Origin of the sequence: Streptomyces sp. NPDC002055, assembly GCF_040296705.1 — a bacterium.
GTDB lineage: Bacteria > Actinomycetota > Actinomycetes > Streptomycetales > Streptomycetaceae > Streptomyces.
In genome coordinates this window covers 1-56,189 of the sequence record NZ_JBEOXS010000007.1, presented here as the reverse complement: position 1 = coordinate 56,189, position 56,189 = coordinate 1, and the positions used below count along the sequence as shown (strand labels likewise).

The following is a 56,189-nucleotide window of genomic DNA, read 5'->3' as shown; positions in this document are numbered from 1 at the left end:
CCTGGGCGGGCCTGCGCGGGGCCGTGCCCATCGTGCTGGCGACGATCCCGATGGTCTACGAGGTGGGCGACAGCCGGCGGATCTTCAACATCGTCTTCATGCTGGTGATCGTCTACACCCTGGTGCAGGGGCCGACCCTGCCCTGGGTCGCCCAGTGGCTGCGGCTGCGGCTGAGCGCCGGGGAGCCGACGACGGACCTGGGCATCGAATCGGCGCCGCTGGAGAAGCTCCGCGGCCATCTGCTGTCGGTCACGGTCCCGCAGGAGTCGAAGATGCACGGCGTGGAGGTCGGCGAACTGCGCCTCCCGGCCGGGTCGGCGGTGACCCTGGTCGTGCGGGAGGAGAAGAGCTTCGTCCCGGCGCCGACCACGGTGCTGCGGCGCGGCGACGAGCTGCTGGTGGTGGCCACGGATCCGGTGCGGGACGCCACCGAGAACCGGCTCCGGGCCGTGGCCGAGGGCGGCAAGCTGGCGAGCTGGCTGCGCCCGGACGGGCCGCGCTGAGGGCGGCAAGCCGGCCGGCCCGTACTCCCGCTCCGGCACGGGGGAGGGCGTCGGCCGCTCCTTCACAGGCCAGTCGGCCGCTCCTTCACAGGCCAGCTGCCACAGGTGCCGCATGGATCACAGGAGGGGCCCCGGTCCGCCCTGTACAATCAAGGACGCACAAATGACGACCCACTCTGCCTGATGCAGAGCTGGCGCGACCGCATGGCGGCCGCGGTCCCTTCAGCCACCTCGGTGCGGACCCGGTATCTACCGCGGAACATGCGCGAGAGGACAGCTCTCGGCGCACCGTACTGAGAGATCGCCACTTCAGGGGCCGGTCTCGTCGGGCGTGCGCTACCAGGCAGCGGAAAGGCACGGCCGTGGCATCCGCGGTCACCACTTCCCGTCCCGGCTACCGGCAGCTGCTGCGCACCCCCGGTGCCTGGACGTTCCTGCTCCCGGGCTTCACCGCCCGCCAGCCCTTCGCGATGCTGACCATCAGCATCGTCCTGCTCGTCGAGCACACGACCGGCTCGTACGGCGTCGCGGGCGCCGTCGCGGCGGTCACCGGCGTCTCGATGGCCCTGTTCGCTCCGCAGGGCGGCAAGCTCGCGGACCGCTTCGGCCAGAGCCGGGTCCTGGTGCCCGGTGTGCTGGTGCACGTGGTGGCCGCCGGGCTGCTGACGGCGCTCGCGCTCGGCCAGGCGCCCCTCTGGACGCTGTTCGCCGCCGCGGTACCGACCGGCGCCTCCGTACCGCAGGTGGGCCCCATGGTCCGGGCGCGCTGGGCGGCGAAGCTCGACGGCCACCCGCTGATGTCCACCGCGGCCGCCTTCGAGTCGGTCACCGACGAGCTCACCTTCGTGATCGGCCCGGTCCTGGCGACCGCGCTGTGCGCCGGGGTGCATCCGGCGGCCGGCCTGGTCGCCGAGGCCGCCCTGACCCTGGCGGGCGGGCTGCTCTTCGCGGCCCAGCGCCGCACCGCACCCCCCGTGTCCCGGCCCGGGGCCGACGGCGAGCGGGCGCCGCGCACCTCGGCCCTGGCCGTGCCGGGCGTCCGCGTGCTGGCGGCGGCCTTCCTGGGCATCGGTTCGGTGTTCGGCGGCATGCAGGTGGCCCTGACCGCCTTCACCCAGGACATCGGGGAGCCGGGGCTGAACGGCCCGCTGTACGGCGTCTTCGCGGCCGGCAACATGCTCGCCGGTGCGGCCTGCGGGGCCATCGCCTGGCGGGCGTCCGCGCGGCGGCGCCTGCTGACGGCGTACGCGGCACTGGCCCCGGCCTGTTCGGTCCTGTGGACGGTGCACTCGCCGCTGCTGCTCGGCGCCCTCGGCCTGCTGGTGGGCCTCTGCATCGCTCCGGCGCTGATCACCGGATACACGCTGGTGGAGACGCTGGTTCCGGCGACCGCCCGCACCGAGGCGTTCACCTGGCTGACCGGGGCGGTCGCCCTGGGGCAGGCGGCGGCGGTGACCGCGGCCGGACAGCTGGCGGACCGGTTCGGCCCGAGTGCGGCGTTCACCGTCCCCCTGATCGGTACGTCTCTGGCGCTGCTGACCCTGGTGGCGCTGCGCGGACGGCTGGTGCCGAGCCGGGACGCGGCGGCGTCCGCGGGAGGCCGTGGCGTCGTCGCCGGCTCCGCGACCAAGAGCTGGGACTCCGGCGACCGGGACGGCGCGGAGGCGGACGCACGCGTGTGAGGGCGCGCGTTGTGAGAGCGCGCGTGTGAGGGCGGGCGTGGGAGAGCGCGCGTGGGTGGCCGGAGCACGGGTGCGAGAAGCCGGCGCACGCGTGCGGGGCCCGGCCACGCGTGCGGGGGACGCCGAAGCCCGCGTGCGGGAGGCCGACGCACGGGTGCGGGAAGCCGGCGCACGCGTGTGAATCGGGTGCCGCGGAGCGTGGGCTCGGTCACCGTGAGGCCGGTCGCAGTGGACTGATCCCGCGGAATGCTGCACTATTGACCGTCGTTAGCACTCATCGAGTGAGAGTGCCAGGAGGAGCAAGTGCCGACCTATCAGTACCAGTGCACCCAGTGCGGTGAAGGCCTCGAAGCGGTGCAGAAGTTCACCGACGAGGCGCTCACGGAGTGCCCGAACTGCGAAGGACGCCTGCGCAAGGTGTTCTCGGCGGTCGGCGTCGTCTTCAAGGGCTCCGGCTTCTACCGGACGGACAGCCGCGGCTCGTCGTCGAGCAGCACGACGAAGTCGTCGTCCGCCCCGGCCAAGAGCGACAGCTCGTCGTCGGACTCCTCGTCCTCGGCCGGCTCTTCCTCGACCTCCTCGTCCTCCTCCTCGTCGGCGAAGACGAGCAGCGGGACCGGTGGCGGCGCGAGCAGCTCCTCCGCCGCCTGACGGCACACCTCCGCGGCCCTGCCCGGCCCGACCCGGCGGCGCGGACGACAAACTCAGCGGACCCCGTGGCCTGATCCAGGCGACGGGGTCCGATGCATGCCCGTGACAACCGGCCGGGGCCCCATAGGGTGATCCCATGGTCGAGACAGTCAGCGCGCAAGCAGAGATAGGCGTCATCGGCGGATCGGGGTTCTACTCCTTCCTCGATGATGTGACCGAGATCACGGTGGACACTCCCTACGGGCCGCCGAGTGACTCGCTGTTCCTCGGCGAGGTCGCCGGACGCCGGGTGGCCTTCCTGCCGCGGCACGGCCGCAAGCACCACTTGCCGCCGCACCGCATCAACTACCGCGCCAACCTCTGGGCGCTGCGCTCGGTCGGCGTGCGCCAGGTGCTGGGGCCGTGCGCGGTGGGCGGCCTGCGGGCGGAGTACGGCCCGGGCACGCTGCTCGTCCCCGACCAGCTGGTGGACCGCACCAAGACCCGCACCCAGACCTTCTACGACGGTGAGCCGCTGCCGGCGACGGCCGGTTCCGCGCCCGCGGGGGTGGAGCCCCGGGCCGCGCAGGTGCCGAACGTGCTGCATCTCGGCTTCGCCGACCCCTACTGCCCCGTGGGCCGGAAGGCGGCCGTGGCCGCCGCCCGCGGACGGGACTGGGAGCCGGTGGACGGCGGAACGCTGGTCGTGATCGAGGGGCCGCGCTTCTCGACCCGGGCGGAGTCGCAGTGGCATGCGGCGCAGGGCTGGTCGGTGGTCGGGATGACCGGCCACCCGGAAGCGGTGCTCGCCCGCGAGCTGGGCCTCTGCTACACCTCGATGACGCTGGTCACCGACCTGGACGCGGGGGCGGAGACGGGCGAGGGCGTGTCCCACGAGGAAGTGTTCAAGGTCTTCGCCGCGAATGTCTCACGCCTGCGGACCGTGCTCTTCGACGCGGTGGGCGGGCTGCCGGGGAACGGCGACCGGGACTGCCTCTGCGCGCGGGCGCTGGACGGGCTGGACCCGGGGATCGAGCTGCCGTAGCGGGGCGGGCAGGGGTGGCCGGTTGCCCGGGCGGGTGAGGCGGCTGCCGACCGCAGGCCGGCGTCGAGGTGAACGTCGGCCCGGGCACCGGCCCGGGGGCACCGGCCCGGGGCGGCGTGGGGCGGCGTGGGGCCCTGGTTGTGGGAGGCAATGGCTCGGGGGCGTCGGCTGGGGCGTGCGGCTCTGCGGCTCCTGACCTCCTGGCTCCTGACCTCCTGGCTCCTGACCTTCTGGCTCTTGGCTCTCGGCTCTCGGCTCCTGAGGTCAGCGGCGACTTCTGCGGGTGATGTGAACCCCTGAGGGTGACCGCCTTGTCCACAATCGAGGGGTTGTCCACAGGCCTCAGCAGGATGGGGAACATCCGTGCATCGTGGGGGCATCCGAGCGAGAAGCTCCTCACGACAAGGCTGGTGATGGCCATGACGGTCACGTCCCCGACGGTCGATTCCCCGACGCCGCTTCCCCTTGCGGTACTGCTCCTGCCCGGCGCAGCACGGGCGCTCCCGGGTGGGTTACGGGGGCTGCCCCGCCGGTCCACCTCCTCCGGCGCATCGGGAGCGACTGTCGCTGCCACGCCCGGGGTGCGCGATTGGACAGCCCGCCGCTGCCCTGCCGTACATTGCGGAACCATCTGTTCCATTCATCGTGCACGCAGAGAGAGGCACCCCGGTGAGCGAGGAGAACAAGGGCATCCTGGACGGCTTCAAGCAGTTCTTGATGCGCGGGAACGTCGTCGACCTCGCGGTTGCGGTGGTCATCGGAGCGGCGTTCACCAACATCGTGAACACCGTGGTGAAGGGCATCATCAACCCCGTTGTGGGCGCCCTCGGGACCCAGAACCTCGACCATTACACGTTCTGCCTGGGCACCTGCACCAAGAACAAGGCGGGCGAGGTCACCGAGGGCATTTACATCCTCTGGGGCTCGGTGATCAGCGCCACCATCACGTTCCTGATCACCGCAGCGGTCGTCTACTTCCTCATGATCCTGCCGATGAACCGCTACAAGGCCCGGCAGGCCGCCAAGGCGCCCGTGGAAGCCACGCCGACCGAGGTGACGGAGATCGAGCTGCTCACCGAGATCCGGGACGCCCTGGTCGCCCGGCAGGGCGGCTCCGACTGGCAGGGCCCCGGCCCCTCCGGGCCCGGCACCGGCCGCGTTCCGACGCAGAAGTAGCGGCTGGGCCGCCTCAGAAGTGGTGCGGTGGCTTCTCGTCGAGGAACCGGGCCAGGTCGGAGGCGCTGTCGCCCTCGGCCGGACGCTCGCCCCAGCCACGGTCGGTGTCGTCCGCGGACGGCCGCCCGAAGGGGTCGTCGAAGTCCACCTTGGCGGCCCTCGGGTCACGGGAGGCCCCCTGCGCGGGGGCGGGTGCGGACGCTTCGGGCTCAGGGGCACTGCTCATGGCTCCCAGGGTACGGGGCCCGGGCCGGTGGTCGGCGCTGCGTGCCCCGTCCCCGCAGGCAGGGCACCGCGGTCGGCGCTCCCCCGCTCCTCCCGTTGCCGGCGGGCCCCGGCCTCCGGCCTGCGGCGCAAGTTGCCGGCCCCCGGCACCTGGTTCGGGCTCCTGCCTTCCGGGAGAGGGCCTGGCTCAGCGGTCCTCCGGATCGATCAGCCACAGCACCAGCACCACGACGAAGGACAGCACGAGAAAGCCGGCCAGCCACTGGGCAGTCCGGGTATCGCCCCTCATCCACTCATTCGCAGCGACGGTCAGGCCCCAGAGCTGCCCCATGACCACGGTCAGTGCCAGGGCGAGCCGTACGGACAGTTTCGAGGACCGCGCCGGCTCCTGCTCGCCGCCCGCACCCGGCCCCGGCCCGGTGTGCCTGACTCGCGGGTCCCCGTGGCCGCTGGCCGGACCGACCCAGGGGCCGGGCTCCCGAGGTGTCTCGGCGAGCAGAGGCCGGGGTGGCGAAGTCCCGCCGAGCGGCGAACCGGCAGGGCCCGGCGGGGCGGGGTCGCGCTCACTCATACCTGTTCGTTCCCCACGGGTGGCACGCCTGGGCAGCCGATCTCACGAGCAGTGTCGGGGTAGTCCCTGAGCAGTTGGCGGCACAGGCCCTCTTCGAGGCTCTCGCCGGAGCGGGCGGTGCCGATGGCCCAGACGCTGCCGTCGGCCCGTTCGACGAGAACCACCTTGGGCAGGCCACGCGGTGGCGGGCCGGCGGTGACCTCGCCGGTGCGGATGTCGAATACGCCCTGGTGACAGGGGCAGTGCAACTCGCCCTCGAAGCCCTGGTCCGCCCGCCACAACACGGCACAGGCCAGATGGGTGCACACCGCGGAGTAGCCGACCAGCGAACCGTCGGAGAGCCGCACCGCGATCGCCCGGTCGTCTTCTCCCGGATAGCGGAAGGCAACGGACTCGCCCGCACCGATCACGGTCGCGACCCGCTTGGCTGCGGGAGCTCCCTCGGAATCCCCCTGCCGGTGCAGCCCGCCGGCGGCGACGCCGAGGCCCCCGACAGCAAGGCCCCCGGACACGACGGCCACGATGCGCAGATAGTCCCGCCGCGTGGTGAGCGAGTTGGGGCCGGTCCTGCCGGAGGCCGCCGGCCGCAGGCCGGTCCCGGCCCCGGAACCATCAGTGGGGTCTGCGGCCGGGGCCGACGGATCGGTGACCGGCGCCCGAAGCGCGAGGGATGAGGGGTCGGTAGGGGCATCGGAAGCAGTGGCGGCCCCGGATGCGGGGAGGGCTCCGGATGGAGCGGGGGGCCCGGAGGAGGTGGTTCCAGAGGAGGTGGTTCCGGAGGCGGTTCCCGAGTGGGTGGCCCCTGAGGAGGTGGGAACGATCTGCTCGCCCTGTTCGGTCACCTGACGTCCGCTCCGTTCACTTCGACGATCGGCAGCCCTCCGGGCACCGGCCATCGGGCCTTGTCGGCGGGGACGACCATCGCGACCCCCGTCCGTACCTGCGTTTCGCCGAAGACGAAGGAGTCGGCGACCTCGACGCCGGGGCGTTCCGCCCGGAGTTCGTCGAGCGTGCCGTAGAAGAGCGCCCCCGTCGGGCAGACCGTGGCGCACATCGGGCCGAGTCCCTGGGAGGTGCGGTCGTAGCAGAGGTCGCACTTGCGCTGCAGCTTGGCCCGGAGGTCGATCTCGGGAACGCCGAAGGGGCAGGCACTGACACAGTCCGAACAACCGAAACAGCGCGACGCATCGGCCTGCTGCACCACGCCGTCGGGGGTGGTGAGGATCGCGTCGGCGGGGCAGACCGCGGCACAGGGCGCGACCGGGTCCTCGCAGTGCATGCACACCGTGGGAAGGGAGGCAACGCTATGGCCCTCGTCCGCAGGGTCGAGGTGGATGAGCGAGATGCCACGATGGGAGTCGCACTCGCGGCAGGCCGCGACACAGGCCTGGCAACCCGTGCAGCGCCCCGGATCGATGAAGATCGTTCTGCCCATCATCGGCTCTCACCTCGTCCCTGCTGTGTAGGGGGCAGGGGAGGCGACCTGCGGGTCGGTGTGCCGGCCCCACTCTCCTGCCGGTCCGCCCGTCTGCAGGTGGAATCGTCCGTCCGCGTGGTGGCTGCGTCCGTCCTCGAAGAGGCGGGGAGTTCCGGGGTGGCCGATGGCGGGGCAGGGCCAGGCGATGCCGCCGGTCTCCTCCAGCCGCTCGTAGCTGACACCGGAGCAGTCGACCGCGGTGCCCGCCGAGGCGGTTCGCCACTCCTGGAAGAGCTCCCGGGACCCCGCGAAGGCGAACCGGTTGCCGACACCGAGCCGCACCGCGAGCTGACACAGCACCCAGGTCTCGGTACGGACGTCGGGCGGCGGCTGCTGCGCCTTGTTGTGCTTGACCATCCGCCCCTCGGCATTGGTCATCACGGCGTCGTCCTCGGCCCAGGTCGTGACAGGCAGAACCACATGGGCGTCCACGGCCGGGCCGGAGAGGGAGGAGGAGCACTGGACGTGGAATTCCAGGCCGTCCGGGGTCACCGGCTCGTACGTGCTTCCGTTCCCGAGCCCGTGCTCGGACCCGGCATTCGCGTGCGCGGCGTCCGCGTGCCCGAGGTCCGCGTGCGCGGCGTCCGCGTGCTCGGCGAGCGTGTGGCCGGGGAGGGCGTGACCGGGGAGGGGGGCCGGCGGCATGTCACCGATGCCGAGCAGGCCGCGGATCGCCCCCTGCCTGATCTGCTCCGCCGTGCCCGTCGTGGGGGCGGGCCCCGGGAGGGAGGTCTCCTCGACGTCCCAGAGACGTGCAAGCTCCTGGCGGTGTGCGGGCTCGTCGAGGGACCGTCCCCCGGGCAGCATGTCCGCCCTCCACCCCGGCTCCCGGCCGCCTCGGAAGTGGCCGTAGGTCTGGGCATCGCGCAGGACATGGCTCTGGGCATGGCCCGATTCGAGGACGGGCTCGAGGACGGGTTCGAGGACGGGTTCGAGGACGGGTTCGAGGACGGGTTCGAGACCTGCTTCGAGGCCTGGTTCGGGGGAGACCGGTTCCGGGACCGGAACGGCTCCGGGGTCGGTCAGGGCGCCGTATCCCGCGCCGGGCCGTCCGATGTTGCCGGTCGCCAGGCAGAGGTTGATGACGGAGACACAGCTCTCGGTCTCGCTCCGGGTGCCGGATTCCGTGTCCCGCAAGGGCCAGGGCCAGGAGGTGGCGCCCGCGTACCAGGCCATCGCGCTGCGCGCCGTTCCGAAGAGCCGGGCGACCTGGACCACCTGGTCGGCGGGGACGCCACAGACCGTCGCCGCACGCTCGGGCGGATACGCGGCCGAGGCACGCTCCACCTCTGCCCAGCCGGTGGTGTGCTCCGCGAGGAAACCCTGGTCGGTCAGCCCCTCGGTCGTCAGGACGTGCAGGACGGACCTGCAGAAGACCGGGTCGGTGCCGGGGCGGAGTGCGACATGGATGTCGGCCGTGCGGGCGATGGCCGATGCCCGGGGGTCGATGACGATCAGGCGCGCCCCGCGGTCCCGCGCGCCCCAGAGGTGCCGGGTGAGGACGGGGAACCGCTCCCCCACGTCCGGGCCCGAGACGAGAAGGCAGTCGGAGAGGAGCATGTCGGAGAACGGACTGGCGCCCCGGTCGATACCGAAGGTTGCCCGATGGGCGTCGGAGGCGCCTGTTCCGTACGGACCGGCGTTGTCGTCCACGTGCCGCGTCCGCAGGGCGACCCGGGCGAACTTGCCGAGGAGATAGGTCTTCTCCGTGCCGAGTCCGGCGCCGCCGAGCAGTCCGAACGCGTCCCGCCCGTGGGCCTCCTGGATGCGCCGGATCTCCGCGGCGGTGACGTCCAACGCCTCCTCCCAGGAGACCGCCCGGAACGGCTCGTCGCGCGAGCGGCGGACCAGCGGAACGGTCAGCCGGTCGGCGTGGTCGACCTGCTGGTAGGCGGTGATGCCCCGGGGACAGAGCCGCATCCGGTTGATGTCGTGATCGCGCGGCTCGACGCCCGAGACCCTGCCGCGCCGGCCGACCCGCAGATACAGCCCGCACTGCATCCCGCAGCCCGAGCAGTGCGTGGGCACCAGGGTGTCGCCGTTCAGGACGGCGGGCGGTGTCATCGGAAGCCCTTCTTCACATCGGAGAGATAGGCGCTCCCGCGCAGTACCCGCTTGCAGCGCGGGCAGTATTCGGCCGTCTGGTCGAAACGGAGTCTCAGGTCACGCATCGTGCCGCGCAGGTTCGCGACCGCGGGGACCGGGGCCAGCGGGGCCGCACAGCGGCGGCAGAGCGCGGTGTCACCGCCCTGCCGGGCGGTGTCGGTGAACGCCTGGACTCCGGCGGTCGCCGGACGCTGCACCACATGGAAGAACTTCCCGAACGGAAGATGGATGAGAGCGAAGACCACCGAGGTCATGTGCAGAACGGCCAGGAACTCGTAGCCACCGCCGTGCAGAGCCAGCGCGGAGAAGGTCAGCAGGAGGCCGGTCACCGAGATCACGATCAGGGCGAGGAGCGGGACCAGGTCGTAGCCGAAGCGCTGGCCGGTCACCGGGGCCCGGTCCCTGATCCGGCGCCAGAGGAAGTACCCGGCGCCCGCGAGCACCAGGACGGCCGCCAGGTCCAGGACATGGAACAGCGCCCACCCCGCGGGGGAGGCCGAGTCGAAGCCGACCACGGTCCGCCCCCAGAGACGCAGCTCGTAGCCCGGTCCGGAGGAGTTGACCGCGGTGAAGCTGATCCAGCCCCAGGAAAGGGGGACGGCCACCAGGGCGGCCAGCACAGATCCCCAGAGCACGGCCTGATGGGCGGCCCAGCGGGCCCGGGAGCGCGGCCCGGAGAAGCTCCGCAGGCCCAGAGACGCGGTGGCCACCCGTGGCAGGGCGGCGGCGGATCCCCGCAGACCGGCACGCGAGAAGCAGGCCCGCACACCCTGCCGGAACAGCCGCCGGGCGGCGGGTGCCTGAGCCCACACCGTGTAGCGGTAGACGACCCCGAAGGCGAGGAACACCGTGGCCACGGCATACGGCAGCAGGGCCGCGTCGAAGCCCTCCAGGTATCGGCTGCCGACCACGATGAGCACGGTCAGCAGCAAGGAGACCAGCGTGGCCGTCGAGGTCGCCCGGAGACTGCCGGGGCGTGGCGGGACCTCCCATGGGGCGGAGCTCTCCCCTTGGACGGAGTTCTCCCGGGGTGTCTCCGAGGACGCGGCCACGCGGTCACCGTATCGAGATATGCGAGCTTCAGCCCGATTTGGGCGACGGGCGGGTGAGGCCGTGCGCCCGTCGGCCGGGCGGGTCGTTGTGCCGCGCCGGCGCTCCCCGCCGCCCCTTCCCCCTCGGGGCACTTCGCCGGTCGGGACATCAACGGTTGCCTTGCCGGGCCCGGCACACCGCTGCCTCCGCCCGGCGGGCGGCCGAATGGGCCGGCTCCGGCGCCATCGCGCGGCCGGGTCGGGTATCTGCTGTGCTGGAACCCGGCCGCGTTCCGGACGCGGGCCGCACGTCGGAGCCCGACGGTGCGCCGGCCGGGGCCAGGAGCCTCCGGGCCGGGTCTCCGTGGCGAGGAAACGCCGGTCACGGACCTCCGGGTGAGGCGTCACGGACCTCCGGTGAGGAGCCTCCGGAGCCAGGCCGCACGAGCGAAGGGCACGCGCACCGATGAGCGAGCAGAACCCCTCCGACGCGTCCGGTGACCCGTCCGGGGGCCCATCCGGTGAGCCGTCCGGCGACTCCACGCGTTCCGGCCCCGTCGGTGCGGGCCACGGCCACGCGGCCCCTCCCCTGGTCCGGATGGCCGCCCGCGACCGCAACGAGGAGCACCGGGCGGCCACTCCGTTGGAGCTCTTCTTCGACCTCTGCTTCGTCGTCGCGATCGCGCAGGCGGGTCTCGGTCTCGTCCACGCCCTGGCAGAAGGCCACCCCGGGCACGGCATCACGCTCTATCTGATGACGTTCTTCGCCATCTGGTGGGCCTGGATGAACTTCTCCTGGTTCGCCTCCGCGTACGACGTCGACGATGTGCCGTACCGGCTGGTGACCCTGATCCAGATCGTGGGGGTGCTGATCCTCGCCGCCTCGGTGCCGCGCGCGTTCGAGGACGACGACTTCGACGGCGCCTGGTTCGGCTATGTGGTGATGCGGATCGCCCTGGTGTCCCAGTGGCTGCGCGCCGCCTGGTCCACGGGCGGCGCGGAACGGGCGACGGCGCTGCGCTACGCGATCGGCGTGACGCTCTGCCAGGTCGGCTGGTCGGGACTGCTGTTTCTGCCGGACCACGCGAAGCCATGGCTGTTCCTCGCCATGGCCTGCGTCGAGCTGACCGTGCCCGCCTGGGCGGAACGCGCCTGGCAGACGACCTGGCACCCGCACCACATCGCCGAACGCTACGGGCTGTTCACCATCATCGTGCTCGGGGAGACCATCGCGGCCTCGACCACCGCGGTCCGGTCCGCGCTCGACGAGCACGAGAAGCTGATCGATCTGCTCCCCATCGCAGCCGGCGGGCTGCTGATCATCTTCTCCGCGTGGTGGATCTACTTCGTGGTTCCGGCCCATGAGCGGCTGACCTCGAATCGCGCCGCCTTCCTCTGGGGGTACGGCCACTATCTGGTCTTCGGCTCCGCGGCGGCCATCGGCGCCGGCATCGAGGTGGCGGTCGAGCAGACCATCGGCAAGGCACACATCTCCGTGACCGCGGCCTCCGCCGCCGTGACCGTCCCTGCGGCGGTCTACTTCGTCACCGTCTGGGTCCTCCACGCCCGGTTCGCCAAGCACGGCATCGGCCAAGCGGTGCTGCCGGCGACCGCGATCGCGGTGCTGGCCTGCACGTTCGCCGGACGTTCCGCCGTCCTGCTGGCGGGGCTGGCCTCCGCGATGTCCATCGCGGTCGGCCTCACCGTGAGCCACCGGCAGGCGCGGGCGGTGGCCCGGTGACCTCCCCGGGTCGAGGTCTGTGCCGGGCCGGCATCGGCCGGGGGCTGTTCACCGGGCCGGGGGCTGTTTGACCGGTCGGGACACTGCTGACGGACGCGCTGTGAGGGTCGGGGCACTGCTGACGGACGCGCTGTGGCGGCCGGGGCTGCTGGCGGTCGGGGCGCTGCTGGCGGTCCGAGGGGGCGAGGACGTCAGGCCGGAACCGCGACCTCCGGCGTCTCGGCGGCCGGAGCGGCGGCGCCGTGGCCCGCGGAACCGTCCGCGGTGCGGCGGGTGCTCTTGAGGAGGACGACCAGCGCCGCCGAGACCCCCGTACCGGCCACTACCGCCAGGACGTAGAGCAGCGGGCTCCCGATCAGCGGAACCACGAACGCACCGCCGTGCGGAGCACGCAGGGTGCAGCCGAACGCCATCGACAGCGCCCCGGTGACGGCACCGCCCGCCATCGCGGAGGGGATGACCCGCATCGGATCGGCCGCGGCGAACGGGATCGCGCCCTCGGTGATGAAGGAGGCGCCCAGCACCCAGGCGGCCTTGCCGTTCTCCCGTTCCGCCTTGGTGAACAGCGAGCCGCGCACGGTCGTCGCCACCGCCATGGCCAGCGGCGGAACCATCCCCGCGGCCATCACGGCGGCCATGACCTTGAGGCTGCCGTCGTTGGGATGGGTGAGCCCGCCGATCGCGAAGGCGTACGCGACCTTGTTGAGCGGGCCGCCCAGATCGAAGCACATCATCAGGCCGAGGACGGCGCCGAGCACGACGGCGTTGGCACCGGAGAGGCCGCTCAGCCAGTCGGTGAGCCCCTTCTGCAGGGCGGCGACCGGCTTGCCCACCACCAGGAACATCAGGAACCCGACCACCGCCGACGAGACGAGCGGCAGGACCACGACGGGCATGATGCCGCGCAGCGCTGCGGGGACATCGACGCGTTGGACCGCCATCACCACGGCTCCGGCGAGCAGTCCGGCGATCAGGCCACCGAGGAATCCGGCGTTGATGGTGAGGGCGACGGCGCCGCCGACGAAACCGGGCACGAGGCCGGGCCGGTCGGCCATCCCGTAGGCGATGTAGCCGGCGAGGACGGGGACGAGGAATTCGAAGGCCGTGCCACCGATCTGGAAGAGCAGCGCGGCCCAACTGGCCGCCTCGGTCCAGAGGAAGTGCTCGGCGACGGACGGCGCCTTGTCGACCTGGTAGCCCCCGATCGCGAACGCCAGGGCAATGAGGAGGCCTCCGGCGGCCACGAAGGGAACCATGTAGCTGACACCGGTCATCAGCCAGGTCCGCAGCCGGGTGGCGGCGCTTTCGCCCGTGGCTCCTCCGCCTGAGCCACCGGCCGCCCTGGCAGCCGCCGCCCCGGATCCGGCGCCGGCCTCACCGGCAGCGCCTCCACCTGCGGCGGCACCCTCTGCCGCATGAGCGCGCAGCGGCAGCGGGCGGCGTGGCCCGCCCGCGGTGCTACGGGCCGTGGCGTCGGCGGGCTCCGACGGGAACGCGCCGGTCCCGGACTCGGCGTGCTGGGCCTTCTGCCGGGCCTCGGCGAGCAGTTGCGCCGGTCGGTTGATTCCGGCCTTCACCCCGACATCGACGACGGGCTTCCCGGCGAAACGTTCCTTGGCCCGTACCGGAACGTCATGCGCGAAGATCACGGCGTCCGCCGCGGCGATGACGCCAGGGTCGAGCCGCTGGAACCCCGCCGATCCCTGTGTCTCGACGTCGATTTCGACTCCCTCGGCGCGAGCGGCCCGTTCCAGGGACTCGGCGGCCATGTAGGTGTGCGCGATTCCCGTGGGGCACGAGGTGACGGCCACGATCCGGAACGGAACGCTCTCGCCGCCCGCCGGTTCGGCGTCGGAGGCCGCGGCGGTCATCTGGGCCGCACCCGTCGAGGCGGTCGTCCCGGCCGCATCCGTCGAGGCGGTCGTCCCGGCCGCGCCCGTCGAGGCGGTCGTCCCGGCAGCACCCGTCGAGGCAGTCATCTCGGCCGTCTCGGCCGTCCCGGTCGTGCCGCCCGCCGTCCCACCGGACTCCGGAAGGCCGACCCCGCCGGCCCCGCCGACAGCGTCAGCAGCGTCGACCCCGCCGGCAGCGGCATCCGGGCCCGCCGCGTCGGCAACGGCCTCGGGGCCCGACTCCGTGTCCGCCGCGCCCTCGCCCCGGAGCAGCGCGGCCATCGACTCGGCACTCCGCCCGGAGCGCAGCGAGGTCGTGAACTCGCTCTCCATCAGCCGTCTGGCCAGGCTCGAAAGAATCGACAGATGGGCGTCGTCCGCCCCCGTCGGCGCGGCGATCAGGAAGATCAGGTCGGCCGGTCCGTCCGGTGCGCCGAAGTCGACACCGGGAGTGGCCCGTCCGAAGGCGAGCGTCGGCTCGGTGACATGGGCACTGCGGCAGTGCGGTATGCCGATGCCGCCCTCCAGACCGGTCGGCATCCGGGCCTCGCGGGCGGCCACATCGGCCAGGAACCCGTCGAGGTCCGTCACCCGGCCCAGGGCCGCCATCCGTTCGGCGAGAGCGCGCGTGGCCGCTTCCCTGGTGTCGGCGGACAGGTCGAGATCGACCAGATCCGCGGTGATCATCTCGCTCATCGCGGGCTCCTTCGCACGTGGACCGTCGCTACGGGCGGCTACGGGGTACGGGGGCCGTGGCCCCCGCTCTGGGCAACCGGCCACTCGGCCGGGGCGGACTGGCGGCCGACCACCGGCCCGCCCGCGGAGCCGTGCGCCGAACCGTTCGCCGCCCGGTCATGTCGCGGGCTCCTTCAACACGCGGTCCAGTGGCACGTCGGTGGTCACCGTGACCGCGGCCGGGTCGAGGTCGGCGGGTGCGGGCATGACGCTGCCGGGCAGCCGCACGGCCGCCGCGCCGTGGGCCACGGCCGCGGCGAGGGCGTCGGGGCCCGTGCCGCCCGCGGCCAGAAAGCCCGCCAGGGACGCGTCCCCCGCACCGACGTTGCTGCGTACGGCCGCCACGGCCGCGCTGCCGAAGTACGCGCCCGAGTCGTCGAGCAGCAGTTGTCCGTCCGCGCCGAGACTCGCCAGTACGGCGCGGGCGCCCATGTCCCGTACGTCCGACGCGGCCCGGAGCGCGTCACCGACCGTGGTGAGGGGACGGCCCGTGGCCTGGGCGAGTTCCTCGGCGTTCGGCTTGACCACGTCGGGGTGTTCGCGGAGTGCGGCGACCAGCGGGGGCCCGGAGGCGTCGAGGGCGATGCGCCCGCCCGCCCGGTGGGCGCGGGCGACCAGTTCCGCGTACCACGCGGGGGCCAGCCCGCGCGGCAGGCTGCCGCAGCAGGCGATCCAGTCGGCGCCGGCGGCGTGGGCGCGGACCGTGTCGATCAGCGATGCCGCCTCGGCCGGGGCGAGTTCGGGTCCGGCGGCGTTGATCTTCGTCAGGGTGCCGTCCGGCTCGGCGACGGAGATGTTGGAGCGGGTGTGGCCGGCCACCGGCACCGGGGCCACGGAGATGCCCTCCGTCTCCAGCAGCCCGGCGACCACGTCACCCGCGGGGCCGCCGAGCGGCAGGACGGCGAGCGTGCGGTGCCCGGCGGCGGCGACCGCACGCGAGACGTTGACGCCCTTGCCGCCGGGGTCCATCCGGTCACCGGTGGCGCGCAGCACCTCGCCCCGGTCGAGGCGGGGAACCTCGTACGTCCGGTCGAGGCTCGGGTTCGGTGTGACGGTGAGGATCATGCGAGGACCAGCTCCGTGCCGGCCCGTTCGACGGCGCGCGCGGCATCGGCCCCGAGCCCCGTGTCGGTGATGAGCAGGTCGACGTCCGACAGGTCACCGAAGCGGGCGAAGTGTTCCTGGCCCGACTTGGCGGAGTCCGCGAGCAGCACCACCCTCCGGGCGGCGGCGACGGCCGCGCGTTTGACGGCGGCCTCGGCCAGGTCGGGGGTGGTGAGACCGGACTCCGGGGAGAAGCCGTTGGTGGCGAGGAAGAGCACATCGGCGTGGAGCTCGCCGTAGGCCCGCAGCGCCCAGGCGTCGACCGCGGCCCGGGTCCGGTGCCGGACCCTGCCGCCCACCAGGTGGAGGGCGACGCCGGGATGGTCGGCGAGCCGGGCCGCGACGGGCAGCGCATGGGTGACGACGGTGAGCTCGGCCGCGAGCGGAAGCGCGGCGGCCAGCCGGGCCACCGTCGTGCCGGCGTCGAGGATGACGCTTCCGGACGTGGGCAGTTCCTCGATGGCGGCGCGCGCGATGCGGTCCTTCTCGTCGGCGGCGGTGCTCTCCCGCTCGGCGAGGTCGGGTTCGAAGTCGAGGCGGCCCGCCGGAATGGCGCCGCCGTGGACACGCCGGACCAGCCCCGCCCGGTCGAGTGCCTTCAGGTCGCGCCGGATGGTCTCGGCCGTGACCTGGAACTCCTCGGCGAGGGAGAGCACGTCCACCCGACCGCCCTCGCGGGCGAGGCGGAGGATCTCCTGCTGGCGCTCCGGTGCGTACATGTGGGTTTGCATCCGTTCCATGCCCGAACCTGTGATTCCCCGGGAGGCTACGGCGCGATTCCCGGGAAGTAAAGAGGTTCGGACATGGAACGGGCACAGCCGGACAACGGAGCAAGTACAGCCGGACAGGGCTGGACCCGCTGCGCGCCTCCTCGGCCGCCCGGCTCCCCGGGCGGCACCCGGTTCGGACCGGGACGGGCCCGAGCCGCTCGGTGATCAGCCGGTCAGAGCGGCTTCCCTGCCTGCCGCATCTCCCGCGTCGCCGTCCGCCACGTCCGCGGCATCTCCCGCGTCGCCGTCCGCCACGTCCGCGGCATCTCCCGCGTCGCCGTCCGCCACGTCCGGCACATCTCCCGCGTCGCCGTCCCGCACCTCCGCCGCATCTCCCGCGTCGCCGTCCCGCGTCGCCTCCGCGTCCTCCGCGCCGGCCGCCTCGCCCACCGTCCGCGCCTTCGCCGGCAGCGCGTAGACCAGGACGAAGACCAGGCCCAGGATTCCGGCGACCCAGCCCAGCGCGTGGGTGAAGGCGCCGGCGAAGGCCTGGCCCATGGCGTCCGGGGTCACAGGCCGGCCCCCGGCACCCGGCGCGAGGTCGTCGAGCTCTCCGAAGAACACGACGGAGACCAGCCCGAGCCCCAGCGCCACGCCGACCTGCTGGGTGGTGTTGATCAGCCCCGAGGCCGATCCGGAGTGCTCCCGCGGCACCTCGGAGAGCACGGCCTCGGTCAGCGGAGCCACGATCAGGCCCATCCCGATCCCCATCACGACCAGCGGAAAGGCCATCTGCCAGGAGGAGATGCCGGTTCCGAAGTGGTCGGCCTCCCAGATGTAGAGCAGCAGTCCGGCGATCATCGCCAGCGCGCCCGCCTGCAGCACCCGGCGGCCGAACCTCGGGACCAGCTTCTGCACGGAGACGCCCGCGGCGGCCGACACCGCGAGCGAGAACGGCACGCCGGTCAGCCCCGCCCGCAGCGCGCTCCAGCCCAGGCCGAGCTGCATGTACATCGTCCAGACCAGGAAGAAGATCCCGGTCACCACGCCGAAGGTGAGCGACACCCCGATGCCCGCGGCGAAGCTCTTCACCCGGAACAGGGAGAGCTCCACCAGGGGCGATCCGTCCCGGCGGGTCTTGGCCCGCTCATGCGCGACGAAGCCGAGGAAGACCACGACGCTGCCCGCCATGCACAGATGCCCCCACAGCGGCCAGCCGAGCTCGCGGCCCCGGGTGAGCGGGTACAGCAGCATCACCAGGCCGAGCGTGGCCAGGGCGACACCGACCAGGTCCAGCCGCAGGGCGTGCGGGGACCGGGACTCGGAGATGAAGCGGCGTCCGAGGAACAGCCCGGCGATGCCGACCGGCAGGTTGACCAGGAATATCGGCCGCCATTCCAGGCCGAAGAGGTTCCACTGGGTGAGCAGCGCGCCGATCAGCGGGCCCGACACCGCGGCGAGGCCGATCACCGCACCGAACATCCCGAAGACCTTGCCCCGTTCGTGCGCCGGGAAGGTGACATGGATGATGGCCAGCACCTGAGGCACCATCAAGGCCCCGCCGGCGCCCTGCAGCAGCCGGGCCGCCACCAGCATCTCCGGATCGGCGGCGATACCGCACAGCATCGACGCCAGCGTGAACCCGCCCATGCCGAGCAGGAAGATCCGCCGGCGGCCGTAGATGTCGCCGAGCCGGCCGCCGGTGATCAGCCCCGCCGCGAAGGCCAGGGCGTAGCCCGCGGTGATCCACTGGATGGCGGTGAACGAGGCGCCGATGTCGCGCCGCAGTTCGGGGATCGCGATGTTCACGATGGTGACGTCCACCAGGTCCATGAAGCTCGCGGTCATCACCACGGCGAGCGCGAGCCAGCGGCGGGGGTCGGGTGGTGCGGACGCCGGGTCCGTGACGGCGGCGGGGACGGGGGCGGTGGTCATGAGGCGCGGCCTTTCTGGCACTTCCGGTCGGGCACTTTCGGTCAGGCGGTGCCGGGGCGGCGGTTCCGGGGCGTTTCCCGGGCACTTCCTGGAGCGCACCGAACACTAGGGCGCCTCTAGGACAGGAGATGTCCCATACGGTCACGGGCAGGGCCGGAGGACCGGACAGGGCGAACCCCGGTGCCGGGGGGGGAGGGCACCGGGGTTCGGTTCAGGGGGCCGACGCGGCAGCTCGGGGGCTTGCGCGGCGGTTCAGGGGGCTTACGCGGCGGCGTCGAAGCCGGTGTCGCGCGCCATCTTCTTCAGCTCCAGCAGCGCGTGCTTCTCGATCTGGCGGATCCGCTCGCGCGTCAGGCCGTGCCGCTTGCCGACCTCCGTCAGGGTCCGCTCCCGGCCGTCCTCGATGCCGTACCGCATCTTGATGATCGACGCGGTGCGGTGGTCGAGCTTGCCGATCAGCTCGTCGAGGCCTTCGCGGCGGAGCATCACCAGCACGGACTGCTCGGGTGTGGCCGCCGACGTGTCCTCCAGCAGGTCGCCGAACTGGGTCTCGCCCTCGTCGTCCACCGACATGTTGAGGCTCACCGGGTCGCGCGCCCAGTCGAGGACGTCGCCCACGCGCTCGGGCGTGGAGCCCAACTCGGCGGCGATCTCGGCGTGCTCCGGCTCCCGGCCGTTCTCGCGGTTGAACTCGCGCTGCACACGCCGGATCCGGCCGAGCTCCTCGACCAGGTGCACGGGCAGCCGGATCGTCCGGGACTGGTCGGCGATGGAACGGGTGATGGCCTGCCGGATCCACCAGGTCGCGTACGTCGAGAACTTGAAGCCCTTGGTGTAGTCGAACTTCTCGACCGCGCGCACCAGGCCCGCGTTGCCCTCCTGGATCAGGTCCAGCAGCGGCAGCCCGCTGCGCGGGTAGCGGCGGGCCACGGCGACGACCAGCCGCAGATTGGAACGGATGAACACGTCCTTGGCGCGCTCGCCCTCGGCAGCCACGACCTCCAGCTCCTCGCGGCTCGCGCTCTCCCCGGAGCTCTTGCCCTCCCCGGAGCCCTCGCCCTCCCCGGAGCCGGAGCCCTCGCCCTCGGCGACGGGTGACGCCTCCACGCCGTCGAGGATCTGCCGGGCGTAGACACCCGCCTCGATGGTCTGGGAGAGCTCGACTTCCTTCGCGGCATCGAGCAGGGGTGTGCGCGCTATCTCGTCGAGGTACATGCCGACCAGGTCGCGGTCGGCGATCTCCCCGCCTGCAGCGCGAACACTGTTGGCCCGGTCGGTCTCGGTGGAGGCGGACTGACGACGGGCGACGGCACGGGTTGCCATGCGTGCTCCCTTGCGATGAGTCGGTCGCGGGTCAAGCGGACGTACACCTCGGATCGGGTGCCCGTTCCGATGGAAACAACGACTGGAATCCGGACAGAATTCCCAAGCCGTCCGACGATTTTTGTGATCATGCAGTACCCTGTCCGGCCACAGAGGGGGCACCATGCGGATCGAGCCAGCCGATGTGCAGGTCAGGCCGGGAACGGAAGGCGACCTCGCGGCCCTGACGGACATCTACAACCACTACGTCCGCGAGACGGTGATCACCTTCGACACCGAGCCCTTCACTGCCGGGCAACGTCGCCCGTGGCTGCTCCCCTACCCGAAAGACGGCCCACATCGCCTCCTGGTTGCGCAGGATCGCGGCGGGCGTGTGGCCGGCTACGCCACGAGCAGCCCGTTCCGGCCGAAACCGGCGTACGCGACCTCGGTCGAGGTCACCGCCCCGCGGCGCCGGGTGATCCCCCTCACCCCAGGCGCCCCACCCCTCTCACCGAACTCCGCGACAGGCCCCTTGTCGCCTCAAGGGACCCACCTTTTTGTTCAACTTTCAAGAACTGCCCTCGTACAGTGGTCCCATGACAAGCGGAACCGCGGACGAGCCCCGCTGGCTCACCGACGACGAACAGCGCACCTGGCAGGCCTATCTGCACGCGACCGCGCTCCTGGAGGATCACCTCGACCGCCAGTTGCAGCGCGACGCGGGCATGCCGCACGTCTATTACGGCCTGCTGGTGGCCCTGGCGCGCGCCCCGCGCCGCCGGATGCGGATGACGGAGCTGGCCCAGAACGCCAAGATCACCCGGTCCCGCCTCTCGCACGCCGTGGCGCGTCTGGAGAAGCAGGGCTGGGTGCGTCGCGAGGACTGCCCGTCCGACAAGCGCGGGCAGCTCGCCGTCCTCACCGAGGAGGGGTACGCGGTCCTGGAGAAGTCGGCCCCGGGCCATGTGGCCGCCGTCCGCGCCGCGATCTTCGACCGGCTCGACCCGCAGCAGGTGGAGCAACTGGGCGAGATCTGCCGGATCATGGCCGAGGGGCTCCAGCCGGAGCGGGGCGCGGACCTTCCCTGGCTGCGCTGAACCGGGGATGCGCTTGGGCCGGGGATGCCCTTGAGCCCACGGATCCGCTCGAGCCGGGGATCCGCTTGAGCCGGGGATCCGCTTGAGCCGGCACCGCCGCGTCCGCGAGGAACAGGCCGGACCGCACGCCCCGCCCGCCATCACGCCCGCCCGCCATCACCCACCACCGTCCCCGCACAGCCGCAGGGCCCCGCTCGGCACGAGCGGGGCCCCTGACCGGCCGGTATGCGCCGACCGGCCAGTACGCGAAGACCGGTCCGTGCGCGACGACCGTTCAGCGCGTCAGTGCGCGAGGACCGGCACCGTCACCTCGTCCTCCACCGGGTGCCCCTCGTCGCCCGAGCCCGCGACCTTCTGCCCGCCCTGGCCGCGGGTGGTGATGAAGGTGAAGGCGATGGCCGAGGACACCAGCAGGATGCCGACCGCCCACCAGATCGCGCTGGTGTAGCCGTGCACCATCGCCGCGAGCTTCAGGGCCTTCGGCGACGTCGCCCCGGCCGCGTGCGAGGTCGCGTAGGCCGTGGTGGCGCTCGCCGCGATGGTGTTCAGCAGCGCGGTTCCGATGGCGCCGCCGACCTGCTGCGAGGTGTTGACCATCGCGGAGGCCACCCCGGCGTCCCGCGGCTGCACCCCGTACGTGGCCAGGCTCATGGCCGGCATGAAAGCCGTGCCCATGCCGAGGCCGAGCAGCAGCTGCGCCGGCAGGATCAGCGTGGTGTAGTCGCTGCCGACCTCCAGCCGGGTCAGGAGCAGCATGCCGGTGGCGGCGACCAGGAAGCCCGGTGCCATCAGCAGCCGCGGCGGGACACGGTTCATCAGCCGGGCGCCGATCTGCGTCGAGCCGGTGATCATGCCCGCGATCATCGGGAGGAAGGCGAAGCCGGTCCGGACCGGCGAGTACCCCTTCACGATCTGCAGGTAGTAGGTGAGGAAGAGGAACAGGCCGAACATCGCGATCACGGCGAGCCCCAGCGAGGCGTAGACCCCGCCGCGGTTCCGCTCGGTAACCACGCGCAGCGGCAGCAGCGGCGCCTTGACCCGGGATTCGACCAGGGCGAACGCGGCCAGCAGCACCCCGGCGGCGACGAACAGGCCGAGGGTGGCCGAGGAGGTCCAGCCGTCGGACTCGGCGCGGGTGAAGCCGTACACCAGGGCGACCAGGCCGAGCGTGGAGAGCACCACGCCCGGGATGTCGAGGGTGGAGCGGTTCCGGCTGCCCTCGGGCTCCCGGATCACGAAGTACGCGCCGGCGGCGGCGATGACGGCGAACGGGATGTTCACGAAGAACGTCCAGCGCCAGTCCAGGTATTCGGTGAGGAAGCCGCCGAGGATCAGGCCGACGGCACCGCCGCCGCCCGCGATGGCGCCGTAGATGCCGAACGCCTTCGCCCGCTCCTTGGCGTCGGTGAACATCACCGCGAGCAGGGACAGCGCGGCCGGCGCGAGCAGCGCGCCGAACGCCCCCTGCAGCGCGCGGGAGCCGAGGAGCACCCCGGTGTTCACCGCGGCGCCGCCCAGGGCCGACGCGCCGGCGAAGCCGACCAGGCCGACGAGGAAGGCGCGCTTGCGGCCCCACAGGTCGGCGATCCGCCCACCGAAGAGCAGCAGCCCGCCGAAGGCCAGGGCGTACGCGGTGATGACCCACTGCCGGTTGCCGTCGGATATGCCGAGGTCGGCCTGGGCGGAGGGCAGCGCGATGTTCACGATGGTCGCGTCGAGGACCACCATCAGCTGGGCGAGGGCGATGAAGATCAGCGCTTTCCAGCGCCGTGGATCGAGTGCCGGAACGGAATCGGGCATGGCTGTGCCTACCTCAGGGTGCGGAGTGGGAGAAACGGGACGTTCAGAAGCGAGGACGGAGAACGGGAGAACAGGAAGACGGTGAACGGGAGGACGGAGAACGGAGGGACGGCGGAAGCGGGCGGGAAACGCGGGGTGCCTGTCGCGGGAAGGTCGGTGCGTGCAAGATCACGGTGCGTGCGGGACGCCGCCCGGTACCGGCCCAACAGGGCGGTACGGGCTCAGGGCTGCTGCCGGAGGTCCTCCAGCGTGGCCGCGGAGCCCGGGAGTTCGGAGCGGGCCGGGGTGTGCAGGCCGTCCAGGAACAGCTGCAGATGGCGGTGGATGAACTGGTCGAAGCCGCCGCAGGCGTTGCCGGGCAGCGGCCGGGTCAGCTGAGTGATCGCCACCATCAGGTCGCCGACGGCGATGTCCTCCCGCAGCCGGCCGTCGCGCCGCGCGCGGTCCATCAGCGCTTCGATGGCGTGATCGAGCCGGTCGCGGGCCGCCGCGTGCTCCGGATGGTCGCGGTCGATACCCTCGGCCAGCAGCGGGCAGAGCGCCCCGATCCGCTCGTCGGCCGCCGCGTGGACGAAGCGCCGCAGCGCCTCGAAGCTGTCGGTCTCCTCGGCGAGCGCGGCCTCGGCCTGGTCGGCGATCCGGGACATGACGTCCAGCGTGACGCGGTGGATCAGCTCGCCGCGGTCCGGGAAGTGACGGTAGAGCGTCGCGTTGCCGACGCCCGCGCGACGAGCGACCTCGTCCAGCGGGATGTCGGGGCCCTGCTCGACGAGCAGCTCCCGGGCAGCGGCGATGATCAGCTTCCGGTTGCGCAGCGCGTCGGCCCGCAGCCGGGGCTTGTGGTGCCGCTCGGTGGTGGGGCTGGTGGTGGTGACCAACTCCGGCACCCCTCTCCTGGTCGTGTCGGACCCGTCGCCGGTTCCTGCCCTGCTGGACGGTCCGGCCCCGCGGCGGGCGCGGGATGTGGGGAGCGAGTCCCCGTTTGATCCGGACACCGTCTTAACGGGGACTGAGTCCCCGGATATTTCAGGCCGCCGCCGTGACCTGCGTCACACCCCACCCCGGCCGGGCCGCGAACGCCGCGTGCCTCCGCGCTATAACGCTCCGGGGTGGAACGTCGCCCGGACGGCGCAGGGCTGCCGCCCGGACGGCCGCATCCGGCGCGCCACCGCCCGGTCCGCCGCAGCACGGTGGTCACAGAGCGCGGTCGGCCGTGGACGACTGCCCCCGACCGGAAGGCGGCAGCATGACGCCACACCGCCCCCGAATAGGCGAGGCCCTCGCGCACAGGGCCCGCCCCCGCAAGCCCCGCCGCTGCACCGCGCTCCTCGCCGTCGCCGCCCTCGGGCTCACCGCCCCCACCACCGCGACCGCCACCGTCACCCTCGGCACCTCGGGCCCCTCCCCGGCCACCCGGGCCGAACCGGACGCCCCCTGCGCGCCCGCCACCGTCCCCGGGGTGCAGATGTCGGAAGGCCTGCCGACCCCGCCGGGCCACAGCCCGAGCACCGGAGTCCTCCGGTCCCTGAACCTCATGATCGACTTCCCCGACGCGCACGGCGAGGGCAGCCCGCGGGCGCGGTTCGACGAGTTCTTCCCGGCGACCGCCGACTGGTACCGGACCAGCTCCTACGGGGCGCTGGAGTACCGGGCCGAGGCGCCGGTCATGGAGTGGCTGCGGATGCCCCGCTCGTTCGTCGAGTACGGGGTGGACCGCGGCGTCAGCTACGAGCCGGGCTACCGGCAGCTGGCGAAGGACATCGCGGAGGCCGCCGACGCCCGGGTCGACTTCGGCGCGTACGACGTGGTCAATGTGCTGGTGACGCCGAACGCCGGCCCGTCCGCGCTCGACACCGTGCTCTCCGTGACCTTCGCCGGCATACGCGACGCCCCGCAGGCGGACGGGGTGACGCTCGGCCACATGTCGTTCGTCTACAGCCGCCAGGACGACGGCTCGGCGACCGCGGGGCTGAACGCCTACCGGGTCCTGCCGCACGAGAACGCCCACGCCCTCGGACTGCCCGACCTCTACACCGCCCAGGGCGGCACCCGGGCCGGCCACTGGGACATCATGTCCGAGGACTGGGGGGCCAACAACGACTTCCTCGCCTGGCACAAACGCAAGCTCGGCTGGCTCGGCGGCAAGCAGGTGGTCTGCGCCGACGGGACCGGGAGCAGCGAACACACCATCAGCCCGCTCGCCCGCCCGGACGGCACCAAGCTGGTGTACGTGCCGGTCTCCGGACGGACGGGGTACGCGGTCGAGGTCCGCACCCAGGAGGGGAACGACGCCGCCGTCTGCAAACCGGGGGTCCTCGTCTACTGGATCGACACCGGGGTGAGCAGCGGCGAGGGGCCGGTCACCGTCAAGGACAGCAAGCCGCACAGCGACGGCTGCACGACCCGGCCCAACGTGAACGCGGAGCTGACCGACGCGCCGTTCGCCCCCGGGGAGCGGATGGCGGACAGCACCACCGGGATCACCGTGGAGGTCATCGGCTCCGACGCGTCCGGCAACCACCGGGTACGGATCACCCGGCCCTCGTGACTCCCCCGGCCCTTCCGACGCCTGCGGTTCTGACGCCTGCGGTTTTGACGCCTGCGGTCGGCCCTCCCGGCCCGGCGCCGGTACCGGCCATCGGGCGATGACGCGCCCCACGGACGCGACGCACAACCCCGCGCCCCCCACCGAGCAGCGCGCTGAGCGCTCGCACGGCGCCACGGCGCACACCCGCCCCCGCACATGCTTCCGCGTGCGGATCCGCTCCGGCCGCCCCGCCGTGGCGGGCGCATGGGCCGGGTCACCCGAGCCGGGTGACATCGCAGGAACTCCCTGCGGCCGTGGGTCCGGTCCCGGACTCACGGGCGGATCCGCACGCGGATCGTGGGCGGCAGTGGTACCGGCAGGCTGCCGGACGGGTACGGAAGCCCGCCCCATCGGAGCCCCGCCGAACAGGTGCGGACCACCCGCACCTCCCGGCGTCCACCGTCAGACGCCCAGCCGGCCACCGGTCAGCCGCGCCAGCGGGCGACGGCGGCGCGCGGCGCGCCGACGGAGCACCACCACGGTGGCACCGGCCACGGCGGCTCCGGCACCGGCGGCGACGGTCGCCACCTTCCGCGCCTTGATCACCATCCAGGCCGTGCCCGCCGCGGCAACGGCCTTCTTGGGGGCCTCCGCAGCCACAGTGCGACCGGTGGCAACCGCCTTGTCGGCAGCCACCTGCGCCTTCCCCGCGGCGGCCTGCGCGGCCCGCGTCGCGGTCGTCGCCGCGCTCCCCACGGTCGCCCCCGCCTCACCGGCCGTGTCCTTGGCCTTGTCGGCGGTGTCCTTGGCCTTGGCCTCGGCGGCCCTGGCGTTGGCAGTGGTACGACGGGCAGCGGTACGCACATTCTTTTTCTCAGTCATGACCTTCGCCTAACCGCTCGGCATCCCAGCAAACCCATCGCGATACCGACCGGCCCCCACGAAGAACACCAACCCCTGAGATCACGTCAGTTCTCGAACATCGCGCGAAAATACCGCCGCTGACGAACACAAGTGCCGTCGAGTACCCGCCCCAGCAGCCGACAAACCAATCATCCAGCAGGAATGACCAGCAAAAGCACGGGAATTCGAGTCACCGGAGGTTGATAGACATGGTTCCCCTTCTTCTCGTACTCCTGCTCGCCGCCCTGCTTTTCGGCGCCGGTTTCGCCCTCAAGGCCCTGTGGTGGATAGCGGCGATCGTCCTGGTCGTCTGGCTGCTGGGCTTCGTGGTCCGCCCCGCCGCCTCGGGCGGCCGCCGGGGCCGCTGGTACCGCTGGTAGACCCGGCCGGGACACGACGGCAGCACAACGATGATCAGCAGGACCTGGTCCGCTGAAGCGGACAGGACCCGATCACCCGCAGGAACAGAGAGGCATTCACCTGTGACCGAGAACATCTGGGCTTACACGCCGACGGCCGGTTACCTGACCGGCACCGACCTCGCGGGATACACGGTGGAGGCCACGGACGGCAGCGTAGGAAAGGTCGACAAGCACTTCGACGAGGCGGGCTCGGCCTTCGTCATCGTCGACACCGGAATCTGGATCTTCGGAAAGCACGTCCTGCTGCCTGCGGGCACCATCTCCAGCGTCGACCACGAACTGAGGACGCTCTTCGTCGCCCGCACGAAGGACGAGATCAAAAATGCCCCGGAGTTCGACAGGGACCAGCACTCCACCGACCCGGAATACCACCGCCAGGTGGGCGGCTACTACGGCGGCTTCCCCGCCTGACCAGCACCCACCGCGCGCCGGGCCGCCGGCCTCCCCCGAGGAGGACCCGGCGGCCCGGCGCCGCGTCGGCCCCTCCGGCCGTCCGCCCCCGACGATGCTCCGGTCCCCAGCCAGCCGGCCGACCCCACCCGCTACACTGAGGCACCGAAGATCCCCGCCTCCGTAGCTCAGGGGATAGAGCACCGCTCTCCTAAAGCGGGTGTCGCAGGTTCGAATCCTGCCGGGGGCACCAGCCAAGGCCCCGGATCGATCATGATCCAGGGGCCCTTGGCTGCACTAGTTGACGGCAGTCGCGTCTCAGGCGGTCGGCAGACGGCGCTTGAGTAGCCGGTCCATGTGGCTGATCGCTTCCCGCTGCGTGTCGTGGGCGACGTGGGTGTACACGTCCATCGTGATCATCTGGCTGTGCCCGAGGATCTCCATGATTGCCCTCGGGGCGACACCGACGGCAGCAGCAGTGCTGACTGGACAGGGCGGAGCTCAGGCAGGTGCCCTCAGGGCGGCAGTAGGTGGTGCTACTGCCGGAGCCACCCGGACGCGGGGCGGATACGGCCGGCGCGCCGACGGGTGGGGTGGTCGAGCGCTTCGCGAGCCGCTGCCGTCAATTCGCGGAGGCAGATCTCACTCTTCTCCAGCGCTTCGTCGAGGTGCTCCCGACAGCCCTCAGGCACTGAGTCGCCTAGTCTCTTGATTGCATCCAGGTGGACCGCGGTGGCGAGAATCCAGTCCTCGAATCGCTTCGCGATGTGGGCTGGGCCATGTAGTTCGACGGCGGTCACCAATCCCATCAGCTGGTTACATCGCTCCATGCCCGTTCCTGCTATCGCGGATGCTTGGGCATGGGTGGGGGATTCCAGTGCTTCGCGTGCGAGAGTGCTCAACTCCCCGGCCAGCGTGAGCCACTGGGCGAAGGCGTCTTGGCGGGATTGGCTGCGCCAGAGCATGTGCTCGGTGCGAGACTGCAGACGCGTTGCTAGATAGGTCAGTGCACCTACTGCTACCGCGGTTCCTCCCGTGACCGCCGAAGCGACGACCGCGGCGACACCCTCGTCCATCTGGCCTCCATATTCGCGAGCTCGGTCAGTACCTCAGGCACGGGTCATCCCGGTCTCAGGCTCCCCGGTCAACCACTGCCGCAGCATGGCTGCCTTCCCTTGCCGTCCCAGTAGAACGTACGCCTGCTCCCAAACCACGGGGTCCGCCAACGGCAGCCCTCTCCACGAGCCTGTGACCTGCGAAGGCAACGGCACGACTTGGTCCGCAGACCACAGTGCGAATCCCACCAGCAGGTCGATTGAGTGATCCCCACCGTCAATGACGAACCTCCGCCTCGTCGCATAAAGCGGATCGCCGCCGGTCCCATCCGAGAACCGGAACCCGCCCTCGGCAAGCGCGTCGCGCACCGCTTCGTCCGGGGAGTCAACGGTCAGATCCCAGTCGTGAGCAATCTCGGCGAGCCCGAGGGCAACGAGCAAACCAGACCCACCAAGCGCAGGCTCCATACCCTGCGCTCGTAAGCTCCAGACGACGCGCTTCACAAGGTCAATAGGTGGCGTTCGCATGGAGGCAGGCTAGCTAGAGCCGGATGTGTGACGGCAGCATTTGACGGCAACAGCGGGGCACACTGCCGAACCAGCACGAGCATTGGCGTATGGCATCACCTAGGACGCGCTCAATGAGGCACGTCCACGGACGTCGAGGCAGAACCCCTAAGCGGGTGTCAGGTTTGAATCCTGCCGGGGGCACAGAAGAAGGGGCCGGTCCAGGCGGGTTTCCTCCCGGGTCGGCCCTTGGTCGTTTCTGGGCTCTGCCCTACGCGTGCCACTACGTCCGCTACATCGACATGTCGACATGGAGTCGGCTGCCGTCAGCAGGCACCCCCACCATATTGGCGTCCAACGGGTGAATCAGGCCATTCGGTGCGTGGCGGTCGGCGTGCCAGCGGGAAGGCAATCTGCACACCGGACATGCGATGGGCAGGGAGCGTCCTGATGCCGAAGTTTCTGATCCACGCCACCTATACAGCCGACGGCACCAAGGGGCTGCTCAAGGAAGGCGCGAGTGGGCGGCGCGCTGCCGTCGAGCAGGTCGTCACGGCCCTCGGCGGGACGGTCGAGTCCGTGTACTTCACCTTCGGGGAGAACGACGTCGTACTCATCATCGACCTCCCCGACCCGGTCTCCATGGCCGCCATCAGCCTCACCGTCAAGGCCAGCGGGGCCCTGCACACCCGGGCCACTCCCCTCCTCACCGTCGAGGAGATCGACGAGGCCACCCGTCGGCAAGTCCCCTTCCGGGCTCCCAGCGCGTAGGGGACGAGCAGCACTACGTCATCGGTTATCGGTTCGGTGCGTACATGCCAGAGCGCATGTGCAATACCGGCCCGGGCTATCGTCCCGTCGCCAGTGCCGCAGTGACGGCGGCCTCGGCGTGGAGGCGAGTGGTGGCGAAGACGGGGACGGGGCTCTGCTCCGGGCCGATGAGGAGCTCGATTTCCGTGCAGCCGAGGATGATGCCCTCCGCACCGGAGGCCACCAGCCTGCCGATGACCTCGCCGTAGGCCGCGCGGGACTCCTCGCGGACGATGCCGAGGACCAGCTCCTCGTAGATCACCCGATGGACGACGGCCCGGTCGTCCGCGTCGGGGACCAGGACCTTCAAGTCGTGGCCGGCCAGTCGGTCACGGTAGAAGTCCTGCTCCATGGTGAACGCGGTGCCCAGCAGTCCCACTCGATGCAGGCCGGCGGCTTGCACCGCAGCCGCTGTCGCGTCGGCCAGATGCAGGAGCGGAATGTCCACCGCCGCGGACACCTGATCGGCGACCTTGTGCATGGTGTTGGTGCAGATCAGCAGCATGTCCGCCCCGGCGTTCCGGAGGGAGCGGGCGGCGTCGGCCAGCACCTCGCCCGCCTCGTCCCAGCGCCCGGCGACCTGCAGCCGCTCGATCTCGGCGAAGTCGACCGAGTACAGCACGCACTTGGCCGAGTGGAAGCCACCCAGCTGCTCCCTGACCTGCTCATTCAACAGCCGGTAGTACTCGGCCGTGGATTCCCAGCTCATGCCGCCGATCAACCCAATGGTCTTCATCTGTCCACTCTTGCATGCCTCTTGCTGCTGCTGTCGTGGATTTCTCTGGCGTACATGCATCGTCCGAGGGGATGGAGAAGGAGCCGTACCCCGCACCCGACTATGCATCCATGGGGGCGGCTTCGGCAGCACAACGTCGAGGCGAACGACACCTGCCGGACCCGCCTCGGGTCTGGGTGTTGCGGGCCGCCGGCATCAGGGGGGCGCCGCCGACGGCCCTGTCTCAGGTGCGGCGCCGCTGGTAGACGGGGCCGCCACTCGTGGCCGGGTCGAAGGGCCGGAGCCGGTAGATGCGCATGCACTCGGGGCAGGCGTAGAGGATCGCGCCGGGGCCGCTGCCGGTCTCGATCAGGGCAATCAGGGTGGGGCGGTCGGTGTAGTCCTGGTGCCAGTTGCACAGCCGGCGTGTCACGGGCGTTCCTCCCGGTGCTGGGTGAGCAGCCACTGGCAGTCCCGCGCCAGGGCCGTGACCTGGATGTGCGCGGAGAGGGGTCCCTCGCCCAGCCCCTCGGCGACCTGCCGCCGGATCCGGTCCAGGCCGGCCCGCCGCTGATACCAGGCGACACTGCCGCGCCAGAGACGATCCGTGGACGCCTCCACCCCGGGGAACAGCAGCGCGATGTGCCCGCGCAACAGCTCGTCGAGACGCACCAACTCGGCCATGTCGATGCGACCGGAGGCGGTGCGTAAGGACCGGACGATGGTGTCCTGGATGGTTGCTTCGTCGATGGGGCCGGGGCCCTGGTGAATGCTGCCCTCGCCGGTTCCCAACATGGTGTCCTCCCGCTCGATCCCTGCGTCGTCGCGCTGTACAAGGACGCTAGGGGCCGAGCGGTGACGGAAGTGCTACAGGCTGTAGTACCTCGCGGTCAGATGACGCCGAGCCGGACACCCAACTCGATACAAGGGCCTTTCCTCTGGGTTCGAATCATGGTCCCGACGGTCTCTCGCACACCGGCGTGCATCCGTGTTGCCTGTGGGGCCAGCCGCTCCGCTGTCAGGAACGCCTCCAGAGCGCGTTCGCGGTTGCCGTTGTAGAAGTGGGCACGGCCTACGTCGATGTGGTGATGGCTGCGGCGCTCCGGGCTGTAGTCGGCCGGCAGCTTCACGCGGGAGGCGCGGTCCACGGCCTCCCTGCCCCGCCCCAGCTCGACGGGCAGGCTGACTCCCCAGATGGCCACGTTCGTCGGGCCGAACTGCAGTTGCCAGTCGTTCCGGTCCTCGCCCAGTTCCTCGGCGACCCCTCGCGCCCGGGTCCAGTGCCCCTCCGCTGCCCGGCCGTCCCCCGCGCGGGCGTGGTTCAGCGAGGCCTTCAGTTCGAAGGCTCCCCTCAAGGACACCGCCTCGGGTCCTGGGTCCCGCACGGTCCCGAGCTGTGACAGCGCATGGTCGATGATGGCCCCGGCCTCGTCGTGCTCGCCGATACTCAGGAACTCTCCGGCGTCGTACCAGTGGGAGGCCAGCACCCTCAAGGGGTCGCCGGTCTCCCGGGCGGACCACACCACCCGTTCGGTCGCGAGTGTGGCGTCCGAGACGTGGCCCAGCTTGTACAGGTACTGCATCGCGCATTCGTACGCCGATGCCAGCAGGCCGTACACCGTGCGCCGGTCGTCGCCCTCGCGCACTTCTGCCGCCACCTGCAAATCACGCAGCAGTGCGGGGAGTTCGCCTCCGGAGCGGGCGAATGCCGCAGCGTGACGGTGACGGTTGGCTACGACTGTGCGTTTCCTCAGCTCAGCGAGGTCGACCTCGCTGACCTCGAGTTCAGTGGGCCGGGCCGGGCGACCGTGGCGCAGCAGGGCGCGGCGCACGGCTGCGACCGCGGCGACTGCGGCTTGCCCGTCCCGATCGGAACCCTGAGGGACGACCGGACCTCCGGTGATCTCCGTGGGATGGCAGTCGAGGGCCCGGCACATCGCGAGGACAACAGCGGGCCGGTCGAGGGCCCGGCGGCCCTGCTCGAAGGCGCGGACTGCGGCGAGGGAGTAGCCGGATTCGGTGGCGAGCCGCTGCTGCGTCCAACGGCGCCGCATCCGCAGCCGGGCCAGCCTCTGGCCGTTGCCGTCCCCGGCTCCCTGAGTGTCGCTGTAGTGGGGCATAGTGGCTCCATTCCTAGCGTCACGGGGGAATGTACCCCTGACTCGCAACTGGTCTACGGGGAACGGGCTTACGAGACGGTGACGATGCGGAGGGCGCAGCTCACGGCGCAAGCTTGTGCTACGGGGAACTGACTGCAGTCCACCGCTGCTCTCGGCTTGCACAAGGTCTCGCATGACCGGCACAGAGCCGTGCGTGCAGGAACGAGAGAGACGTTGGCCGCCTCGACTGCCGGAACCGAGCGCCGTACGCGCGCTGGGCGACACCGACAAGGATGGGAGCACCTCCATGAGTCCTCACGATGGACTGAGGTCCGGACAGTTCATCGGGGATGACGGCGGCGTCCACAGCATGGTGGCTTCGTCGGTCATCGCCGCCGTGCCCGAGGCCAGGGCGGCGGCGGAGCGGTACGGACGAGAGCTGAGCTTCGACTTCCTCGATGACAAGGCCGTCCATGGGTTGCTGTTCCACCGCTGGGAGGACAACCGGCGGGCCCGCGCGATGGGATGCCTTGGCGCCATTCCGCTGTCGGTGTTCTTGCTCGGCGCCTGGCCGTTCTGGGACCTGGTGGCCTCGCAGAAGGCCCGTTCCTTTCAGATCGCCTTCATCTGCGGCGATACGGGCTTGGTGGTCGGGCTGATTCTGGGGCTGTATCTATGGCGGCGCCCCAGTCTGCGGAATCCTTCCCTGCGTAACGTACGGATCCGGGCTCGCCGATACCGCGAGATCGTCGGCATCGCCCGTCGGCGGGGCGCGGACATACCTGCAATGTATCCCTATTACGGGATGTACGCCTCGTCTCGGAAGTTCTTTCCCGACGCCCCGGAACTGCCGTTCCCCGAAAGCGACTTCCCAAGGTGAGTACCAGGCCGGGCACCAGTGACCGTGGGGCCGCCTAGCCGGACAGCGCAAGGTGCACCGTTCATCAGCGAGGGGGCCCGCTGACGGAGGGCACTGCGTCCGCCGTATCCGTCGAGCCGGCCTCCTATTCCCAGTGCAGCGTCCCTGCCACGGTGTCGAAGAGTTCGACCATTTTCGGTGCCACGGACTCCATGGGGGTGGAGAAGGTGAGCGTCAGCCATTTCCGGCTCGCCGGCACCGGGACGTTGTAGGTCACGGTCGTCGTGGCGAGGGTGTTCCCCATCTGCCGTTCAGGATCAGCAGCTTCCGTGCGTTGCTCACGAGCGGCGTCGCCTGCGGCCTCCAGCCGGGTCACTTCCGCCCTTCGGCCTATCTCTCCGAACCGGCGCACGAGGTCGTGCGCGGTACGGCATCCGGGCCAGCCCTCCGGCAGCAGGCTGACCAGCAGCGAGGAGGCCAGCGGCAGTCCGCGGACCGTCAGCAGGGAAATGTACAGCTCGACACCGCCTGCTCGATACGCCGCCTTCGCCTGCTTCTGGAGGTCCCGCATCAAGCGTTCCTTGAGCACCGGCGCATGGTCGACACCGGTGAACTGCCGGTCGGCCAGGGCGATGATGCCCCGGTCCCGCTCCTTGGGATCCAGAGGGAGTTGGAACCACCCAGCGGGAACGAAGATCGTGTAGTCACTCGGCGGCGTGGTCCACTCCGTCTTCAATGCCATGTCAGGGCTTTTCCGGCTCGGTACCGGTGCCGTCATCCGCTCCCGGCGGGACGGGCACCAGGTGCATGGTGGGCATCAGCTCGTCGACGAGAGCGGTCAGCTCGTCGGAGCGGTGCATGGCCAACCAGTCGACATCGATGACAATGACCTCATCCTGACCCGTCGGCCAGACCGCGTAGCGCACTGTCTCGGAGAGCCGACGGCCGAAACCGAAGCGACGCTTCTCCTCAAGGACTGCCTGCACGCGCACCGCATGTCCAACAGGCAACTGGAGTTCGGTCACCTCCGGCGTGCTCTTCGGCTTCGCGTTTCCCCAGTCCAGCAGTTGCGAACGCCACTCGTCGGGCGACGGCCGCTGCACACCGTCCTCCCCGTAGCAGTTGCCCACCATCTCAGCGAGGAATTCACCGCCCACGCTGTAGACGGCACAGGCCATGGAGGGGTCCTCCTTGTTGAGGCTCATGGCCAGATCCGCGAGTTCCTGATGCAGGTGAGATTTCCCCACCAGCAACTCCAATGGATTGAAATGATCCACAAGGTCAGCGGCGATCCGTTCCGCTTCTTCCCTGGTTCCCTCGTGCAGGGTCAGCCCCAGCCAGTTCCCATCAAAGTCGAAGTCCACAACATATTCACCCTTGGGATCGGACATCCGACCGGCCACCGCTTCCACTGGTCTCCACTCTCGCTTCTCAATGGACCTCATCGATAAACAACCCGCCCGCCGTGATACCTGACCCCACCGCAGTCATCCCCGCAGCTCTGCGCGTCAATTTGTTCACGGCGTCGTACTCCCCGAGAGACCTGCCCAGATGCTTCACTTCCTTGAGGTCCGAGGCAACCGAGGCGTCGGCGAGCGAGACGGACTTGAACATGCCCTTGATTCCACTCCCGCCCCCACGGTTCTTCAACTCACGCCATGCCTGGCCGTATCCGCCCTTGAAGCCGTCCTTCCAAGTGGAGCCTTTGAAGGGGTCGGTGATGGGCTCTCGCAGAGACTTGCTGATATCCCCCTTCTCAAAGCGATTGGACCGTGTGAGCTGCCGGTTGAAAGCCTTGCGATTTCGCTTCCACTGGCGTGGAGTGGACCGGCCATTCTTGACCAGACGCATCCTGCGGAGAGTGGAGGAGACATACCTTCCGGCCACCTTGGAGAACGCCTTACCGGCCCCCATCGCCAGCAGGCCGACGGCCGACCAGGCCAGTTCCGTCCACGATTCGTCACCCATGCCGACCTGGATCGCCGTGCAGGCGATGTTCACCAGCGTGGCGATCATCGAGATCGCCCCCAGCAGCCCCGCCAAGCCCTGACCGATGACGGGGATCCAACCGACTGCGAGGGCAGCGATTCCGGCCCACTTGGAGATGGCCTCGGTCCAGTCCGCCAATCCGTCGACGAAGGCTGCGAAGTCATCCCAGAAGCCGTCTTTCAGGGAGTCGTCCGAGATAGCGTCGTCAATGGCGTCGCGGGCCTTCTTCGCGGCGGCGTCGCGGATCTCCTTCGCCTTGCGGAGCTTCTCCTCGGCCGCCTCCAGGGACTTTCCGGCGCTCTTCTCCCGTTCCTCCAGGGCGGACTTCCGGTCCTTGTCGTCCTTCCCGGAGAGCCCGTCCAGCCCCTTGGTCGCGGACTTCTTGTCCGCTTCGGCGTCCTGGGCGTCACGGCGGGCGATCTCGGCGATCCGCTGTGCCCGCCGGAGTTCGGTGACGTACGCCCCGGCAGGTGCGGTCGCGTTCGCTTCGTAGTCGTTGCCGTGATCCACGATGCGGTCGCCGATGGCGTCAGCCGCCGTCTCGTACCGCTTGTGTGCGTCTTCGAGCCTGCCCCGGCACTTCTTGGCCTTCTCGCGGAACTCCTTGCCCGCGTCGCTGTCCCAGGAATCCACTTCGGCCGCCGCCTTGAGGTGACGGACCTGCCGTTCCAGCTCGTCGGCCGTCCTGCGTAATGTGCGCCCGAGCTCCTCCAGCCGGTCCGGGTCACCGGGGATCGGGTCGGTGTCCGCCAGGGGCTGCCAGTCACGCGGTCGCGCCGAGCCCATCAGGACTTCTTCTGCTTGTCCGAGTCGCGGAGGGCTTTGGCCAACGCGCTGTCCACGCCGTCATAGGCCTTGGCAGCACCCTTGGCGATGTCGGCTAAGCCCTTGATCTCCTCAGCGAGCTCTTCGCGATGGTGTTCCCAGTTCCCCACGAAGTCACCGAACTGCCAGGCGAGATCGTGCTCGCCGAAGTCGTCCTCGTACTGCCCCTTCAGCTTGGACAGGCCGTCGAACGCACTCTTGATTCTGCCGAGCCCCACACCCATCTCGCGGATCACGTTCAGATCGTCGATCCTCGTGTTCTCGCCCACTGTCCGGTTTCCCCCTACGCGTCGTGAGTGCCTCGGCGTGACTCCCCTCGGACACACTCCCGCCGACCCCGTCGCACACTGCGTTGCGCTGCGAGGCCCCTGCGCCCGCTCGCGAAATCCGCCGCTCGGCTGACAATGTCGTTCCACAGCGTACAGATCATGACCCAACTGCCTATGGAATAAGGCGAGTTGCGCATATGCCCCGCGCTCACCGGAGGGCTCGCCGCAGCCCTTCGGCAGGCGTGCCGACTGCCGGGTGCGGCCCTCGCGCGGCCCGGGCGAGTCGCCGCTCACCACCTCGCGTGCATCTGCCGGAAGTCCTCCAGCTCCCCCCGCGTCGGCGGGTTCGCGCCCGGGCGGGTGCAGGTGAGGGCGGCCGTGGTGGCGGCCAGGTCCAGGAGGGCCGCCAGCTCGTCCGGGCCCAGGGTGCGCAGGGAGGCCGGCGCGTCGTCGCTCGTCCCGCCCAGGAGCTCCGCCCCGTCGAGCCAGTGCAGCATGCCGGCTGTGAAGGCGTCCCCCGCCCCCACGGTGTCCGCGACCGTGATCGACGGGGCCGGGCGGCGGACCGTGTGGGTCGCCGTGACGGCCAGGCTGCCCGCGCCGCCCAGGGTGACCACGACCAGCGCCGGGCCGGTGCGCTGCCAGCGGCGGGCGACGGCGGTGACGTCCTGTTCCGGGTACAGCCAGGCCACGTCCTCCTCGCTGACCTTCACGATGTCGGCGAGCGCCACCTGGCGTTCGATGCGCGCGCGGGCCGTGTCGCGGGCGGGCAGCAGTGCCGGGCGGACGTTGGGGTCGAGGCTGATGGTGATGCCGCGGGCCTCGGCGCGGGTGCGGGTGAGGAGTTCCTCGATCGCCTCGGCCCCGGGGTCGAGGGCCGTGGCGAGCGAACCGGTATGCAGACAGCGGGTGCCGGTGGGGAGGTCCGGCGGGGCGGGGAGATCCCAGGTGACGCGGAAGTCGTAGCGCGCCGCGCCCTGTGCGTCGAGGAAGGCGGTGGCCGTGCTGGTGGCGGTGGCCGGCCCCGGCGCGACCGTCACCGGGACCGCGGAGGCCGCCAGGTGGTCGCGGAGCAGCCGGCCGTTCGCGTCCTCGCCCAGCTGGGTGATCAGGGTGACGGGCGCGCCGAGGCGGGCGAGGCCGACGGCGACGTTGGCCGGGGAGCCTCCGGGGTGGTCCACGGCGGATCCCCGGGCCCCGGCGACGGGGCGGTCCACGGCGGCCGCCCGCGCCCCGGCGGCGAGGTCGTCGACAGCGGTCGGACCGCCCTCGGCCACCGGGTCACCGGCTGCGGACCGGCCACCGGCCGCGCCACCGGCCCCGCCCCCGGCCGCGACCGCCGAAGAGAGCGGCTCCGGCAGCGGGGCGGCGGCGTACACCCGGTCGACGAGGCTCTCGCCGATGACAGTGATCATCTGGTCTCCGTGGCTGGGGAGGGAGTGGGCGGCTACGAGTGGCGCCCTATGACTGTTGTGTGCCTGAGCAGTGGCCGGGCGCCGAGCCCCATGGCCGGTGGAGCACGGTCCCCGGACGGCCGGTGCGGCGCCCCCGGCAGGGAAGCACTCCGGCCACCCCATCGCACCCTGGCGGATGCCCCCGTCCCTGGGAACCCCGCCACCCCGACGAGCACATCCGACGAGCACATCCGACGAGCACGTCCGACGAGCACCCCGACCAGCCTCCCGGCCCCGGGCACCGTCGGGGAGACGGACGGAGCCCGGCCCAGGGGCGCCCGGGCGGAGGGACGGCCCGCACGGAGCGGAGGGGACTGCCTGCACACAACGGCACCGTTGCCACGGAACGATAGGTCCACCCAAAACTTCTCGCAAGATGTGTTAACAGTGGCGAGGTTTTCTGCTAACAATGTGGCCCGTCAGAGTTCGCCCCGCCGACTCCCCCGGGACGCACCCCATGCTCTCTCCCCCTCCCTCCCCTCCATCCCGCCCTCCCGTGGCGTCGCCCAGCCGCCGCGCCCTGCTCCGCGGCGGCGCCGCTGCCGGGGCGGCCGGGCTGCTGTCCGCCTGCGGCGGCCGGCGGGACGCGGTCGTCCACGCCGACGCCGGATCCTGGCGGCGGTACGCCGGCACCACCCTGAACTTCGTCTCCGAGAACACCGCCCCCACCGCGGCGATCGTGGCCGGGCTGCGGCCGTTCACCGAGCTCACCGGGATCCGCGTCAACATCGTCACGCTGGAGCTGTCCGCGCTCGCCCAGAAGGTCGCGCTGGACTTCGCCTCCGGCAACGGCGAGTACGACGTGGTGTACGCGGACCCGTACCTGGTGCTGGCCCCGTACGCGCCCGCCTTCGCCGACCTGCGGGAGTTCCAGGACGATCCGGCGCTCCCGCGGCTCACCGGGGGCTTCGAGGACTTCGTCCCCAGCCATCTGGAGGCCGCCGGGCGCTTCGAGGACCCCGGGAAGGTGCTCGCGCTGCCGTACGACTGCCCGACGATGGTCTGGCAGTACCGGGCCGACCTGTTCGCCGAGCACCGCCACCGGATGGCGGACGACCTCGGGTTCGACCCCATGCCGTCGGACGACACGACGTGGGAGCAGTACTACGCGATCGCCGAGTGGTTCAACGACCGCACCGACGACGTGCGGTACGGCACCGGGCACCAGGCCAAGCAGCACGACGCCCTGATGTGCGACTTCTCCAACCTCCTCTGGTCCTGGGGCGGTGACTACTTCGACGACGGGGAGCGGGTGGGCCGGCTCGGCACCACCGACCCCGGGCCCTGCCGGCTGCGGTCGGACGCGGCCGTCGCCGGCGCCGAGTTCTACGAGCGGCTGCTGCGGATCGCCGACCCCGCGTCCCGCACCTGGGACTGGGACGGCGTCGGGGCCGGATTCCGGGCGGGCCGCTTCGCGATGTGCCCCAACTGGCACGAGTACGCGGCCGCCAACGAGGCCGCCATGCCCGGCAAGGTCGGCTACGCGCGACTGCCGAAGGGACCGGCCCGCTCCGCCGGGATGTACGGCGGCACCGGGATCGCGGTCTCGAACATCGTCCCGGCGGAACGGCGCCGGGCGGCCTGGCTGTTCCTCGCCTGGGCCACGGCGCCCCGCACCCAGCGGGCGGGCCTGGCCAGCGCGGCCGGCGGCGGCACACCGACCCGTACCTCGGTCTACGGCCACCCGCGGGTCGCCGCCGCCGAGCACCGGCCCTCCGCGATGCCCAACATGCTCTCCTCCCGGGCGGTGCGCACCACCTGGCGGCCGGAGAACATCGGGCTGCGCCCCAAGATCCCCATGTGGGGCGAGTGCGACACCGCCCTCTACACCGAGGTCTCCCGGATGCTCGCCGGTGACGCCTCACCGGCCGCGGCGATGCGGTCGGCCGCCGACCGGATCGACCGGATCGTCTCCCGAGGGTGGGTGGGCTGACATGGGTCTCTCCCTGAACTCCCCCGCCCGCACCGGCGGAACCCGTCCGACCGGAAGCCGCCCCACCGGAGCCCGTCCCGCCGGTACACGTCGCCTGCCGCTCCCCGGCTTCGCCGGACGGATGATGGCACCCGGACTGCTGGTGCTCGCCGCCGTATCGATCCTGCCGTTCGTGGCCGTGGTGGCGATGAGCTTCTCCCGGGTGCACATCCTCGGCGGGCTGCGGCTGGAGGGGGTCGGCGCGGCCAACTGGGCGCGGCTGTTCACCGATCCGGACACCGCCTGGGCGTGGGGCCGCGCCATCGCGTACTTCACGCTCACCGTGGGCGGCGAGATGGTGCTCGGCACCGCGCTCGCCATCTGCCTCTGGCGGCTGCGACGCGGCCGGAACGCGCTGCTGGGCCTGCTGCTGCTCCCGATGTTCGTGGCTCCGGTCATCGTCGGACTGCTCGGCCGATTCCTGACCGACTCCACGTTCGGGCTGGCCACCTGGCTGCTGCGGCTCGTCGGCCACCAGGGCGATGTGATGGCCGGCCGGGGCACCGCGTTCGCCGCCGTGACCCTGCTGGACATCTGGGAGTGGACCCCGCTGGTGGCGATGATCGCCCTGGCCGGGCTCACCTCGGTGCCCGCCGCGGTGCTGGAGGCGGCGGCGCTCGACGGCGCGGGCCTGCTGCGCACGCTGCGCCACATCGTGCTGCCCGCCATCGCCCCGGTCCTGCTGGTCGCGCTGCTCATCCGGTCCATGGACGCGCTGCGCTACTTCGACATCATCTGGAACACCACCGGCGGCGGGCCCGCCGACGCCACCCGGACCGCGTCCGTGCAGCTCTACCAGACCGCGTTCCGCTTCTTCGACTTCGGCTACGCGGCCGTGGCGGGCCTGCTGATGCTGGCCGTGACCACCGTGGCCGCCCGCTGGTTCGTCCGTCTCCTCGACCGGAAGGGGCCGGCATGACCGCCTCCGCCGCGGGACCGCTGGAGCGCGGCACCCGCACCTCGCGCACCACCGTCCGGATCGTCGTCGCCGTCGCCCTGGTGTGGACGCTGGTCCCGCTGGGCTGGATGTTCCTGTCCTCGGTCAAGCCGACGGCCGCCGTCACCTCCGCCACCCCGGACGTGTGGTTCGCCCCGACCCTGGACAACTACCGGCAGCTGTTCACCGGCGCCAACAACCTCTGGCCGTACCTGAACAACAGCCTGGTCGCGGCCGGTACGTCCGCACTGCTGGCCACCGCCCTCGGGGCGCTCGGCGGCTACGGGCTGTCCCGCACCCGGATGCGCGGCAAGCACCATCTGTCGTTCTGGATCATCTCGACCCGGATGGCGCCGGCCGCGGTCGTGGTGCTGCCGCTCTTCCTGATCTTCCGGTACGCCGGGCTGATCGACACCCTGCCCGGCCTGGTGCTGGCGTATCTGAGCTTCGATCTGCCCTTCGCCATCTGGCTGTTGCACGCGTTCTTCGCCCAGGTCCCGCCCGCGCTGGAGGAGTCCGCGCAGGTCGCGGGCTGTACCCCGTGGCAGGCGTTCCGGCATGTGATCCTGCCGCTGACCCGGCCCGGGCTGGTCACCACGTTCGTGCTGTGCCTGGTCTTCTCCTGGAACGACTACGCCTTCGCGCTGGTGCTCAGCGGACCGCACACCCAGACGCTGCCCCTCGCCGCCGGACAGCTGGTCACCCAGACCGGCATCGACTGGGGGCAGCTGACCGCCATCGGAACCGTCGTGGTGGTCCCGATGATGCTCGTCGGCCTCGCCGTACGCCGGTGGCTCGTCACCGGCCTGACCATGGGAGCTGTGACCGGAGAATGAGCACCGAACCGAGGAACGCCCTGCCCCCGGACCTCCCCGACGGCATGCGCGCCGCGGTCCTCCGGTCGCCGCGCGAGCTGGTGGTGGAGGAGCGCCCGGTGCCGCACCCGGGGCCCGGCCAGGTCCTGGTGCGGGTGGAGGCGGTCGGCATCTGCGGCTCCGACGTGCACTACTACGAGCAGGGCCGGATCGGGGACTTCGTGGTCCGCGCCCCGCTGGTGCTGGGCCACGAACCGAGCGGGACGGTGGTCGCCCTCGGCCCGGGCGCCACCCGCCACCGGCCCGGACAGCTGGTGTCGATCGAGCCCGGCGTGCCGTGCGGGGGCTGCCGGCAGTGCCGGCACGGCCGCTACAACCTCTGCCCTGAGGTGTCCTTCTACGCGACGCCGCCGGTCGACGGGGCGCTGTGCGAGTACGTCGCCGTCGACGAGGACTTCGCCCACCCCGTCCCGGCCGGGCTCGGCGCCGACGCGGCCGCGCTGCTGGAGCCGCTGTCCGTCGGGGTGTGGGCCTGCCGCAAGGGCCGGGTCACCGCCGGATCGCGGGTGCTGGTCACCGGTGCCGGGCCGATCGGACTGGTGGCGGCCCAGACGGCGCGCGCCTTCGGCGCCACCGAGGTGGTGGTCACCGACATCGCACCGCACCGGCTGGACCTGGCCCGGGAGTTGGGGGCCACCGGCACCGTGGACGTCCGGGGGACCCGGCTCGCCGACACCGGCTTCGAGCCGGACGTGCTGCTGGAGTGCTCCGGGGTGCCCGCCGTCGCCGACGAGGGCATCCGCACCGTCGGCCGGGCCGGGCGGGCGGTGCTGGTCGGCATGGGCGGTGACGCGATCCCGCTGCCGCTGGCGCATGTGCAAAACTTCGAGATCGAGGTCACGGGCACCTTCCGGTACGCCAACACCTGGCCGACGGCGATCGCGCTGGCCGCCTCCGGCGAGGTGCGGCTCGACCGGCTGGCGACCCACCGGTACGGCCTGGAGGAAGCCGAGCGGGCGCTCACCGCCGGTGTCCGCGACCGCACCGCGATCAAGGCCCTGGTGTGTCCGCAGCGCAGCTGACGGCCGGGGATCACGAGGAAGGGAGGGGCCCGTTGCCTGCCAAGGCACGGCTGTCGCAGGCCGCCGTCGAAGAGCGGCGGCAGGCCGTCCTGCGCCGTGTCGTCGACGAGGGCGAGGCCCGCATCGACGATCTCGCCGCCCGCTTCGACGTCAGCCTGATGACGATGCACCGCGACCTCGACGACCTCGCCGGACGGGATCTGCTGCGCAAGGAGCGCGGCCGGGCCGTCGCGTTCCCCGCGCTCACCATGGAGACCGCCACCCGGTTCCGCGAGGGCGCGGGTCTGGCCGCCAAGAACGCGCTGTGCGCCGCCGCGGCCGGCCGCATCGCGCCGGGCAGCACGGTGCTGATGGACGACTCCACCACGCTCTATCCGCTGGCCGACACCCTGGCCCGGCTCGACCGGCTCACGGTGATCACCAACTCGGTCGGTGTGGCCCAGCGGGTGGGGTCCGCGCCCGGCGTCGACGTCACCCTGCTCGGCGGCCGCTACAACGGCGAGTTCAACTCCTGCACCGGGCCGGACGTCACCCGCGCCCTCTCCCGCATCCGCGCCGACGTGGCCCTGATGTCGGCCACGGCTGTGCTGGAGGGCCGGCTCTTCCATCCGCTGCGGGAGTACGTCGAGGTCAAGGAGGCGATGCTGGCCTCCGCGGACGGGGCGCTGCTCCTCGTCGACCACTCGAAGTTCGGCAAGACGGCGACCCACGAGTACGGCACGGCCGCCGCGTACCGGGCGGTCATCACCGACACCGGCACGCCGGACCAGGAGGTCGCGGCGCTCCGGGAGTTCGGCGTCCCGGTGGAGACCGTGGAGCCGACGGACGCGGGCTGACCCCGGCCCGGTAACGGCGCGGCGTCACAGGCGGACCGTACGGCGCACGGACCGCCGGGCGCCTTCCGCTCCACCAGGAACGGAAAGAAGGGGCCCGGCCCGCAGGGACTGACGCTGTTGGCCAACAGCGTCCGCAGGGACTCGTCCGGCCCGCACCCGTGTGCCCACGAGAAGCGGGCAGGTCAGGGCGTCCCCGGGACGATGCCGGTGCTGATGGCCCCCGGGTCCCAGTGCGTGTTCCCGGGGACGTGGCAGTGGCCGAAGTGCCCGCCCTGCCCCTGCCAGACGGCGCGCGGGCGGGGCATCGGGGAGGTCTCGGTGGGCACCGGCTCACCGGCGGGCCAGTTGTCGGGGATGCCGTGCGCCCGCATCGCGGCGAGCAGCTTCCGGAAGTTCGGCTTCGAGGCCGGGTCGAAGTTGTCGGTGAAGGGCTCCGCGGCGTGGCCGAGCACCTCGACCTGGACGCACACCAGCCCTTCGCGGTTGGTGCGGCGCGTGCCGTCGTTCCGCAGCGCCCGCGCGCTCAGGCTCATCGGGCCGAACTGGCCGATCTTGTCCGTCACCGGGTCGTAGATGACCTGCGGCTCGGAGGCCACGCTGATCAGGAAGTTGGCCATCGAGGTGAAGAAGTTGGCCCCGGCCGGCGACTCGGTGGTGTGCCAGACCGCGCGGGGCGGGTTCTCCGGGTGGTCCATGGCGCCGCCGATGGCCTGGCCGCCGAACCGGACCGCGCCCTCCACGTAGTCGGGCCCGGTGGCCGCGCGGGGCGCCGGGTACGCGCCCTCTTCCGCATCCGTGCGCTCCCGGTGGGTCGTCCGCTCGGCTCCGGCCTGCCGCCCCGCCCCGGCTCCCCCGGAGGCGGCGGGCGGATCGACCGGGACGTACCAGTCGAGGTTGCCGTCGTCGCGCAGCACGAACATCACGCCGGGCTGCTCGGGGTGGTCCCGGACGTGCCGCGGGGCGCCGGCGAGCTCGGCGTGGGCACGGACCGCGTCGACGTGGTCCCCGTCGACGGTGCCGCAGTAGGTGACGGTCCGGTCCGCGTGGACGACGGCCGCGTGGAACGTGGTCATGGACGGGTCCCATCGGTGCAGGATCAACCGGAGGCGAGAAGCGGGGGTCCTTGTAGTCGTCACCGCCGGTGCGCGGCGGCAACCCGGAGCGGACCCGACACCGCCCGTTCGGGCGAGCGGCCCGGCGGCGCGCGAGGGCCCGCACGGGGGCCCGACCGGCGGCCACAGGGCGCATATCACAGTGCACGATGCGCACGATTGTCCGACCGTGCCCCTACTCTGGATACATGTCCGACTCACCGAGCCCTGGTTCCGTGCTGCCTTCTGCCGCCGAGGCGAACGCCGCGATCCGCGCGTTCCTCGCTCAGCGCTCGGGCCGTCCGCTGTGGCCCGAGGAGCGCGAGCGGTACGAGCGGCTGCGCGCCGAGTGGAACGCCGCGGTGCGGCGCGAGATCGAGCGGGCCGCCTGACGGCCGCCCGCCGGGCCCCGGGCGCCGCTCCGGGGCCTGCCACCGGGCCCGCGGCCTGCGCCGTACCGGGCGCTGCCCCCGCCGTACCGGTCCTCCGGGCCCGTTGTCCACAGGGCGCCGGACCGCCCTCGCCACCCTCCTAGACTGAACCGATGACCAGCCCCGAGCACCGTCCCGAGATGAGCGACGCGACCCAGGTACTGCAGCGCGTCTTCGGCTACGACTCGTTCCGGGGAGGGCAGCAGGAGATCATCGAGCATGTCGCCGCCGGCGGCGACGCCCTCGTGCTCATGCCGACCGGCGGCGGCAAGTCGCTCTGCTACCAGATCCCCGCCCTCGTCCGGGACGGCGTGGGCGTGGTGATCTCCCCGCTGATCGCGCTCATGCAGGACCAGGTCGACGCGCTGCGGGCGCTCGGCGTGCGGGCGGGGTTCCTCAACTCCACGCAGGACCTGGAGGAACGGCGGCTGGTCGAGGCCGAGTTCCTCGCCGGCGAGCTGGACCTGCTCTATCTCGCGCCGGAGCGGCTGCGGGTGGAGTCCACCCTGCGGCTGCTCGAGCGCGGCCGGATCTCGCTGTTCGCGATCGACGAGGCGCACTGCGTGGCGCAGTGGGGGCACGACTTCCGGCCCGACTACCTGGCCCTGTCCGCGCTGCACGAGCGCTGGCCCACGGTGCCCCGGATCGCGCTGACGGCGACCGCCACCGAGGCCACCCACGCGGAGATCACCTCCCGGCTCGGCCTCCAGGACGCCCGGCACTTCGTGGCGAGCTTCGACCGGCCCAACATCCAGTACCGCATCGTGCCCAAGGACGAGCCGAAGCGGCAGCTGCTGGCCCTGCTGCGCACCGAGCACCCGGGCGACGCCGGCATCGTCTACTGCCTGTCCCGGTCCTCCGTGGAGAAGACCGCCGAGTTCCTGGTGAAGAACGGCATCGAGGCCCTGCCGTACCACGCCGGGCTGGACGCGCGGACCCGCGCCGAGAACCAGGCGCGCTTCCTCCGCGAGGACGGCGTGGTCGTGGTCGCGACCATCGCGTTCGGCATGGGCATCGACAAGCCGGACGTGCGGTTCGTCGCCCACCTCGACCTGCCCAAGTCCGTCGAGGGCTACTACCAGGAGACGGGCCGGGCCGGGCGGGACGGCCTGCCGTCGACGGCCTGGCTGGCGTACGGCCTGCAGGACGTGGTGCAGCAGCGGAGGATGATCGACACCTCCGAGGGCGACGCGGCCCACCGCCGCCGGCTCGCGGACCACCTGGACGCCATGCTGGCGCTCTGCGAGACCGTCGAGTGCCGCCGGATCCGGCTGCTCGACTACTTCGGCGAGAAGAGCGAGGCCTGCGGCAACTGCGACACCTGTCTGACCCCGCCGACGACCTGGGACGGCACGGTCCCGGCGCAGAAGCTGCTGTCCACGGTGGTCCGGCTGGACCGCGAGCGGCGGGGCCAGAAGTTCGGCTCGGGCCAGATCATCGACATCCTGCTGGGCAAGAAGACCGCCAAGGTCATCCAGCACGACCACGACTCGCTGAAGACCTTCGGCATCGGCGCCGACCTCGGCACCGCGGAATGGCGCGCGGTGGTGCGCCAGTTGCTGGCCCAGGGGCTGCTCACGGTGGAGGGCGAGTACAACACCCTGGTGCTCACCGAGGCCAGCGCCGAGGTGCTGGGCGGCCGGCGGGAGGTGCCGATGCGGCGCGACCCGGAACGGGCCCCGCGGGCGGCCAGGTCCGGCACGTCCTCCTCCCGGCGGGCCGCGCCGGTCGATCTGCCCGAGGAGGCCGTGCCGGTCTTCGAGCTGCTGCGCGCCTGGCGGGCGGCGACCGCGAAGGAGCAGGGCGTCCCGGCGTATGTGATCTTCCACGACGCCACGCTGCGCGAGATCGCGACCGCGCTGCCCACGACGCTCGCGGAGCTCGGGGGGATCAGCGGCGTCGGCGACAACAAGCTGGCCAAGTACGGGCAGTCGGTCCTCGACACCCTGGCCGGCGACGGGGGCGAGGCCCCGGTGGGCTCCGGACCGGCCCCGGACACCCTGCCCGGGGCACCGGACGGCGCACCGGCCGGGGAGGAGTGAGCCCCGGCACCGGGCGCCCCTGACTACTCCCGGCAGGTGACCTTCATCTGGGCGGCCGCGTGGTGGGCGTAGGTGCTGCCGTAGTCGTTCCAGTCCTGGCCGCGGTCGACCAGTTCGACGCCCAGCCGGCCGTCCTTCACCTCGTAGGTGCCGGCGTCGACGTGGTGTCCGCGGTTGAGGGTCTGGTCGATCAGGAAGCTGTCGTACGCGGAGTCCGCTTCGTTGGCGTCGGCGAGCACGTTGTACAGCGTGGGGTCGCCCGCCACATCGCGGCCGTCGGCACTGGTGGGGATGTACACCTCGATCGCGCAGGCGTCGGAGTCCTCGCCCACCGTCCACCACCACAGGGCCCGGTTGCCGCTGTCCTCGGTCGAACTGCCCGACATGGGAACCGCGGAGAACGAGCCGTCGCACGCACCGCCCTCGTAGCCACCCGAGCTGACGGTGTACCAGCCCTCGATGCCGTCGACGTGCCGGCCGTACTCGGCGTAGCCGCCGCCCTCGGGCGCGGTGCAGCCGTGGCCGGCCCAGGCGGAGTAGGTGACCGGGTCCTTCTCCCCCGGCTCCCCCGGTGACTCCTGGCCGGCGTCCGTCGCCGAGGGGCCGGACTCCTCCGCGGCCGGCGGCTCCTCGTCCCCCGGTTCGTCCCCCGACTCACCCGGCGACTCGTCCGAGGGGCCGGAGGACGGCAGGATCAGCGTCGGCTTCGGCGGTTCGCGCAGCTCCGGATCGGCGGCCGAGACGGTGCGCGGTTCGGCGGGACCGGCGACGAGCGTCGAGGACACCACCAGCGCGGTCAGCCCGACGACCCCGGCGAACGTGAGCACGGCCCCCGCGCCGAGGCCCGCCCGGCGCCCCGCTGACAGCGTTGTCCACCGCCCGCGGAGTGTCTCGCGGACGATCCAGGGGTCCGGATTCCGCCGCCCGCCCGCCACATGGCGCCGCGGCCGCACATAGCGGCACGCACAGGGCTTTCCCGACAACGTGTCCTCATGTCCGCCGCATTGCTCACACGCCATCGTTCAGGTCCCCGGGATGTTACTGGTCAGTTAATGCGGACCCACTATGCATGAGGCATGTGCCCAGAGATAGGGGTGCGGCGCATCGGATTCCGATCGTCCGGTCAGCCCCCTTCCATCACGGTCCTCAGGCCTTTGTCCAGGTCTTCGGCCAGCTTCTCCTCGTCCCCGCCGTTGTCCAGCCGGCCGTGCACGAGGGTCTGCACCAGCTCGGTGAAGGCCGCGTAGTACGGGGTCACCGGCCGCGGCCGGGCCCGGCCGAGCGCGTTGCGCAACGCCTCGGTCCAGGGCGGGAGTTCCCGGCTCCCGGCCTCCTCGCCGCCGGCCTCCGGGGCCGCGCTCGCCTGCTCCCCGTCGGCGCCGCCGGTCCGGTCGCCACCGCTCCCGGCGCCCCCGTCCGCACCGGAGGCCGTCCCCTCCTCACCGGACGTGACCTCCTCCCCGGAAGCCGCCTCCTCACCGGACGTCGCCTCGCCGCCGCTCGCCCCGCCGCCCCCGGACAGCGAACAGCGCGGACCGGCCGCCTCGTAGGTCGCCTTCAGCACCGGAGCGAAACCGGCCTCCAACAGGCAGCGCTGCTGCGCCGGCCGCACCAGGAAGTCCAGCAGCCGCCGGGCGTCCTCCGGGTGGGCGCTGTCCCGGGTGACGGCGAGGTTCTGGCCGCCGAGCACCGACGCCCCGTTGGCTTCCCGGCCCGGCAGCGGTACGACACCGAACTTGCCCGCGACCTTCGACCCCTTCGCCGCCAGCACGTTGTACACGTACGGCCAGTTCCGCATGAAGGGGACCTTCTCGTCGCGGAACATCTCCAGGCTGTCGCGCTCGTCGGCGGTGCCGGCCTCCGGCGGCATCAGGCCGTGGAACCGCCGGAAGAGATCGGTCAGCCCCGCCTGGGTGTCCAGGCTGGCCGCCACCACCTCGCCCTTCTTGTCGACGAGTTCGCCACCGGTGGACCAGACGGCCTCCTGGGCGTTCACGGTCAGGCCCTCGTAGGAGTCGAGCTGGGTGGCGTAGCCGTACGGAAAGGTCTGCCTCACCTGCCGGTGGTCCTTGGCGTTGCGCGCGGCGGTGTCCAGTTCCCTCCACGTGGTGGGCGGCCGCCAGGCCGCGTCCTTCCAGATGTCCTTGCGGTAATAGAGCAGCGCGGCATCGGTGTTGAACGGCACCGCCCAGATCCGCTTCCGGAAGCGGACGGTGTCCGCCACCCGGCCCCACATGCCGTGCAGCGGGTCGCCGTCGAGCGGGCGGATCAGGCCGCCCGCGGCGAACTCGGCGGTCCACGGCACATCCAGGTTGACCACGTCGTAGTCGGCGCCGCCGGACTGCAGGGCGGCCACCAGCTGGCTGCGGGCGTCGTCCGCGGCGGCCGGCAGCCGGACGATCTCCACCCGGACATCCGGCTGGGACCGGTCCCAGGCCTCGATCAGCCGCTGCCGCACCGGGCCCTGCGAGACGTCGGAGGCGGTCGCCACCCGCAGCACCCGCTCCTCCCCCGGCGACGGCTTCGGGTCCGGTGCCGCACGGTCCCCGCCGTCGCATCCGGCGCACAGCGTCAGCAGCACCGCCCCCGCCAGCGCCAGCGCGGCATCACGGCTACGGCTACGGCTACGGCCCATCGTCGCTGGCCCCTCCCTGCACCTGGTTGGCCACCTGCTCGGCCAGGGCCTCGGCGGCCTTCTCCGGCCGGCCCGCGTAACAGCCCGCCGAGGCCGGGTTCTCGAACCGGCGGATCCCGGCGGTGCAGCCGTCCAGCCGGACCGACAGCACCAGCACGCCCGTGCTGCCGTCGCGCCCCTGCTCCCGGCCCAGGGCCTGGGCCGCCGCCCCGCCGCTGTCGCCCAGCGGCCGGTCGTCCCCGTCGGTGATGAGCACGATCAGCGGCCGCCGGTCCCCGCGGGTGTCGCGCAGCGCCCGCTCCAGCACCTCGTGGACCGCCGCCCCCTTGGTGACCAGCCGCTTCCTCGGCGACGAGGCCAGCCAGGCCAGGGCCTCGGCCCGGGAGTCCCCCTGGGTGCCGCGCGGGACCTCGGTACGGGCCCGGTCCGGATGCCGCGCCGACTCCGGATAGGTCCGGATCCCGTAGCTGTCCCTCGGGCCCAGGCGTTGCAGGGAGCTGCGCAGCGCGGCGTCGGCCATCGCCAGCTTGTCGCCCTCGGCCATCGACCACGAGACGTCGACGAGGAAGAGGACCTGGCCCGGTTCGCGGGTCTGGGTGTACTCCTCGACGACGGTGTCCGCGGTGCCCCCGTCAGCGGTGCCGGTCACCACCGGCACATCGGCCAGCACCCCGCTGATCTCCGGGTCCTGCCAGGCGTCGCCGCGCGGCGGGGCGGGGCGGCCGTCGGCCCGGGTGCCGCGGACCAGTCCGCGCAGGAACCGGCCGCTGCCCGTGCCCGTGAGCCAGGTGCGGAAGTTCCGGACGGCCGCCGTGCGCCGCGCCGCGTCCCGGGCGCCCTTCCAGCGGACCTCGGCCACCGGCAGGTCGAGGGCGGGCACCCCCGCCGGGTAATAGGCGACCAGCCGGGACTGCTCGTCGGCGGGCCGGCTGTTGTCGCACGCCGAACCCGGGCGGCTGCCGAGGTTGAAGTCGGCGACCGCCTTCTCCGAGACCAGGGCGGCGGCCTTGCCCAGCCGGGGTTCGCCGGGCTTTGGATCGTCGAGGTCGCACAGCAGGCTGTCGGCGTCCGACGCTGGGGCCGTCCGCTGCCGCAGCCGCCGCTCCACGCCCTCGGCATCGCGGTCCGCGCCGCCCGTGAGCCGCCCGTCGCGCGCCTCGTACAGGCCGACGGTGTGCTGGAGCCCGGTGCCGGAGGTGTCCGGGTCGGGGCGGAGCAGCGGCATACCGGGCGCGACCTCCGCCATGGCGTCCAGCAGGTCGTCCCAGCTGCTGCCGGTCCGGTGCACTCCCGCTTCCGTCAGCTTCTTCTCCAGCGCCGCCGGTACCGCGAGGACCAGCGGGGAGTACCCGGCCGGGCCCAGCGGCACCACTTGCGCCGGGCCGTGGTTCCGGGCGATCTGCCCCTGGATGCGGCCGAGTTCGGTGCTCGATCCGGAGACGACGAGGTCCGGCTGCGGGCCGACGTCCTGCAGCGGGTCGGCGCACAGGGCGGCCTCCTCGGCCTGCCCCTCCTCGTCCTGCTCTGCCCCGTCCTGGCCGGCGATCTGCGGTGCCGGGGAGGCGGAGGGGCAGGGTCCGCCGGAGGCGGCGGGGGCCGGCGCCCCGGTGTCCGCGTCCCCGCGCCGCCCGGCCCAGACGCCGGTCGCGCCGAAGGCGCCGACGGTCTCGCCCGTCCCGGCCTCGTAGACGGTGATGTTCGTCCGGCGGCAGTCGCCCCGGGCGCCGTCGTCCGGGCCGAGCGGCACCCGGTTGGCAGGGCTGCGCAGATAGGCGGCGACGGCGTGCCCCACCGCGGCGCGGGTCTCCGGACCGGCCATCAGCCGCAGTTCCAGGGGCGGCAGGCAGCCCGTGGCGCCGTGCCCCGGCCCCGGCCAGGCCAGGTACACCCCCGTCCCGACGGTCAGCAGCAGGGCCAGCGAGCCGGCGACCGCGGCCCGCCGCCTCTCCCCCAGCCACCGGAGCAGCCGCGGCCGGCCGGGCTCGTCCCCGCCGCCGGGCTCCGTGGGCGGACGGGGAGGCCACGGCGGTGGCGCGGGCGGCTGCGGGGACGGCCCGTCGGACGGCGCCGGGTGCGGCACGAAGCGGGAGATGACGATGTCGGGGCCGACGCCGCTGCTGCCGCCCTTCGGGCCCCAGCCGTCGCCGAAGTTCACCGGCCAGTCCTTGGTCGCCCGGTACAGCCGGTCGTACAGCCCCTGCATCGTCAGCGCGCGGCTGTCCCGCCCGGTCTCCTCCATCGCCCGGATGACGGCGTCGGTGAAGCGGCTGCGCGGCGCGCCGTCCCCCGCGTCCACGCCCTCCGACGGCTGGGTCCTGGTGGGCAGCGAGGAGGCCAGGGTGTAGTGCCCGCTCTGCCCGACCGCCCGGCCGTCGATGGCCACCCCGGAGTTGCAGCAGTCGAGGAGGAAGACCGCGTGCCGGAAGTGCATCCGGTTCAGCGTCTTCAGCACGTGCGACCAGGCCACCGCGGTGCCCACCAGGTTGACGTCGAGGTCGGCGTCCGGCGTCATCAGATAGAGCTGGTTGTCGAACGGGTCGCGGTAGCCGTGTCCGACGAAGTAGACGAAGAGCAGATCGGTGGTGGCCTCCGCGACCCGCTTGAGCTCCCGCAGCCACTCCCCCTGGCTGGGCGAGGTGAGGACCGTGATCGCGTCCTCCGGCAGGATCCCGCGGGTCCCGTCCGGCAGCTCGGTCTCGGCCAGCGCGGACGCCAGGTCCCGCAGGTTGCGGTGGACGTACTCCAGCGGATCGAATCCGCCGTCCGCCACGTGGGGCACCCCGACGAGGAATGCCCGCGAGCCCTTACGGTCGGGGACGTGCGCGGTCACGGCTCACGCACCACCGGTCGTACCGGACTCCAGCTCCGCGCCGACCCGCGCCACGATCTCGGGAATCCGGTCGGCCGTGAGGTCGTCCTCGGTGATCCGCACCGGCGGGCGGCCGGCCACCCGTACCGTCACCACGGTCCGGTTGCCGTGGCTGAGCCGCACCCGGCTGCGCAGCCAGCCCATCAGGGCGCCGACCATCGCCCGCACCGGCTCGTCCAGGCTCGACACCGCGGCATGCGCCGCCAGCGCGACCATCAGATCCTCCAGCGCGCCCGCCCGGCCGGGCGCCGACTCCGACTTGAATCTCCAGTGCTGGGCGAAGGACTCGTCGTCCTTCAGCCAGCCGGCGATGCCCTGCAGCTCCCTGCCCGGGTCCGCACTGCCCTCGACACTGATCCGGATGTCCACTCCGCCGCCCCGTCTCCCCCGCGCCCCACCGGACGCACACTGTCCGTTGCCACTGCCTGACGCTCCGCCAAGTCTGTTGGTTCCGGGGCCGGATGGCCAGTGCCGCAGGCAGAAGCCACGGAACCGGGAGTGCGTGACCGGGCGACGGGGCGTCCGGGGGCGGGGAGGGGCGCGCGGCGGGGCGAGGGGCCGGGCAGCGCGCCCTGCGGACCGCTCACCCCCGCCTCCGTGCGGGCGGCGAACTCAGCCCACGTCCGGGCAGGGCGTCCCGCGCGGCAGCTCGTAGGGCGAGGCGATCCGGTAGGTGCCCGCGCGCGGCGCGTGGAGCTCGGTCCACTCGTCCTCCGGCGCCCCGCCCGGGGCCGGCCGGACCGCTCCGGTGAGGCAGCCGTGCAGGTTCGCGAAGCCCCGGCCGTCCGCGTCGGGTTCCGGCGACTCGACCCGGTCGCCCTCCCGGTCGACCAGCCCCAGCCAGGGCGAGTACGGGATCCGGATGAGGACCGGGCCGGCGGAGCGGACGGTGACGGTCAGCTCTCCGGCGTCGGAGTGCCGGACGACGGCGGGCGGGTCGGCCAGCGGCGTCGGGTCCGCCACCCGGTAGAGCTTCCAGTTGCGGTCGGACCAGACCTCGGTCAGATAGGGCAGGCCGGCCCGGACGAGCTTCGCCTCGTCCTGTCCCGCGAAGTCCGGCTCGTCGTGCGACAGCACCACGTACCGCACGGCCCAGCGCTTCAGCCAGGCCCGGTAGCTGTCCCGGGTGAGCGTGCCCTCCTCGTAGAAGAGCGGATTGCGCTCCCGGTCCGCCTGCCGGTTCCAGCCGCGGGCCAGGTTGACGTACGGCGCGAGGGCGGACGCCTCGCGGTGGCTGCGGGCGGGGACCACCTCGACCCGGCCGCGGTCGGCGTCGGACCGGTCCAGCCGGTCGATCAGCGGTGCGACCTCCCGCGCCCAGGACGCGGCCGGCCTGGTGTTGACGACGTCGCTGACGGTCTTGACGGTCTGCCAGACCGTCACGCCCACGACGGCGACGCAGAGTGCGATCCAGCGGCGGGAGCGGTGCGGGGTACGGGGCATCGCCGCCAGGAACACCACCCCCGCGAAGATCAGCGCGAGGCGGGTGACATTGCTGCCGATCTGCGAGTCGACGATCCAGCTGAGCAGTATCCCCAGCGTGTACACGGCCGAACACAGCCGCACCGTCCGCCAGCCCGCGGGGACCAGCAGCACCCCGAGGACGGCGAAGGCGAGCGGCAGCACCACGCTGCCGAAGGTCATCGGCTGGGTTCCGGAGAACGGGAACAGCAGCGCGGACACGCCGACGACCAGCGTCGGCGTCACGCCGAGCGCGTAGGCGGCGGCGCGGCGCCGGTCCAGGAACAGGGCGGCGGCCACCATCCCGAGGAAGAGCCCCGCCACCGGACTGGCCGCGGTCGCCAGCGCCGCCAGCACGGCGGCCGCACCGGCCCGGGTGTACAGCTGCGCACGGGAGCGCCAGGTCCGCGGCCAGGAGAAGACCACGGCCACCGCTCCGAGGGCGAACATCAGGCCGAGGCCGAAGGTCACCCGGCCCGATATGGCGTTGCACACCAGGGCGAACGCACCGGCGAGGGCGGTGGGCAGGGGGTGCTTCACCGCGCCGCAGCGGGTGAGGATCAGCGCCAGCAGCCCGCAGGAGAGGGTCCCGGCGATCATCATCGTGGTGCGCACGCCGAGCACATGCATCAGGTACGGCGAGATCACGCTGTACGAGACCGGGTGCATCCCGCCGTACCAGGCCAGGTTGTAGGCCGAGTCGGGGTGCCGTCCGGCGAACTCCGCCCAGGCGTCCTGGGCGGCGAGGTCGCCGCCGCTGTTGGCGAACAGCAGCAGCCAGGCGATGTGCAGGAGCGTGCCGGCGAGCAGGGTGAGGACGACGGTGCGCGGAAAGAGGCGGCGCAGCAGGGCACCGCGGGGGGCCGGGCGCGGTGTTCGGGCCGGCCGCGCGGCGGGCTCCGGTGCACCGTCCGGTCCGGGGCGGCCCCGGACCGACGGCTCGTCGTGGCCGCGCGGCAGCTCCCGGTCGCCCGGTGCGCCCTCGGTCCGGGGGCCGTTCTCGGTCGTCCGAGTGCCGTTCTCGGTCCGAGTTCCGTTCTCGGTCCGGGGGCCGTCCGTGGCCGGCCCGGCGGCCGGGCTCGCGTCGTGGTGTGCGCCCTCGGTCCGGTCGGCGCCCGGTGCGGCGTCCTCCCCCCGGCGCATGCCGGGCACGGCTATCCGCCCCTTCACGGAGCCGTCGTCCTCGGCCCGTGAGGGCTGCGCGGTCGTCACTGAGACTCTCCCCGTCTTCCCGGCGTCCCGCCCCCGCGATCACGCCACCCGGCTCGGGCGCGGTGCTCCCGGCTGGTCGGGCGGGGACCACACACGGATCGGCGATCGTGACGCTAACACGCGGTACCCGCCGTGCCGGGGACGGCACGGCGTCAGGTGCGCGCTCGGCAGCGGGCGCCCGACGCTCCGAGGGACGCCGTCAGGGACGGGGAGGTTGCTCTCAGGTCCCGGGCTTCCGGCCGTAGACGAAGACGTCGTCGCCCTTCTTCAGCAGGCTCCAGTACTTCTTGGCCTCGCCCTTGCGCATGTTCACGCAGCCGTGGGAGCCCGGCGGGGACCAGACGCTGCCGCTGATCGAGTGGAACGCCTGGCCGCCGTCGAAGAACTGGCTGTACGGCATGGCCACGTTGTAGAGCGTCGACCAGTGGTTGATGTTGCGGTGGTAGATCTTCTTCGCGCCGGTCCGGGTCTCGTACCCGTTGCGCCCGGTGCGCACCGGCACCGGGCCGTACTTCAGCTTCCGGCCGTCCTGGATCCAGCTGAGCTGCCGGGTCAGGTCGACGCAGGCGATGCGGCCCTTGTTCGTGGGGCACTTCCCGGCGGCGTTCGGGTTGCTGCCCGCGGCCTTCTGCTTGTTCATCAGGTCCATCACGCCCCAGGTCACGGGCCCGGCGTAGCCGATGTTGGGGTAGATGCCGTGCTTCGTCTGGAAGCTCCGTATCGCGGCGCAGTCCGCGGACGACTGCCGGCCGTCCACCGGCCGCCCGAGGAACTTCTCCACCTGCTTCTGGTGCGGACCGGCCTGTGTCGAACACGCCGCCGCCTGCGCCGGCGCACTGCCGAGGCCCACGGCCAGCGGCACGACCATGCCCGCCACGCCGAGCGCCGCCCCCACACGGCGCCGTACCGCTCCCACTGCTGATCTCATGTCGACCCTCCCCGGGTGAAGTCCTGACTGCTGAATTGGACAACGCAGGGCGCCCGCCGGTTGCGGTGGACTGTGTCGCAGAAACGTCACAAGGCCCCGGCGACCCGGCCACGCACGCGTCACCCCCTGCGCGCTCAGGCCTTGCTGGTAAGGGTCCGGAGCAGGGTGTCGAGATAACGGTGCTGACCGTCAACCCTTCGCCCGGGCCAGCACGGAACCCAGCAGCTCCACGTTTCCCGCCATCACTCGGTCCCCTCGGTCTCGTCGGCCTCGACGGCGTCCGTCGGGT

50 protein-coding genes, 1 tRNA gene and 3 pseudogenes (1 of these 54 running past the window's edge) are annotated in these 56,189 nt (G+C 72.0%); 21 read left to right on the top strand and 33 right to left on the bottom strand.

Features of this window, described 5'->3' with window-relative positions; translation table 11 throughout:
- The 5 genes from ABT112_RS05815 to mscL all read left to right on the top strand — a co-directional run.
- Positions 1 to 503 carry the 3' end of a potassium/proton antiporter gene (locus tag ABT112_RS05815; protein WP_351506159.1) on the top strand. Its footprint begins 997 nt before the window's first position, so the window shows 503 of its 1,500 coding nt (coding positions 998-1,500); its start codon lies off the left edge, out of view; the stop codon is at positions 501 to 503.
- A gap of 362 nt (positions 504 to 865) precedes the next feature.
- A complete protein-coding gene (locus tag ABT112_RS05810) occupies positions 866 to 2,185 on the top strand; it encodes an MFS transporter (RefSeq protein WP_351505965.1) in 1,320 nt (439 codons plus the stop codon).
- A gap of 303 nt (positions 2,186 to 2,488) precedes the next feature.
- Positions 2,489 to 2,836, top strand: coding sequence for an FmdB family zinc ribbon protein (locus tag ABT112_RS05805; protein WP_351505963.1), 348 nt, complete (start codon positions 2,489 to 2,491; stop codon positions 2,834 to 2,836).
- Between the two features lie 136 nt (positions 2,837 to 2,972).
- On the top strand, positions 2,973 to 3,860 hold the full coding sequence (locus ABT112_RS05800; RefSeq protein WP_351505961.1) for an S-methyl-5'-thioadenosine phosphorylase: 888 nt from the start codon (positions 2,973 to 2,975) through the stop codon (positions 3,858 to 3,860).
- A 645-nt stretch (positions 3,861 to 4,505) separates the two neighbouring features.
- Positions 4,506 to 5,036 (top strand): large conductance mechanosensitive channel protein MscL, encoded by a 531-nt coding sequence (gene mscL, locus ABT112_RS05795; RefSeq protein WP_351505959.1) that lies wholly within the window; start codon positions 4,506 to 4,508, stop codon positions 5,034 to 5,036.
- Positions 5,037 to 5,049: 13 nt separating this feature from the next.
- Here the strand turns inward: mscL and ABT112_RS05790 are convergent, their stop codons facing one another.
- The 6 genes and pseudogenes from ABT112_RS05790 to ABT112_RS05765 form a co-directional block, all read right to left on the bottom strand.
- The gene (locus ABT112_RS05790; protein WP_351505956.1) at positions 5,050 to 5,262 is read right to left on the bottom strand and encodes a hypothetical protein; all 213 of its coding nucleotides are present in this window, start codon (positions 5,260 to 5,262) and stop codon (positions 5,050 to 5,052) included.
- Positions 5,263 to 5,448: 186 nt separating this feature from the next.
- Positions 5,449 to 5,832 (bottom strand): hypothetical protein, encoded by a 384-nt coding sequence (locus ABT112_RS05785; RefSeq protein ID WP_351505954.1) that lies wholly within the window; start codon positions 5,830 to 5,832, stop codon positions 5,449 to 5,451.
- Positions 5,829 to 6,422, bottom strand: coding sequence for a Rieske (2Fe-2S) protein (locus ABT112_RS05780; RefSeq protein ID WP_351506157.1), 594 nt, complete (start codon positions 6,420 to 6,422; stop codon positions 5,829 to 5,831). Before ABT112_RS05780 ends, ABT112_RS05785 begins: the two co-directional genes overlap by 4 nt.
- A 248-nt stretch (positions 6,423 to 6,670) precedes the next feature.
- Positions 6,671 to 7,270 carry a 4Fe-4S dicluster domain-containing protein gene (locus tag ABT112_RS05775; protein ID WP_351505952.1) on the bottom strand — a complete coding sequence of 200 codons (600 nt, stop codon included), beginning with the start codon at positions 7,268 to 7,270 and terminating at the stop codon, positions 6,671 to 6,673.
- 90 nt (positions 7,271 to 7,360) lie between these two features.
- Positions 7,361 to 9,352, bottom strand: a pseudogene (locus tag ABT112_RS05770) (molybdopterin oxidoreductase family protein); the annotation flags it as partial.
- A gap of 17 nt (positions 9,353 to 9,369) precedes the next feature.
- Positions 9,370 to 10,467, bottom strand: a complete 1,098-nt coding sequence (locus ABT112_RS05765; protein WP_502975248.1) for an MFS transporter — start codon at positions 10,465 to 10,467, stop codon at positions 9,370 to 9,372.
- A gap of 445 nt (positions 10,468 to 10,912) precedes the next feature.
- Between ABT112_RS05765 and ABT112_RS05760 the strand changes: the two genes are divergently transcribed.
- Positions 10,913 to 12,187, top strand: coding sequence for a low temperature requirement protein A (locus ABT112_RS05760; RefSeq protein WP_351505950.1), 1,275 nt, complete (start codon positions 10,913 to 10,915; stop codon positions 12,185 to 12,187).
- Positions 12,188 to 12,378: 191 nt separating this feature from the next.
- Here ABT112_RS05760 and ABT112_RS05755 read toward each other — a convergent pair whose 3' ends face one another.
- The 5 genes from ABT112_RS05755 to ABT112_RS05735 form a co-directional block, all read right to left on the bottom strand.
- Positions 12,379 to 14,775, bottom strand: a complete 2,397-nt coding sequence (locus tag ABT112_RS05755; RefSeq protein ID WP_351505948.1) for a PTS fructose transporter subunit IIABC — start codon at positions 14,773 to 14,775, stop codon at positions 12,379 to 12,381.
- Positions 14,776 to 14,931: 156 nt separating this feature from the next.
- Complete coding sequence (pfkB, locus tag ABT112_RS05750; protein WP_351505946.1) at positions 14,932 to 15,879, bottom strand: 1-phosphofructokinase; 948 nt, start codon at positions 15,877 to 15,879, stop codon at positions 14,932 to 14,934.
- Positions 15,876 to 16,637 carry a DeoR/GlpR family DNA-binding transcription regulator gene (locus ABT112_RS05745; RefSeq protein WP_351506153.1) on the bottom strand — a complete coding sequence of 254 codons (762 nt, stop codon included), beginning with the start codon at positions 16,635 to 16,637 and terminating at the stop codon, positions 15,876 to 15,878. The genes pfkB and ABT112_RS05745 overlap by 4 nt, the downstream gene beginning before the upstream one ends.
- A gap of 216 nt (positions 16,638 to 16,853) precedes the next feature.
- Complete coding sequence (locus tag ABT112_RS05740; protein WP_351505944.1) at positions 16,854 to 18,563, bottom strand: MFS transporter; 1,710 nt, start codon at positions 18,561 to 18,563, stop codon at positions 16,854 to 16,856.
- 261 nt (positions 18,564 to 18,824) lie between these two features.
- On the bottom strand, positions 18,825 to 19,886 hold the full coding sequence (locus tag ABT112_RS05735) for a sigma-70 family RNA polymerase sigma factor (RefSeq protein WP_351505942.1): 1,062 nt from the start codon (positions 19,884 to 19,886) through the stop codon (positions 18,825 to 18,827).
- A 163-nt stretch (positions 19,887 to 20,049) separates the two neighbouring features.
- On the opposite strand from ABT112_RS05735, the pseudogene ABT112_RS05730 reads away from it, so the two are divergent.
- Both ABT112_RS05730 and ABT112_RS05725 read left to right on the top strand, forming a co-directional pair.
- A pseudogene (locus tag ABT112_RS05730) lies at positions 20,050 to 20,328 on the top strand (GNAT family N-acetyltransferase); the annotation flags it as partial.
- A gap of 136 nt (positions 20,329 to 20,464) precedes the next feature.
- On the top strand, positions 20,465 to 20,965 hold the full coding sequence (locus tag ABT112_RS05725; protein WP_351505940.1) for a MarR family winged helix-turn-helix transcriptional regulator: 501 nt from the start codon (positions 20,465 to 20,467) through the stop codon (positions 20,963 to 20,965).
- A 282-nt stretch (positions 20,966 to 21,247) separates the two neighbouring features.
- Here the strand turns inward: ABT112_RS05725 and ABT112_RS05720 are convergent, their stop codons facing one another.
- Both ABT112_RS05720 and ABT112_RS05715 read right to left on the bottom strand, forming a co-directional pair.
- Entirely contained in the window at positions 21,248 to 22,765 is a 1,518-nt protein-coding gene (locus ABT112_RS05720) for an MFS transporter (RefSeq protein ID WP_351505938.1), read from the bottom strand.
- Between the two features lie 221 nt (positions 22,766 to 22,986).
- Positions 22,987 to 23,652 (bottom strand): TetR/AcrR family transcriptional regulator, encoded by a 666-nt coding sequence (locus ABT112_RS05715; RefSeq protein ID WP_351505936.1) that lies wholly within the window; start codon positions 23,650 to 23,652, stop codon positions 22,987 to 22,989.
- Between the two features lie 359 nt (positions 23,653 to 24,011).
- Here ABT112_RS05715 and ABT112_RS05710 point away from each other — a divergent pair, with 359 nt between their 5' ends.
- Positions 24,012 to 25,313, top strand: coding sequence for a M6 family metalloprotease domain-containing protein (locus ABT112_RS05710; RefSeq protein WP_351505934.1), 1,302 nt, complete (start codon positions 24,012 to 24,014; stop codon positions 25,311 to 25,313).
- A gap of 441 nt (positions 25,314 to 25,754) precedes the next feature.
- Here ABT112_RS05710 and ABT112_RS05705 read toward each other — a convergent pair whose 3' ends face one another.
- Positions 25,755 to 26,174 carry a hypothetical protein gene (locus ABT112_RS05705; protein ID WP_351505932.1) on the bottom strand — a complete coding sequence of 140 codons (420 nt, stop codon included), beginning with the start codon at positions 26,172 to 26,174 and terminating at the stop codon, positions 25,755 to 25,757.
- A 230-nt stretch (positions 26,175 to 26,404) separates the two neighbouring features.
- Here ABT112_RS05705 and ABT112_RS05700 point away from each other — a divergent pair, with 230 nt between their 5' ends.
- The 3 genes from ABT112_RS05700 (at position 26,405) to ABT112_RS05690 (ending at position 27,260) form a co-directional block, all read left to right on the top strand.
- Positions 26,405 to 26,575: a hydrophobic protein gene (locus ABT112_RS05700; protein ID WP_351505930.1), complete on the top strand. Its 171-nt coding sequence runs from the start codon at positions 26,405 to 26,407 to the stop codon at positions 26,573 to 26,575.
- A gap of 102 nt (positions 26,576 to 26,677) precedes the next feature.
- A complete protein-coding gene (locus tag ABT112_RS05695; protein ID WP_351505927.1) occupies positions 26,678 to 27,028 on the top strand; it encodes a PRC-barrel domain containing protein in 351 nt (116 codons plus the stop codon).
- Between the two features lie 156 nt (positions 27,029 to 27,184).
- Positions 27,185 to 27,260: transfer RNA gene (locus ABT112_RS05690), tRNA-Arg, on the top strand.
- Between the two features lie 65 nt (positions 27,261 to 27,325).
- Here the strand turns inward: ABT112_RS05690 and ABT112_RS05685 are convergent.
- The 3 genes and pseudogenes from ABT112_RS05685 to ABT112_RS05675 form a co-directional block, all read right to left on the bottom strand.
- Positions 27,326 to 27,478 (bottom strand): annotated as a pseudogene (locus ABT112_RS05685) (site-specific integrase); the annotation flags it as partial.
- 65 nt (positions 27,479 to 27,543) lie between these two features.
- Positions 27,544 to 28,083 (bottom strand): hypothetical protein, encoded by a 540-nt coding sequence (locus tag ABT112_RS05680; protein WP_351505925.1) that lies wholly within the window; start codon positions 28,081 to 28,083, stop codon positions 27,544 to 27,546.
- A 33-nt stretch (positions 28,084 to 28,116) separates the two neighbouring features.
- Positions 28,117 to 28,590 carry a hypothetical protein gene (locus ABT112_RS05675; RefSeq protein WP_351505924.1) on the bottom strand — a complete coding sequence of 158 codons (474 nt, stop codon included), beginning with the start codon at positions 28,588 to 28,590 and terminating at the stop codon, positions 28,117 to 28,119.
- Positions 28,591 to 29,019: 429 nt separating this feature from the next.
- Between ABT112_RS05675 and ABT112_RS05670 the strand changes: the two genes are divergently transcribed.
- Positions 29,020 to 29,340 carry a GYD domain-containing protein gene (locus ABT112_RS05670; protein WP_351505922.1) on the top strand — a complete coding sequence of 107 codons (321 nt, stop codon included), beginning with the start codon at positions 29,020 to 29,022 and terminating at the stop codon, positions 29,338 to 29,340.
- 76 nt (positions 29,341 to 29,416) lie between these two features.
- Here ABT112_RS05670 and ABT112_RS05665 read toward each other — a convergent pair whose 3' ends face one another.
- From ABT112_RS05665 to ABT112_RS05650, 4 genes are all read right to left on the bottom strand, one after another.
- Positions 29,417 to 30,115, bottom strand: coding sequence for an aspartate/glutamate racemase family protein (locus ABT112_RS05665; RefSeq protein ID WP_351505920.1), 699 nt, complete (start codon positions 30,113 to 30,115; stop codon positions 29,417 to 29,419).
- A gap of 223 nt (positions 30,116 to 30,338) precedes the next feature.
- The gene (locus ABT112_RS05660) at positions 30,339 to 30,527 is read right to left on the bottom strand and encodes a hypothetical protein (protein WP_351505918.1); all 189 of its coding nucleotides are present in this window, start codon (positions 30,525 to 30,527) and stop codon (positions 30,339 to 30,341) included.
- Positions 30,524 to 30,889 (bottom strand): DUF6415 family natural product biosynthesis protein, encoded by a 366-nt coding sequence (locus tag ABT112_RS05655; protein WP_351505916.1) that lies wholly within the window; start codon positions 30,887 to 30,889, stop codon positions 30,524 to 30,526. The genes ABT112_RS05660 and ABT112_RS05655 overlap by 4 nt, the downstream gene beginning before the upstream one ends.
- A 95-nt stretch (positions 30,890 to 30,984) precedes the next feature.
- Complete coding sequence (locus ABT112_RS05650) at positions 30,985 to 32,214, bottom strand: helix-turn-helix domain-containing protein (RefSeq protein WP_351505914.1); 1,230 nt, start codon at positions 32,212 to 32,214, stop codon at positions 30,985 to 30,987.
- Positions 32,215 to 32,386: 172 nt separating this feature from the next.
- Here ABT112_RS05650 and ABT112_RS05645 point away from each other — a divergent pair, with 172 nt between their 5' ends.
- Positions 32,387 to 33,073, top strand: coding sequence for a hypothetical protein (locus ABT112_RS05645; RefSeq protein ID WP_351505913.1), 687 nt, complete (start codon positions 32,387 to 32,389; stop codon positions 33,071 to 33,073).
- 124 nt (positions 33,074 to 33,197) lie between these two features.
- Here the strand turns inward: ABT112_RS05645 and ABT112_RS05640 are convergent, their stop codons facing one another.
- The 5 genes from ABT112_RS05640 to ABT112_RS05620 all read right to left on the bottom strand — a co-directional run bounded on the left by ABT112_RS05640 (position 33,198) and on the right by ABT112_RS05620 (position 37,550).
- Complete coding sequence (locus ABT112_RS05640; RefSeq protein WP_351505911.1) at positions 33,198 to 33,794, bottom strand: hypothetical protein; 597 nt, start codon at positions 33,792 to 33,794, stop codon at positions 33,198 to 33,200.
- A gap of 1 nt (position 33,795) precedes the next feature.
- Positions 33,796 to 34,443 carry a hypothetical protein gene (locus ABT112_RS05635; RefSeq protein WP_351505909.1) on the bottom strand — a complete coding sequence of 216 codons (648 nt, stop codon included), beginning with the start codon at positions 34,441 to 34,443 and terminating at the stop codon, positions 33,796 to 33,798.
- Between the two features lie 40 nt (positions 34,444 to 34,483).
- The gene (locus tag ABT112_RS05630) at positions 34,484 to 35,827 is read right to left on the bottom strand and encodes a hypothetical protein (RefSeq protein ID WP_351505907.1); all 1,344 of its coding nucleotides are present in this window, start codon (positions 35,825 to 35,827) and stop codon (positions 34,484 to 34,486) included.
- Complete coding sequence (locus ABT112_RS05625; protein ID WP_351505905.1) at positions 35,827 to 36,135, bottom strand: hypothetical protein; 309 nt, start codon at positions 36,133 to 36,135, stop codon at positions 35,827 to 35,829. The genes ABT112_RS05630 and ABT112_RS05625 overlap by 1 nt, the downstream gene beginning before the upstream one ends.
- A gap of 290 nt (positions 36,136 to 36,425) precedes the next feature.
- Complete coding sequence (locus ABT112_RS05620; protein ID WP_351505903.1) at positions 36,426 to 37,550, bottom strand: carbohydrate kinase family protein; 1,125 nt, start codon at positions 37,548 to 37,550, stop codon at positions 36,426 to 36,428.
- Between the two features lie 535 nt (positions 37,551 to 38,085).
- Here ABT112_RS05620 and ABT112_RS05615 point away from each other — a divergent pair.
- The 5 genes from ABT112_RS05615 to ABT112_RS05595 are packed head-to-tail and all read left to right on the top strand — an operon-like array spanning position 38,086 to position 43,231.
- Positions 38,086 to 39,522 carry an extracellular solute-binding protein gene (locus tag ABT112_RS05615; protein ID WP_351505901.1) on the top strand — a complete coding sequence of 479 codons (1,437 nt, stop codon included), beginning with the start codon at positions 38,086 to 38,088 and terminating at the stop codon, positions 39,520 to 39,522.
- A 1-nt stretch (position 39,523) separates the two neighbouring features.
- Complete coding sequence (locus ABT112_RS05610; protein ID WP_351505900.1) at positions 39,524 to 40,480, top strand: carbohydrate ABC transporter permease; 957 nt, start codon at positions 39,524 to 39,526, stop codon at positions 40,478 to 40,480.
- Complete coding sequence (locus ABT112_RS05605; protein ID WP_351505898.1) at positions 40,477 to 41,334, top strand: carbohydrate ABC transporter permease; 858 nt, start codon at positions 40,477 to 40,479, stop codon at positions 41,332 to 41,334. Before ABT112_RS05610 ends, ABT112_RS05605 begins: the two co-directional genes overlap by 4 nt.
- Entirely contained in the window at positions 41,331 to 42,395 is a 1,065-nt protein-coding gene (locus tag ABT112_RS05600) for an NAD(P)-dependent alcohol dehydrogenase (RefSeq protein ID WP_351505896.1), read from the top strand. Before ABT112_RS05605 ends, ABT112_RS05600 begins: the two co-directional genes overlap by 4 nt.
- Positions 42,396 to 42,427: 32 nt before the next feature.
- Complete coding sequence (locus ABT112_RS05595; protein ID WP_351505895.1) at positions 42,428 to 43,231, top strand: DeoR/GlpR family DNA-binding transcription regulator; 804 nt, start codon at positions 42,428 to 42,430, stop codon at positions 43,229 to 43,231.
- A 182-nt stretch (positions 43,232 to 43,413) separates the two neighbouring features.
- On the opposite strand, the gene ABT112_RS05590 is transcribed toward ABT112_RS05595, so the two are convergent.
- Positions 43,414 to 44,304 (bottom strand): hypothetical protein, encoded by an 891-nt coding sequence (locus tag ABT112_RS05590; protein ID WP_351505893.1) that lies wholly within the window; start codon positions 44,302 to 44,304, stop codon positions 43,414 to 43,416.
- Between the two features lie 227 nt (positions 44,305 to 44,531).
- Here ABT112_RS05590 and ABT112_RS05585 point away from each other — a divergent pair, with 227 nt between their 5' ends.
- Positions 44,532 to 44,714 carry a hypothetical protein gene (locus tag ABT112_RS05585; protein WP_351505891.1) on the top strand — a complete coding sequence of 61 codons (183 nt, stop codon included), beginning with the start codon at positions 44,532 to 44,534 and terminating at the stop codon, positions 44,712 to 44,714.
- Between the two features lie 152 nt (positions 44,715 to 44,866).
- The gene (gene recQ, locus ABT112_RS05580; protein WP_351505889.1) at positions 44,867 to 46,795 is read left to right on the top strand and encodes a DNA helicase RecQ; all 1,929 of its coding nucleotides are present in this window, start codon (positions 44,867 to 44,869) and stop codon (positions 46,793 to 46,795) included.
- A gap of 23 nt (positions 46,796 to 46,818) precedes the next feature.
- Here recQ and ABT112_RS05575 read toward each other — a convergent pair whose 3' ends face one another.
- The 6 genes from ABT112_RS05575 to ABT112_RS05550 all read right to left on the bottom strand — a co-directional run bounded on the left by ABT112_RS05575 (position 46,819) and on the right by ABT112_RS05550 (position 55,888).
- The gene (locus ABT112_RS05575; protein WP_351505887.1) at positions 46,819 to 47,622 is read right to left on the bottom strand and encodes an adhesin; all 804 of its coding nucleotides are present in this window, start codon (positions 47,620 to 47,622) and stop codon (positions 46,819 to 46,821) included.
- A 296-nt stretch (positions 47,623 to 47,918) separates the two neighbouring features.
- Positions 47,919 to 49,430, bottom strand: coding sequence for an extracellular solute-binding protein (locus ABT112_RS05570; RefSeq protein ID WP_351505886.1), 1,512 nt, complete (start codon positions 49,428 to 49,430; stop codon positions 47,919 to 47,921).
- Complete coding sequence (locus tag ABT112_RS05565; RefSeq protein ID WP_351505884.1) at positions 49,420 to 52,260, bottom strand: VWA domain-containing protein; 2,841 nt, start codon at positions 52,258 to 52,260, stop codon at positions 49,420 to 49,422. The genes ABT112_RS05570 and ABT112_RS05565 overlap by 11 nt, the downstream gene beginning before the upstream one ends.
- A gap of 3 nt (positions 52,261 to 52,263) precedes the next feature.
- A complete protein-coding gene (locus ABT112_RS05560) occupies positions 52,264 to 52,668 on the bottom strand; it encodes an effector-associated constant component EACC1 (RefSeq protein ID WP_351505882.1) in 405 nt (134 codons plus the stop codon).
- 243 nt (positions 52,669 to 52,911) lie between these two features.
- Complete coding sequence (locus ABT112_RS05555) at positions 52,912 to 54,972, bottom strand: DUF8823 domain-containing protein (RefSeq protein WP_351505880.1); 2,061 nt, start codon at positions 54,970 to 54,972, stop codon at positions 52,912 to 52,914.
- Positions 54,973 to 55,192: 220 nt separating this feature from the next.
- Positions 55,193 to 55,888: a L,D-transpeptidase family protein gene (locus tag ABT112_RS05550; protein WP_351506151.1), complete on the bottom strand. Its 696-nt coding sequence runs from the start codon at positions 55,886 to 55,888 to the stop codon at positions 55,193 to 55,195.
- Between the last annotated feature and the right edge of the window lie 301 nt (positions 55,889 to 56,189).

Bases quoted from the DNA above. Each gene is read 5' to 3' on its own strand.
- ABT112_RS05775 (WP_351505952.1), bottom strand. From the start codon at position 7,270: ATGATGGGCAGAACGATCTTCATCGATCCGGGGCGCTGCACGGGTTGC.
- ABT112_RS05785 (WP_351505954.1), bottom strand. From the start codon at position 5,832: ATGAGTGAGCGCGACCCCGCCCCGCCGGGCCCTGCCGGTTCGCCGCTC.
- ABT112_RS05630 (WP_351505907.1), bottom strand. From the start codon at position 35,827: ATGGGCTCGGCGCGACCGCGTGACTGGCAGCCCCTGGCGGACACCGAC.
- ABT112_RS05675 (WP_351505924.1), bottom strand. From the start codon at position 28,590: ATGCGAACGCCACCTATTGACCTTGTGAAGCGCGTCGTCTGGAGCTTA.
- ABT112_RS05755 (WP_351505948.1), bottom strand. From the start codon at position 14,775: ATGAGCGAGATGATCACCGCGGATCTGGTCGATCTCGACCTGTCCGCC.
- ABT112_RS05740 (WP_351505944.1), bottom strand. From the start codon at position 18,563: ATGACCACCGCCCCCGTCCCCGCCGCCGTCACGGACCCGGCGTCCGCA.
- ABT112_RS05800 (WP_351505961.1), top strand. From the start codon at position 2,973: ATGGTCGAGACAGTCAGCGCGCAAGCAGAGATAGGCGTCATCGGCGGA.
- ABT112_RS05590 (WP_351505893.1), bottom strand. From the start codon at position 44,304: ATGACCACGTTCCACGCGGCCGTCGTCCACGCGGACCGGACCGTCACC.
- ABT112_RS05705 (WP_351505932.1), bottom strand. From the start codon at position 26,174: ATGACTGAGAAAAAGAATGTGCGTACCGCTGCCCGTCGTACCACTGCC.
- ABT112_RS05655 (WP_351505916.1), bottom strand. From the start codon at position 30,889: ATGTTGGGAACCGGCGAGGGCAGCATTCACCAGGGCCCCGGCCCCATC.
- ABT112_RS05790 (WP_351505956.1), bottom strand. From the start codon at position 5,262: ATGAGCAGTGCCCCTGAGCCCGAAGCGTCCGCACCCGCCCCCGCGCAG.
- ABT112_RS05640 (WP_351505911.1), bottom strand. From the start codon at position 33,794: ATGGCATTGAAGACGGAGTGGACCACGCCGCCGAGTGACTACACGATC.
- ABT112_RS05710 (WP_351505934.1), top strand. From the start codon at position 24,012: ATGACGCCACACCGCCCCCGAATAGGCGAGGCCCTCGCGCACAGGGCC.
- ABT112_RS05735 (WP_351505942.1), bottom strand. From the start codon at position 19,886: ATGGCAACCCGTGCCGTCGCCCGTCGTCAGTCCGCCTCCACCGAGACC.
- ABT112_RS05645 (WP_351505913.1), top strand. From the start codon at position 32,387: ATGACCGGCACAGAGCCGTGCGTGCAGGAACGAGAGAGACGTTGGCCG.
- ABT112_RS05650 (WP_351505914.1), bottom strand. From the start codon at position 32,214: ATGCCCCACTACAGCGACACTCAGGGAGCCGGGGACGGCAACGGCCAG.
- ABT112_RS05600 (WP_351505896.1), top strand. From the start codon at position 41,331: ATGAGCACCGAACCGAGGAACGCCCTGCCCCCGGACCTCCCCGACGGC.
- ABT112_RS05620 (WP_351505903.1), bottom strand. From the start codon at position 37,550: ATGATCACTGTCATCGGCGAGAGCCTCGTCGACCGGGTGTACGCCGCC.
- pfkB (WP_351505946.1), bottom strand. From the start codon at position 15,879: ATGATCCTCACCGTCACACCGAACCCGAGCCTCGACCGGACGTACGAG.
- ABT112_RS05670 (WP_351505922.1), top strand. From the start codon at position 29,020: ATGCCGAAGTTTCTGATCCACGCCACCTATACAGCCGACGGCACCAAG.
- ABT112_RS05665 (WP_351505920.1), bottom strand. From the start codon at position 30,115: ATGAAGACCATTGGGTTGATCGGCGGCATGAGCTGGGAATCCACGGCC.
- ABT112_RS05605 (WP_351505898.1), top strand. From the start codon at position 40,477: ATGACCGCCTCCGCCGCGGGACCGCTGGAGCGCGGCACCCGCACCTCG.
- ABT112_RS05760 (WP_351505950.1), top strand. From the start codon at position 10,913: ATGAGCGAGCAGAACCCCTCCGACGCGTCCGGTGACCCGTCCGGGGGC.
- ABT112_RS05720 (WP_351505938.1), bottom strand. From the start codon at position 22,765: ATGCCCGATTCCGTTCCGGCACTCGATCCACGGCGCTGGAAAGCGCTG.
- ABT112_RS05700 (WP_351505930.1), top strand. From the start codon at position 26,405: ATGGTTCCCCTTCTTCTCGTACTCCTGCTCGCCGCCCTGCTTTTCGGC.
- ABT112_RS05680 (WP_351505925.1), bottom strand. From the start codon at position 28,083: ATGGACGAGGGTGTCGCCGCGGTCGTCGCTTCGGCGGTCACGGGAGGA.
- ABT112_RS05635 (WP_351505909.1), bottom strand. From the start codon at position 34,443: ATGTCCGATCCCAAGGGTGAATATGTTGTGGACTTCGACTTTGATGGG.
- ABT112_RS05745 (WP_351506153.1), bottom strand. From the start codon at position 16,637: ATGTACGCACCGGAGCGCCAGCAGGAGATCCTCCGCCTCGCCCGCGAG.
- recQ (WP_351505889.1), top strand. From the start codon at position 44,867: ATGACCAGCCCCGAGCACCGTCCCGAGATGAGCGACGCGACCCAGGTA.
- ABT112_RS05585 (WP_351505891.1), top strand. From the start codon at position 44,532: ATGTCCGACTCACCGAGCCCTGGTTCCGTGCTGCCTTCTGCCGCCGAG.
- ABT112_RS05570 (WP_351505886.1), bottom strand. From the start codon at position 49,430: ATGGGCCGTAGCCGTAGCCGTAGCCGTGATGCCGCGCTGGCGCTGGCG.
- ABT112_RS05610 (WP_351505900.1), top strand. From the start codon at position 39,524: ATGGGTCTCTCCCTGAACTCCCCCGCCCGCACCGGCGGAACCCGTCCG.
- ABT112_RS05725 (WP_351505940.1), top strand. From the start codon at position 20,465: ATGACAAGCGGAACCGCGGACGAGCCCCGCTGGCTCACCGACGACGAA.